Below are 57,671 nucleotides of genomic sequence, written 5' to 3'. Positions count from 1 at the left end.
CCGCCCGCGTCAAGCGCGGCATGGCGGAGATGCTCAAGGGCGGCGTGATCATGGATGTGGTCAACGCCGAGCAGGCGCGGATCGCCGAGGACGCCGGCGCCGTCGCGGTGATGGCGCTGGAGCGGGTGCCCGCCGACATCCGCGCCCAGGGCGGCGTCGCCCGGATGAGCGATCCCGACATGATCTCCGAGATCATCGGGGCGGTGTCCATCCCGGTCATGGCGAAGGCGCGCATCGGCCACTTCGTCGAGGCCCAGGTGCTGCAGGCGCTGGGCGTCGACTACGTGGACGAGTCAGAGGTGCTCACCCCGGCCGACCCGCACCACCACATCGACAAGTGGTCGTTCACGGTGCCCTTCGTCTGCGGGGCGACCAACCTGGGTGAGGCCCTGCGGCGGATCGCCGAGGGTGCGGCGATGATCCGGTCCAAGGGCGAGGCGGGCACCGGCGAGGTGTCCAACGCGGTCGTGCACATGCGGACCATCCGCGCCGAGATCGGCCGCCTGTCCACGCTGCCGACCGAGGAGCTCTACGCGGCGGCGAAGGAGCTGCGCGCGCCGGTCGAGCTGGTCGCCGAGGTGGCCCGGCTCGGGCGGCTGCCCGTCGTGCTGTTCACCGCCGGCGGCATCGCCACCCCGGCGGACGCGGCGCTGATGATGCAGCTCGGCGCGGACGGCGTGTTCGTCGGCTCCGGCATCTTCAAGTCGGGCGACCCGGCGCGGCGCGCCCGCGCCATCGTCGAGGCCACGACGATGTTCAATGACCCGGACGTCCTGGTGAAGGTCTCGCGCGGGCTCGGCGAGGCGATGGTCGGCATCAACGTCTCCGAGCTGCCGCCGTCGGCGCGCTACGCCGACCGCGGCTGGTGAGCGGTCCGCGGATCGGCATCCTCGCCCTGCAGGGGGACGTGCGCGAGCACGCCCGGGCGCTCACCGACGCCGGGGCTGTCCCGGTGGCGGTGCGCCGGGAGTCGGAGCTCGCCGAGGTGGACGGGCTCGTCCTGCCCGGCGGCGAGTCGACGACGATCGGCCGGCTGCTGCGGGTGTTCGAGCTGCTGGACCCGCTGCGGGCGAAGGTCGCGGCGGGCTTGCCCGTGTTCGGTTCGTGTGCTGGCATGATCCTGCTTGCGCGGGACGTCGTGGACGGCCGGCCGGATCAGCCACTGATCGGCGGGCTCGACATGGTCGTCCGGCGCAACGCCTTCGGCCGGCAGGTCGACTCGTTCGAGGCGGATCTCGACGTCGTCGGCGTGCCGGGACCGCCTGTGCACGCGGTCTTCATCCGGGCACCATGGGTAGAAAAGGCGGGCGGCGCGGTCGAGGTGCTGGCACGTGTCGCCGAAGCGCCGGTGGCGGTCCGCCAGGGATCGCTGCTGGCCACCGCGTTCCATCCCGAGCTGACCGGTGACTTCCGGGTCCATCGGCTTTTCGTCGACGTCGTGCGATCGTCCGGGTTCGGTCGGTGATCGCAGGTAAGAGGGGCAGGACATGAGCGGTCACTCCAAGTGGGCGACCACGAAGCACAAGAAGGCGGTCATCGACGCCCGGCGAGGCAAGCTGTTCGCCAAGCTGATCAAGACGGTCGAGGTGGCCGCCAAGACCGGCGGCGGGGACCCGGCGGGCAACCCGACGCTCGCCGACGCCATCGCCAAGGCGAAGTCGCAGTCGGTGCCGAACGACAACATCGAGCGGGCGGTCAAGCGCGGCTCCGGCGAGCTCGCCGGCGGCGCGACCTACGAGTCGATCACCTACGAGGCCTACGGGCCGAGCGGGGTGGCGATCCTCGTCGAGTGCCTGACCGACAACCGCAACCGCGCGGCCTCCGACGTCCGGGTGGCGATCACCCGCAACGGCGGGACGGTGGCCGACCCCGGTTCGGTGTCGTACCTGTTCAACCGCAAGGGCGTGGTGCTGGTCACCAAGACCGACGGGCTGAGCGAGGACGACGTGCTGCTCGGTGTGCTTGACGCCGGGGCCGAGGAGGTCAACGACCTCGGGGACGCCTTCGAGGTGATCTCCGAGGCGACCGACCTGCACGCCGTGCGGGTCGCGGCCACCGACGCCGGGCTCGAGGTCGGCTCCGCGGACATCTCCTGGCTGCCGAGCGTCAGCGTGTCGCTGGACGCCGAGCCCGCCGCCAAGGTGCTCAAGCTGGTCGAGGCGGTCGAGGATCTCGACGACGTCCAGAACGTCTGGTTCAACGGCGACATCTCCGACGACGTCATGGAGCTCGTCACCAGCTGAGCGGCCGGCGGCCGTCCCGGAGCGATCTGTTGGGCGTGTCGTGGATGTCCGGTTGCGCGGCGCGATCTACCATCGAACGGATGTTCTTGGGGTCGCGATGCTCCCGGGCCGCGAGGTCCTGGGCGGCGGGGTCGGGAGGATGGATGCGGGTGCTGGGCGTCGATCCGGGGCTGACCCGGTGCGGGCTGGGCGTCATCGACGGTGCCCTGGGCATGCGGGCCAGCCTGGTCGAGGTGGGAGTGGTGCGCACACCGGCCGGCGTCGAGGTGCCGGAGCGGCTGCGTGCCATCGCGGACGGCATCGACGCCTGGCTGGACCGCACCCGCCCCGAGGCCGTCGCCGTGGAGAAGGTCTTCAGCCAGGCCAACGTGCGCACGGTCATGGGCACGGCGCAGGCCGGCGCGGTGGCGATCACGCTGGCCGCCCGCCGCGGCCTGCCGGTCGGTCTCTACACCCCCAGCGAGGTCAAGGCGGCGGTCACCGGCAGCGGCCGGGCGGACAAGGCCCAGGTCGGCTTCATGATCAGCAAGCTGCTCGGGCTGAGTGAGGTCCCGCGGCCGGCCGACGCGGCGGACGCGCTGGCGCTGGCTCTGTGCCACCTGTGGCGGGGCCCCGCGCTGGCCCGGATGCGCGCGGCGGCCGGTGGCGGCGCGGCGCCGGGCACCCGTGCGGCTGGCGCGGCGCGCATCCTGCCGGGTGGCGCGGGCAGCGGGGTGGCCGGGTGATCGCGTCGGTGTCCGGCACGGTGGCGGCGCTCGGCCCGCTGTCCGCCGTCGTCGAGGTGGGCGGGGTCGGCCTGCTGATCCAGTGCACCCCCTCGACGCTGGCGGGGCTGCGGGTGGGGGAGCCGGCGGCCCTCGCCACCACCCTCGTCGTGCGCGAGACCGAGCTGACCCTCTACGGGTTCGTCGACGCCGACGCCCGGGACGTCTTCGAGAGCCTGCAGTCCGCCGCCGGGGTGGGGCCCAAGCTCGCTCAGGCCGTCCTCGGCGTGCTCGACCCCGACGCGGTCCGCCGGGCCGTGGCCGAGGAGGACCTGGGCCTGCTCACCCGCGTTCCCGGGATCGGGCGCAAGGGCGCCCAGCGGATCGTGCTGGACCTGCGTGACCGGCTCGGCCCGCCGCGCGGCGGGGCCGTCGTGCCCGGCCCGCGCGGGTCCGCCTCGGCGGCGGCCGCCGTGCCCGGCGCCCCCGCCGGCGTCGGTGACGCGGTGCGGGAGGCGCTGGCCGGTCTCGGCTACTCCGCCCGCGAGGCCGAGGACGCGGTGGGTCGGGCCCTCGCCGCGCTCGCGGCGCCCGCGCCCGAGCAGGGCGGTGCGGGAGCCGCCGGCGGAGATCCCGCGGGTACGGGCGGTCCCGCGGGCACGGGTGCTGCCGTGGGCACTGGCGCCGCCGTGGGCACTGGGAGCGATCCCGGTGGCGCCGCTCCCGACGCCGCGACGCTGCTGAGGGCCGCCTTGGCCGTGCTGCGGCGATGACGGTCCCGTCGGCGCGCCGCCGCGGGGGAGGGCGGGCGTGAGCGAGCAGGGGCTGGTCTCAGCGGCCGCGAACGCGGAGGAGCGGGCGTTCGAGGCCGGGCTGCGGCCGCGCACGCTCGCCGAGTTCGTCGGCCAGCGCAAGGTCCGCGAACAGCTGTCGATCATGCTGGAGGGTGCGAGGGGCCGCGGGCGCCCGCCGGACCACGTGCTGCTCTCCGGCCCGCCGGGCCTCGGCAAGACCAGCCTCGCCATGATCATAGCGCAGGAGCTGGAGGTCCCGCTGCGGATGACCAGCGGCCCGGCGATCGAGCGCGCCGGTGACCTCGTCGCGATCCTGACCGCGCTGTCCCCCGGCGAGGTGTTGTTCCTCGACGAGATCCATCGCATCGCCCGTCCCGCCGAGGAACTGCTCTACTCGGCGATGGAGGACTTCCGCGTCGACGTGATCCTCGGCAAGGGCCCGGGTGCGACGGCGATCCCGCTGGAGGTCGCCCCGTTCACCCTCGTCGGCGCGACGACCCGGTCGGGGCTGCTCACCGGCCCGCTGCGAGACCGCTTCGGCTTCACCGCCCACCTGGACTTCTACGACCCCGACGAGCTGACCCGGGTGCTCACCCGCTCCGCCGGCCTGCTCGGCGTCCCCCTCACCGAGCACGGCGCGGTCGAGGTCGCCGGGCGCTCCCGCGGCACCCCGCGCATCGCCAACCGGCTGCTGCGCCGCGTGCGCGACTACGCCGAGGTGCGTGCCGATGGGGTGGTCACCCGCGAGACCGCCGCCGCGGCCCTGCGCGTCTATGACGTCGACGTTCTGGGCCTCGACCGGCTCGACCGCGCCGTGCTGGAGGCCCTGGTGCGCCGGTTCGGCGGTGGCCCGGTGGGGCTCACCACGCTCGCCGTGTCGGTGGGGGAGGAACCGGAGACGGTGGAGGACGTGGCCGAGCCGTTCCTGCTGCGGGCGGGCCTGCTGATCCGCACCTCCCGCGGCCGGGTGGCCACCCCGGCGGCCTTCACACACCTCGGCGTCGAGCCCGTCGTCGAACCACTCGGGCGCAGCCAGGCCGCGCTGTTCCCGGACGGCGGCCAGTCCGCGCAGGGGGCGGACTTCCCGTAGGTGGGAAGCGGGTGCGGGGACGGCGGCACCGTGTCGCGAACTCCGCGTGTGATGTCCGTGTTGTCGCCGAATTCGCGGCACGGGGGCCGCCGCAACGCCGTCGGAACGTAGCCGCGCCCCGCCGCTCCGACGCGCTTGAAGATCAAATCTCGCGACGCGCCCTGGAAGCCCCCGGGGTGCGGGCGCGTGCGGGTCAGCCGGGCGCGTGCCCGGCCGACGGCGGGCCGACGCGCCGCCACCCCAAACCCGGACAGTGTGGCCCTGCCCACCGGCGGCATCCGGTCGATACGTACGATCGCCGCAACACATCAGGAGGACAGGACGTGCACGGACTCGTAAGCGCGGCGACGGCGGCCAGCAACAACGGCGGCGGATCGATCGGTGGGTTCCTTATCCCGCTGATCCTCGTCCTCGCGGTGGTCTACATCTTCTCGATGCAGCGTCGCCGCACGAAGGCTCAGCAGGAGCAGGTGTCCAAGCTCGCTCCCGGCTCCCTGGTGATCACCACCGCCGGTCTCTACGCCACCGTCGTGGAGCTGGAGGAGGGCGACGTCCTGCTGGAGATCGCCCCCGACGTCGTCTGTCGGTTCACCCGCAGTGCCGTCGCTCGGGTGGTCAGCGCGCCGGACCAGGACGGCCAGGCGCACGGCGACGCCGCCCACGACGGCGACGAGCACGAGACCGACGAGCACGAGACCGACGAGCAGGGGGTTGGCGAGCAGGGGGATGGCGGGGACGAGGCCCCGGGCGCCGGGGCGGAGACCACCGCCGGCGAGTCCGGCAGGGCGGACGGCGCCGACGGCCCTACCCTGCGCAAGGACGTGGACGTGAGCCATCCCCCGCACAAGGAACATTGACCCGACGTGGACCTGTCGTCGCGTCACTGCCGGGGGCTCGGAACGTACCCTCGGTGACATTCGTTCGGGTACGTTGAGCACCGCCGCCGCGGGCAACGGTGAGGCGAACCAGCGCCGGTCTACCGGTGCGTAGGGAAGGGACTCGCACGTGGCACGCCGCTCGGCACGGGTTTCCGCGGGAAGCTCCGCCTGGACCCGGCTGGGGATCCTCACCGGGCTGTTGGCGATCCTCTACGGCCTGATGGCCATCACCGGCAACTGGACCCCCCGTCTCGGTCTCGACCTGCAAGGCGGGACGAGCGTGATCCTCACGCCCAAGGCCATCTCCGGCAGTTCCGTCGACTCGGGCGCGATCAACCAGGCGGTGGACATCATCCGCCAGCGAGTCGACGGGCTCGGTGTCGCGGAGTCCGAGGTCCACCGGACCGGCAACCAGATCGAGATCTCGGTTCCCGGCCGGGGCCGCAACGACGTGGTCGACCTCGTGGGCCAGACCGCCGAGCTGCGGTTCCGGGAGGTCTACCAGACGGCGGCGGCTACTCCCGCCCCGGCGCCGAAGCCGACCACCAGCGCGCCCGCGGCACCGACGCCGGCCGCGGGCGCGACGCCCACCCCCGGGGCCGGCACGAGCACCGGCGCCCCCGCCTCGCCCCGACCGTCGGCCTCGGCCAGCCCGTCGGCCTCCAACCGGCCCGCGGCGCTCGGCGACGGCTCCGGCCTCGTCGCCCAGCCGGTCGCGCTCGCCGCCGCCGGCGGCACCCACACGAGCGCCGCCGGCAGTGTCGTGACGGCCGCCTCGGTCGCGCCGGGGGCCGCCACGTCGTCGTCCCCGGCCGCGTCCGTCGCCCCCGTGGCCTCCACGGCCCCGGCCGCGCCCGCGGCGTCCGCCTCGCCGGCCCCGTCCACGACGGCGGCCGCCGGCGACGCCGGCACGCCGCCGGCCGACGCCGTCGCCCGGTACAACGCTCTGACCTGCGCGGCCTCCGACGTGCGCCAGGCGTCGGTGAGCACCGACCGGCCCACCGACTGGACCGCCGCCTGTGAGCGCAACGGGACGACCAAGTACCTGCTCATGCCCGCGTCCGTGGTCGGTACCGACGTGAAGACGGCCTCCGCCGGCCTGCAGGGTGGCGGCGGGACAACCAACATCAACACCGGCCAGTGGGTCGTCAACGTCGAGTTCACCGGCTCGGGGCAGAGCAAGTTCACCAAGCTGACCGAGCGGACCATCAACAAGCAGGTCGCGATCGTGCTCGACGGCGTGGTGCAGTCCGCGCCGGTGACCAACGAGCGCATCGCCGGATCGGCCCAGATCTCCGGCTCGTTCACGCAGTCCGACGCCGAGGACCTCGCCAACGTGCTGCGCTACGGCGCGCTGCCGCTCGCGTTCGAGCGTTCCCAGGCGGAGTCGATCTCGCCGACCCTGGGCCACGACTCGCTGCACGGCGGCCTGCTCGCCGGGGTCATCGGGCTGCTCCTCGTCGTCGCCTACTCGTTCCTGTACTACCGGGCACTCGGGATCGTGGTGGTGGCCTCGCTCGCGGTCTCCGCGGCGATCATCTACGCCTCGGTGGTGCTGCTCGGGGCCGCGATCGGCTTCACGCTGACGCTCGCCGGCATAGCCGGTCTGATCGTCTCGATCGGTGTCACCGCGGACTCGTTCGTCGTCTACTTCGAACGCATCAAGGACGAGGTGCGGTCCGGGCGGACGGCGCGGGCGTCCGCGGACCGGGCCTGGCCCTCGGCTCGACGCACGATGCTCTCGGCGGACACGGTGTCGTTCCTCGCCGCCGCGGTGCTGTACATCCTGTCGATCGGCTCGGTGCGCGGGTTCGCCTTCACCCTCGGCCTGTCGACGCTGAGTGACGTCCTGATCATGTTCATCTTCACCCGGCCGATGGTGGCGCTGCTGGTGCGGCGCAGGCTGTTCTCCACCAGCCGGTTCTCGGGCCTGAGTCCGACATCCGTCGGCGGGCGGGCCGCCCCCGCGCCGTCGGCCGCGCCCGGCCGGACCCGGCTGGCCAAGCGGCCGTCGCCGGCCGGGCAGAAGCGGGAGAGCTGACAGATGGCACTGCTCGCGCGGATCTACCGCAGCGACTTCCACGCCGACTTCGTCGGCCGCCGGCGGGTCTGGTACACGATGTCCGGCGTCATCATCGCGGTGTGCCTCGTCAGCATGATCTTCCGCGGCTTCTCCCTCGGCATCGAGTTCTCCGGCGGCGCGGTCTTCCAGCTTCCGAGCAACGGCGGCACGGTCGAGCAGGTCGACGAGACGCTGTCCAGCGTCGGGATCGACCCGGCCGACAGCGTCGTCCAGCAGCTGGAGACGTCGAAGCAGTTGCGCGTCCAGACCCGGACGCTGTCCGACCAGCAGACCGAAGCGCTGACGAACGCGCTGGCCAAGAAGTTCTCGGTGGCCAACCCGGATCGTGACATCGCCGTGTCGACGGTCGGCTCGTCGTGGGGCTCGACGATCACCAAAAAGGCGATCCAGGGCCTGGTCGTCTTCCTGATCCTGGTCGTGCTCTACCTGTCGATCAGGTTCGAGTGGAAGATGGCGCTGGCCGCGATGGCGGCACTCATCCACGACCTCGTCGTCACGATGGGCGTGTACTCGCTCGTCGGCTTCGAGGTGACGCCGTCGACGGTGATCGCCGTGCTGACCATTCTCGGCTTCTCGCTGTACGACACGGTGGTGGTGTTCGACCGCGTGCGCGAGAACACGGCGGGGATGGCGACCTCCACCAGGCGTACGTATGGCGAGGCGACGAACGACGCGCTCAACGAGACCCTGGTCCGCTCGCTCAACACCTCGCTGATCGCCCTCATCCCGGTGGCCTCGCTGCTGTTCGTCGGCGCTGGGCTGCTCGGGGCGGGCACACTGAAGGACCTCGCGCTCGCGCAGTTCGTCGGCATCGCCTCCGGTACCTACTCGTCGCTGTTCTTCGCCACGCCGCTGCTCGTCGACCTGCGGCGCCGTGACGAGGACGTGCGGGCCCTCGACGCGCGGGTCCTGCGAGAGCGGGCGCGGCGCGCGCGGACCGCCGCCACGGCGCAGCAGGAGGCTGCGGGGACGGTCCCGGCGACGGCGCCGCACACGGCGGTGGCGGTCGCGGACGGACCGGACGACGTCGACGATCCGCGCGACGGGCCCGGCCAGGGCTCGGGGCGGGAACCCGTGCCGGCCGGGGCGAACCTCGGCGGTGGTGTCCGACGGCCACCGCCGGCGGCCGCGGCCCGACGCGCCGGGGGTCGTAAACCCGGCCGGCGGGGGCGGCCGAGCGGTAAGAAACGTCGGTGAACCGGGCGCATCCCGGGTGCGGCCACGGCCGTTCCGGGCGCCCGGAGGAAGATTCTCCGGACTAGCCCGAAAGTGGGATGAGCAGGACGATGACGAGCATCGGCGAGGCGGCACCCGAGCGGTCCGCCACGAACGACGCGGCCGCCGACGTGTTGCGTGGCCACGTCCGGGACATCCAGGACTGGCCGCAGCCCGGAGTCGTGTTCAAGGACATCACCCCGCTGCTGTCGTCACCCGCCGCGTTCGGCGTGGTGATCGGCGCCTTCGCGGACGTGGCACGGGAGCGGGGCGCGACGACGATCGCGGGGATCGAGGCGCGCGGATTCCTGCTCGCCGCGCCCGTGGCCGACCGGGTCGGCGCCCGCCTGGTGCCGATCCGTAAGAAGGGCAAGCTGCCCGGCCCGACCCGCGGCGCCACCTACGACCTGGAGTACGGGACCGCCACCATCGAGATCCACGCCGACGCGGTGGGCCCGGGGGAGCGGGTGCTGCTGATCGACGACGTGCTCGCGACCGGCGGCACGGCCGCCGCGGCGCACGGCCTGCTCGCCGACGCCGGCGCCGACGTGGTCGGACTCGCCGTCCTCATGGAGCTGTCCTTCCTGGCCGGCCGGGAGCGTCTCGGCGCGGTCGATATCGTCACTCTTCTGACGATTTGATTCACTCTGGGCCTGGGCTGCGGAAGGCGGCCGGACGCGACGGCGTTAGGCTCGTTGTCTAGTCCCTACGCAGGAGCGGCCCGTGCCTGAGGCAGCCCCGGTGACCACCGGAGCGACGTCGCCCGCCGCCCCGACCAGGGAGTCGGGGTCGGCGGACGATGCCGCGCGCCCGGTTTCCACCGCTGCGAGCCGGGAGGCGTCGACGCCGGACGGCCGAGGCCTGGCGGCCACCCCACCCGCGGCTCCCGCGCGCGACGCCACCTCCGCGGCTCCCACGGCCAGCACCCCCGCCACCGCCACACCCGCCACACCCGGTGCCGACCTCGCCTCCGCGACCACCGCGGCGATGTCCGGGGACGACGGGTCGCCGGTGATTCCCCGGCTGGGGCATGAGTCGCCGCCGCTGCCGCGGCGCGTGCGCGGCCGGTTGTCCCGGCTGTCCACCCACCGGGCCACGCCGTCGTCCGCGCTCGATCCGGTTCTGCGCGGCCTGCTCGCGAACCACCCGCGGGCCGACATCACGCAGGTCCAGCGGGCCTTCGAGGTCGCCGACGCGGCCCACGCGGGCCAGGTGCGCTTCTCCGGCCACCTCTACATCACGCATCCGATCGCGGTGGCGAGCATCCTCGCGGATCTCGGCATGGACACGACGACGCTGTCGGCGGCGCTCCTGCACGACACGCTGGAGGAGACCTCCCTGACCCCGGAGGCGATCCGGGAGACCTTCGGGGACCAGATCGCGCTCATCGTCGACGCGGTCAGCAAGCTGAACCGGGTCAAGGTCGGCGAGGCGGCGCAGGCGGAGACGATCCGGCGGATGGTCGTGGCGATGGCCCGCGACCCCCGGGCGCTGGTCGTCAAGCTCGCCGACCGGCTGCACAACATGCGCACCCTGCGCTTCCTGCCCGAGCACAAGCAGGAGCGCAAGGCGCGCGAGACGCTGGAGGTGTACGCCCCGCTCGCGCACCGCCTCGGGATGAACTCGCTGAAGTGGGAGCTGGAGGACCTCGCCTTCGCGGCGCTGTACCCCAAGCGCTACGACGAGATCGTCCGGCTGGTGGCCGACCGTGCGCCCAGCCGAGACGTCTACCTCGCCGAGGTGATCGGGCAGGTGCAGTCCGGCCTGCGCGAGGCCCGGATCCGCGCGGTGGTCTCCGGTCGGCCGAAGCACTACTACTCGATCTACCAGAAGATGGTGGTGCGCGGCCGGTCGTTCGACGACATCTACGATCTGGTCGGCATCCGTGTCCTCGTCGACTCGGTGCGTGACTGTTACGCGACATTGGGTAATGTCCATGCGAACTGGAAGCCGATTCCTGGCCGGTTCAAGGACTACATCGCGATGCCCAAGTTCAACATGTACCAGTCGCTGCACACGACGGTCATCGGCCCGGAGGGCAAGCCGGTCGAGCTGCAGATCCGCACGCACGCCATGCACAACCGGGCCGAGTACGGCATCGCCGCCCACTGGAAGTACAAGGAGGACGGCGTCGGCGCCCGGTCGTCGGCCGGCGTCGCGGAAAGCTCGCGCGCCACCCGCCGCCGCGGCGGCGGCCCGGAACCGGACCTCACCAGCTGGCTGCGCCAGGTGCTGGACTGGCAGCGCGAGACGGCCGATCCCGGCGAGTTCCTCGACAGCCTGCGCTTCGCCGCCGAGACCGACGAGGTCTTCGTCTTCACCCCGAAGGGCGACGTCATCCCGCTGCCGGCGGGCTCCACCCCGGTCGACTTCGCCTACGCGGTGCACACCGACGTCGGCCACCACTGCGTGGGCGCGCGGATCAACGGCCGGATCGCGGCGCTGGACACCCCGCTCGACAACGGCGACGCCGTCGAGGTCTTCACCTCCCGGGCGCACTCGGCCGGGCCGAGCGGGGACTGGCTGATGTTCGTCCGCTCGTCGCGGGCGCGGGCGAAGATCCGCCAGTGGCACGCGCGCGAGCGGCGCGAGGACGCGATCGTCGCCGGGCGCGACGCGATCGGCCGGGCGATGCGCCGCCACGGGCTGCCGCTGTCCCGGCTGATGAGCGGCGACGCACTGCTCGGGCTCGCCAAGGACATGCGCTACGCCGACGTGGCCGCGCTCTACGCGGCGGTGGGGGAGAACCACGTCAGCGCCGCGTCGGTGGTCTCGAAGCTCCTGGTGAGCCTCGGCGGCCCGGAGGGCGCCGAGGAGGACGTCGGCGAGACCGAGCTGCCGATCCGCACGCTGCGCCGCTCCACCGGCGAGCCCGGCGTCCTCGTCACCGGGGCGCCGGACGTGTGGACGAAGCTCGCCCGCTGCTGCGCGCCGATGCCGGGCGACGAGATCGCGGGCTTCGTCACCCGGGGCAAGGGCGTGTCGGTCCACCGCAGCGACTGCGCGAACCTCACCGGTCTGCGCGGCGGGCCGCACGACCGGCTCGTCGACGTCGAGTGGGCGCCGTCGTCGGGATCGGTGTTCCTCGCCGTCATCCAGGTGGAGGCGCAGGACCGGACGAAACTGCTGTCGGACGTCACCCGGGTGCTGTCCGACCGGCATGTGAACATCCTGTCCGCGTCGGTGGCCACCACCCGCGACCAGGTCGCGGTCAGTCGCTTCACCTTCGAGATGGGGGACGCGAAGCATCTCGGGAACATCCTGAGTGCGGTGCGGTCGCTCGACGGGGTCTACGACTGTTTCCGCGTCACGTCGGGCGTATCGGTCTAGCGAGACACAAGGGGGCGCGCCATGGACGCAGATACCGTGGGTGCGGGCCTGCCCGCCGGTGGTGGGCTGTCCCCGGCGCTGTCGAGGGCGGACGCCGACGACCCGTCGCGCGCCCTGTCCGCGGCGCGGCAGGCAAGCGTCCGCCTGGCCCACCTGGCCCGGCGGATGGCGACGCCGCGGATGTCGCAGGTGCCGCCAGAGCTGCGGGGCATCGTCGAGGCCCACCGCGACGTCCACCCCCGCGCCGACCTCGCGACCCTGGTGCACGCCTACGGCGTCGCCGAGCGGCTGCACGCCGGCCAGATGCGTCGCAGCGGTGATCCGTACATCAGCCACCCGCTGGCCGTCAGCGAGGCCCTTGCCGAGCTCGGCGTCGACACCACCACCCTCGTCGCCGCGCTGCTGCACGACACGGTGGAGGACACCGGCTACTCCCTTGACGCCGTCACCGAGGAGTTCGGCGGCGAGGTCGCCAACCTCGTCGACGGCGTCACCAAGCTCGACAAGATGCGCTTCGGGGAAGCGGCCGAGGCCGAGACGCTGCGCAAGCTGATCGTCGCGCTCGCCCGGGACTACCGGGTGCTCGTCATCAAGATCGCCGACCGACTGCACAACATGCGCACGCTCGACTTCATGTCCCCGGCCAAGCAGGTGAAGATCTCCCGGGTCACGCTGGAGATCCTCGCCCCGCTGGCGCACCGGCTCGGGGTGAGCGTCATCAAGCGCGAGCTCGAGGACCGCGCCTTCGCCGTGCTGCATCCCGCCGAGCACGCCCGCATCGCCGCGATCGTCGACGAGTTCACCGCCGCCGAGCGTGAGAGCGACTCGGTCGGCGCCATGGTGACCCGGTTGCGCGGCGGGCTCGCCTCGGCGCGCATCGACGGCGAGGTCGCCGTCCGCGCCAGCCACCTGTTCTCGATCTACAAGCGGGCGCAGGAACGGGCCCGGCCGCCGCAGGACTACACCGACATCGTCCGGGTCCTCGTCCTCGTCGACGAGGTGACCGACTGCTACGCCGCGCTCGGCGTCATCCACGCACTGTGGCGACCCGTCCCGGGCCGGCTGCGCGACTTCGTCGCCACGCCGAAGTTCAACATGTACCAGTCGCTGCACACCACCGTCGTCGACGACGCCGGGCGCAGCATCGACATCCAGATCCGCACCCTTTCGATGCACCGGCTGGCCGAGACCGGCATCGTCGCCCGCCCGGTCGGGCCCGGCGCCGACGGTGCCCGGCTGGAGGGCCTGTCCTGGCTGCACAGCCTGCTGGACTGGCAGGAGGACACGGTCGACTCGGACGAGTTCCTCGAGTCGCTGTCCTCCGACCTGGAGTCCGACGAGGTGCTGGCCTTCACCCCCAAGGGGCGGATGATCGCGCTGCCGGCGAGGTCGTCACCGGTGGACGTCGCCTACGCGGTGCACACCGACATCGGCCACCGGGCCATCGGCGCGCGGGTCAACGGCCGGCTCGTGCCCCTGCACACCCGGCTCCGCAACGGCGACGTCGTCGAGATCCTCACCTCCAACCTGCCCGGAGCCGGCCCGTCGGAGGACTGGCTGCGTTTCGTGCGGACCTCTCGGGCACGGGTGCGCATCCGCCGCCGCCTCGCCCGCCAGCGCCGCGACGCGGCGAACGCCGCCATCCGCCAGGTCGGCGCCGACAGCGCGCCCGAGGGCGGTGTCGCGGCCGACGGCACCGCCGGCGAGGTCGCCGCCCAGCTCGCCGGCATCGACAGGTCGGCTGGCGGTGCCACCACCGGCACCGCGCCCCGCCCCGTCGCCGAGACCGCGACGGCGGCCGTCGACGGCACGACGGCGCACGGCACGACGGCGCACGGCACGCACGGCGAGGATGTCCGGGTCGGCGACGTCCCCGCCCACCCCACGGCCTCCGCCGCGGGTGTCGAGGACGCGCCCGCCGGTACCGCTGGGGTCGACAGCGCACTCGCGGCCGACCACGACCACGCCGCCGAGGACGAGGGGAACGCGGCCGGCCCGCCTGCCGGTGACCTGCCCGCCGCGGCCGCGGCCCGCGCCACGCCCGCGCCCCCCGCCGCTGCCGCGCCCACCGCGTGCGTCGCCACCGGACCCGCTACTGAACCCGCCCCCGGTGGGGGTGCGGCCCACGGTGCGCGCGACGACGCTGGCGCCGACGCCGTCGCCGCTGCCGGCGGTCCCGCGGCCGAGGGCCTGGAGGGCGTCACCGTGGCGGCCGGCCGTGGCGGCCGGCGCGCGGCGGGGCGCGATCGGGGCCGAGCGGTCGAGGGCGCCGCGTCGTCCCGGCAGGCACTTCGCCGGGGAGCGCCGAGCCTCGTCGCGGTGGTCGACGACGGCACGGGCACCCGCACACCGGTCCGCCTCGCCCGATGTTGCCTCCCGCTGCCGGGTGACGCCGTGGTCGGCCTCACCACCCATGGCAGCTCGGTCTCCCTGCACCGGTGCGAGTGCGCGAACGCGACCGAGGTGCGCGCCGAGCGGGAGCGGCTGACGGTCGCCGTCTGGTCGGCGCCGGACGTGGCGACGTTCCCCGCGGAGATCGGCGTCGAGGCCTTCGACCGGTACGGGCTGCTCGCCGACATCACCGAGGTGCTCTCGGAGACGTCGGTGTCCGTCCGCGCCGCCTCCACGGCGACCTCCGAGGACCGGGTCGCGCACGCCCGCTTCACCATCGAGGTGACCGGGCCCGGCCAGCTGGACGCGGTTCTCAGCGCCGTGCGTGGCGTCGGTGGCGTCTATGACAGCTACCGGGTGTGCCAGACCCAGCCGCCGGCGACGCCGGCGCGACGGACCAGCCGGGACGTGCAGCCGCCGACCCGGCACTGACCGGGCCGCGCGCGTTCCGCGCCAGGTCCGGTCGAGCAATGACCACGGAACCTACCGGAATCGTCCGATACTGGACATTGGCTGATTCGCAAGAGTGGTCGCCCGGCCACACAGTCATAACCCTTGCGGGCACATCCGGATGGTCCGTGCGGGATAACCCCCAAGGTGCCGTTCCGGTGACGCCGCGTCCCGCCGACACGGCCACCCGGATTTCCGCGCCTTGGCCCGGGCGGGCTCATTGCCGAGAAAGCATTTTTCGCCCGGCGACCCGGCGTGGCCGGCGCCGATGCGCGGTCGTGCCCGATCCGTCCTGCGCTCAGCGTGGTGTATCCACCCCGGAAAGTGCCCTCCACATCAACCCGCCGTTAACGGGTGGCACCGATACCCATCCGTTCCGGGTAGATAAGAGGTGGAATGTCTGAAGAAGAATACCGATGACACTTCTGGGTGCCAAAAAATCGACGGCCCAAGTGACCTGTCGATGTAGAGTATCGCGGGTATCCCCGTGTCCAGATGGGAGTGCGCATGGGTCACCTGCAGGTCATCGTGAGTATCGACTCCCGGGAAGGTGCAGAACGTATCGCCCGGGCCCTGGTGGAGGCTCGACTGGTCGCCTGTTTCCAGGTGCTCGGACCGATGCGGAGCATCTATCGCTGGAAGGGCGAGATCGAGCAGGCCGACGAATGGCTCTGTCTCGCGAAAACCACGACCGAGCGATTCGACGAGCTCCGCGAGCGGCTCGTCGTCCTGCACCCGTACGACAATCCTGAGATCATCGCCACCCCGATCGTCGCGGGCCACGCCGACTACCTGCAGTGGATCACGACGGAGACCGCTCCCACCGTGCGCAGCTGACGTCCGGTTTCCGCGCCGGCCCTGGCGGGGCCGGGGCGGCGACCGGACGTCGTGCCACCAGGCGGTCGTCCCACCCCGGCGCGGGTGGGACGATCCGCCGAGGCCGCAGGAGGGCGGTCCCGGCGAGATCGTCGGGCGGTCAGACCAGGGCGCGCAGCTGGTCGTCCAGGTCGCGCACGGCCGCGGTGTGCTGCCAGGGCCGCAGGTGCTCCCGGGTACGGCGGATGCGGGAGAGGCCGAGCGAGAAGTCCGTCTGCGCCACGATCGCGAGCGACTCGGCCGCGAAGTGACAGGCCGCCTCGATCTCGCGGCGCTGGATGTGCACCTCGGCGATGTCGCTCATCAGCAGCGACCGCTTCTTCGTGGCGCCGGGGCCCGACGCGCGTAGCGCCTCGGTGGCCGCGGCGTAGGCCGCCGCCGGGCGGCGCAGCCGGGTGTAGGTGGTGACCTTCAGACCGTCCAGGCGGCCGCGGTCGAAGAACTGGGTCCAGACCCGGCCGCCGTCGTTCTCACCGCGCTCGAAGGCGTCCTGGGCCCGGTCGAGCGCGGCGAGCGCCGCCCGGCCCTCCCCGCGCGCGGCCTGCTCCTCGGCCTCCCGGGCGGCGAGCCACGCCCGGGTCATCACCGTGCTGCCGCCCGCGGCCCGCCGCTGGGCCTCGCCGAGCAGGGCGCAGGCCTGGTCGTGCCGGCCCTGGCTGGCCGTCTGGTAGCTCTCGTAGCCCAGCACGCAGGCCCACAGCCCGTGGTCGTCGGCGTCGCGGGCCGCCTCGATCGCGACCCGGTAGTAGGCCACCGTCGCGGGCAGGTCGTTCATGTCGAAGGCCAGCCAGCCGGCCAGCGCGGCGGTCTCGCCGGCGGTGGACGTCAGCGACCGGCGCACCGGCGAGCGACCGGTGGACTCCAGCAGCTGGGTGATCCGGCCGAGATGCTCGGTGACCCGCTGCATGAGGACGCGGGCCGGCACCCGCTCCTCCAGGCCGTACAGCCCCGCCGTGCGCTGGCCGAGCTCCTCGGCGAGCTCGGGGGTGACCGTGGCGCGCCGGCGCAGCGCCGCGGAGAGCCGCTCCCAGGGCGGACAGTCGGCCCCCGCGGTCATCGGGACCACCGCGACACCGCCGGCGGCGGCGAGCAGGCGCAGTACGTCGCGCCGTTCCACGGGAATGCCATTCGGGTCGATCACGGCGCTGTCGGCGTGCAGAACCAGCGTGCTGCCGGGCGTCACCTCGCGGCCCGTGGGGCGCTCCCCGCCGGCGGCCGCCGGCGCCATACCCCGGCCCATTCCCGGGTGCATTGCCGCGCCGCCCGGCGGCAGCGCCTCGTCGTCCACGAAACCGAGTTCGACCGACGACCGGCCGAATAGGGCCCGCAGCAGCCGCTGATAACGCAGGCTTGGTTTCTTGTCGCCCTTCTCCCACTTGCAGATCATGTTTCCGGTCACCCCGGCCTCGCGGCCCTCGTGGATGACGGAGAAGCGGCGGATCTCGGTGGCGAGCCGTTCCTGCGACCAGCCTCGCTCCTCCCGGCTCAGGCGCAGCCGCGCGTTCGGCGTGCGGGTAGCCTGACCGCGGACCGTACGGGCGCCGTCGGAAGACAAGCCGGCGGCCGCGGGCGTCCGAGAAGGTACCGAAGGACCGGTCGTGAGCTGCATCGGGGCCTCCGAAGTCAATCGGTTGACTCCTGGAGCTTAACCCTCTGTGAGATAAGACGGTCATACTGTCCGTGGTCCCTTCGGGACCAGTTCCGGGAAGAATGTGGTCCTGGTGGCACGCGGGCGGGCTGCGCGCCACCGCCGGCCGCCGCCTTCTACAGTGAGTGGGTGAGAGCCGGACCCCTCGACCGACGTCCTCGCCAGCCCGGATCCGGAGCTCCCGCGCGGCCCCTGCGCGCGTGGCAGCGCGCGGCGCTGGAGGTGTACCAGGCCCGCACCTCCTCGGGCGCGCGTGACTTCCTCGCCGTGGCCACGCCGGGCGCGGGCAAGACGACCTTCGCCCTGCGGGTCGCCGCCGACCTGCTGGCCGCCGGCGAGATCAGCCGGATCACGGTCGTCGCCCCGACCGAGCATCTCAAGCGCCAGTGGGCGGCCGCGGCCGCCGAGGTCGGCATCGACCTCGACCCGGACTTCCGCAACTCCGCCGGGGCGACCTCGTCCGACTACACCGGCGTCGCCGTCACCTACGCGCAGGTCGCGGCCCATCCGGCGCTGCACCGGGCGCGCACCGCCGCCCGGCGCACCCTCATCGTCCTCGACGAGATCCACCACGCCGGTGACGCGCTGTCCTGGGGCGAGGCCGTGCGTGAGGCGTTCGCCCCGGCCGCTCGCCGCCTCGCCCTGACCGGAACGCCGTTCCGCTCGGACGTCAACCCGATCCCGTTCGTCACCTACCTGCCGGGCCCCGACGGCGTCCTGCGCAGCGTCGCGGACTCCTCCTACGGCTATGCCGACGCGCTGCGCGACGGGGTCGTGCGCCCGGTCCTCTTCCTCGCCTACTCGGGGGAGATGTCGTGGCGCACCAGCGCGGGCGCGGAGCTGACGGCCCGGCTCGGCGAACCGCTGACCGGGGAGCAGACCGCCGCCGCCTGGCGCACCGCGCTGGACCCCAAGGGCGACTGGATGCCCGCCGTCCTCGCCGCCGCCGACACCCGGCTGTCGCAGGTGCGCGGGGGCGGCATGCCCGACGCGGGCGGCCTGGTCATCGCCACCGACCATGCCGCGGCCCGCGCCTACGCGGGCCTGCTCGCCCGCATCACCGGGGCCTCACCCACGCTGATCCTCTCCGACGACCCGACCGCGTCGTCGAAGATCGACACGTTCCGCCGGTCGGAGGCCCGCTGGATGGTGGCCGTGCGGATGGTCAGCGAGGGCGTCGACGTCCCCCGCCTCGCGGTCGGCGTGTACGCCACCTCCGCCTCGACGCCGCTGTTCTTCGCCCAGGCCGTCGGCCGGTTCGTGCGCGGGCGCGGGCGGGGCGAGACGGCCTCGGTGTTCCTGCCCAGCGTGCCGTCGCTGCTGGGGCTCGCCGGGGAGATGGAGGTCCAGCGCGACCACGCGCTGGAGAAGTCCCCCCGCGACCCGGACGCCTTCGACGACGACGCGCTGCGCGAGGCCAACCGGCGCCGCGACGCCCCCGACCAGCCCGACACGCTGTTCACGGCGCTTGGCTCGTCCGCCCACCTCGACCGGGTGATCTTCGACGGCGGCGAGTTCGGGACGCCGGCGCCCGCGGGCTCCGTTGAGGAGGAGGACTTTCTCGGCCTTCCCGGCCTGCTCGAGCCCGACCAGGTCGCCGTCCTGCTGCGCCAGCGGCAGGCCGCCCAGCAGGCCGCCGCGCGCCGCGACGCCGCCCGCGCCACCACCGAGCAGGCCACCGCCGTCCCCGCGGCCCGGGCCGGCACGGAAGCGGCCGGCGGTATGGGTGGCGCCGGTACGGCCGCGGGTGGCGGGGGTGCGGGTGGCAAGGGTGCGGCCGTGGAGGAGATCCGGCCCAAGCACGAGGTCATCGGCGAGCTGCGCCGCGAGCTGAACCGGCTGGTCGGCGCGCACTTCCATCGCACCGGCAAGCCGCATGGCATGATCCACGCCGAGCTGCGCCGGTCCTGCGGCGGGCCGCCGAGCGGCCAGGCCACCGCCGCCCAGCTCCAGGCCCGCATCGACACCATCCGCCGCTGGGGCGGCTAGCGACGGGACGAACCCGCCGCCCGCCCGTGGTCCGGCCGGGCGGCGGGCCCGCGGGTCAGGCGCCCTGGGTGATGGTGATGGAGAGGATCTTGGCCTTGCTGGCGGGGGCGCCGTCGGAGCCGCCGCCCTCGATGCCCGGCCTGGTGAGCTTGTCGAGGACGTCCAGGCCCTCGGTGATCTTGCCGAAGACGGTGTAACCGCCGGCGAGGGCGGCCGCGCCGTCCTTCGTGGGGTTGGCGTAGTTGATGAAGAACTGGCTGCCGTTGCTGTCCGGGGCGGAGCTGTGCGCCATGGCGAGCACCCCGCGGTCATAGGTGACGCCCTCGGTGTTCTCGTTGGCGTAGCCGTAGCCCGGGCTGCCGCTGCCGGTGCCCGTCGGGTCGCCGCACTGCAGCACGGAGATGCCGGCCTCGGTGCCGCCCGTCTGGCGGTGGCAGACGGTGTCGTCGTAGTACCTGGACTGAGCCAGGGTGAGCAGCGCGTGCACCGTGCAGGGCGCCTTCGCCGCGTCGAGGCTCGCCGTCATCGTCCCGGCGCTCGTGGTGATCACCATCGTGGCGGGGGAGGTGTCGACGGACCCGGCCGCCTTCGGCAGGGCGGCCCCGCGGGCCGGCGTCTCGCCGTTGGCGGTGTAGACGCACCTGCCGACCTTGCTCGTGGCCGCGGCGGCGGCCGACGGGGCGGCCGACGGGTTCCCCGCGTCGGTGGGTGAGCTCGCCGTGTCGGAGTCGTGGTTCTGGCCGGTGAGCAGGATCGCGGCGATCGCTGACGCCGCGACCACCACGGTCACGAATCCGGCCACGATCGCCAGCCGCTGCTGGCGGCGGCGATGCGCGTCGCGCCGCCGCTGGGTCTGCCGGGCCGCCCGGGCCTCGGCCAGCTCACGCTGCCGTCGTTCCCTCGAACTGGTCGCCACCGTCGCCGGCCTCCTCGACTCTTCGCGTGTGGGGCGGCCCCTCGGTGCCGGGACGACCCTGACAGACGACGGGGCGGCCCCGGGACGCCGGGCCCCGGAGCCCGGGTGGATTGCGTACCCGGGCGGTTCCGCCAGCCCGCCGGGCGGACGGATGTGGTCTGTGCACCGTAACCGGTCGACGTGGCCCCATGGCCGCACGGTCCGGGGCGGGTCGACGTCATGGTGCGGCGTCCGAGCCTCGCACCCGAGCATGCGCGCGTGACCTGTGGCGCGGCTTGCGGCCCTGCGGAGTCGTCGCGGAGGGCTGATAGCGTGGCTGTCAAGGTGCGGTGCGGCACCGAACGCCGCGCCATGGACGTGCCGCGCCATGGACGTGCCGCGGAATCTATCAGGGGCTGACGCGTTTCATGCTCGACAAGCGGTTCATCCGGGACAACCCGCAGGCCGTCAAGGACGCCGTCGCGGCCAAGGGACTCGACCTGGATGTCGACGAGCTGCTCCAGCTCGACCAGGACAATCGCAAGCTGCAGTTCGAGGTCGACACGGCGCAGGCCACCCGGCGCAGCTTCTCCAAGCAGTTCGCCAAGGCGGACGAGGCCCGCCGCGCGGAGTTGCGCGCCGAGCACGAGGCGTTCGACGGCCAGCTCCGGGAGCTGCGCGAGCGGCTGGCCCAGAGCGGCGCCCGGCTCGCCGAGCTGATGCTGCAGACGCCGACCATCCCCTGGTCGGGCGCGCCGGTGGGGCCGGACGAGTCGGCGAACGTCGTGCTGCGCACCGTCGGCACCCCGCCGGAGTTCGACTTCACCCCGCTGGACCACACCGAGCTGGCCGAGCGCCGCGGCTGGGCCGAGTTCGCCCGTGCCCGTCGGGTGGCCGGCGAGCGCGCGTACGCGCTGGTCGGCGACCTGGTGATGCTGGAGCGCGCGGTGCACTCCTACGCGCTTGACCTGCTGCGGGGCAGGGAGTTCACCCCGGTCTCGGTGCCCGCGCTGGTCCGCGAGGAGCCGCTGGTCGGCACCGGGATGCTACCCAAGGCCCGGGAGGAGATCTACGCCATCCCGGCCGACGACCTGTACCTGGCCGGCACCGCCGAGGTCGCGCTCGTCGGCCTGCACGCCGGGGAGATCCTCGACGCCGACCGGCTGCCGCTTCGCTACGCCGGCATCGCGCCGAGCTTCCGCCGCGAGATCGGCAGTGCCAGCCGGGACGTGCGTGGCCTGCTGCGGGTGCACCAGTTCGAGAAGGTCGAGATGTTCGTGCTCTGCGCCGCCGACGAGGCCGAGTCGGCCCGCTGGCACGCCGAGCTGCTCGCCACCGCCGAGCGCATCCTGACCGACCTCGGCCTGTGCTACGAGGTGGTCGAGTGCGCCACCGGCGACATGGGCGTCGGCAAGTTCCGGATGAACGACATCAACACCTGGTTCCCGTCGCTGGGCCGCTTCCGCGAGACGCACAGCTGCTCGACCCTGCATGACTGGCAGGCCCGCCGGGCGAACCTGCGCTACCGCGACGCCGACGGCACGATCCGCTTCGCCCACACGCTGAACAACACCGCCGTGGCCACCCCGCGGCTGCTCGCCGCGTTGCTGGAGAACTTCCAGACCGCGGACGGCCAGCTCCGGGTGCCCGAGGTGCTGCGGCCCTACCTGGGCGGCCGCGAGCTGATCTGAGCGCCGCCGCGCGCGGCGCCGGCGGCATGGTCGTCGCGGTGCCGGCGGTGGGCGCGGGTAGCCCGGACCAGCGCCGGCCCCGCCACCGCGAGACGGCGCGGCACGCTCACCGACACCCGCCGTTCGAGCACCCGGTAGTCGGCGCGCTCCACCTCGTCGAGGATGGCGCGGTAGAGAACCAGCGCGGTACGCATGCAGTCCCGTGAGGTGGGATGCAGCAGCCGGATCCCGGGCTCCGCGGCGCGGAACAGCTCCCGGGCCCGGCTGATCTCGAACGCCAGCAGCCGGCGCACCGGGCCGTCCACGACGCCCGCGGCCAGGTGCTCCCGGGTGACGCCGAACAGGTCCAGCGACGTCGCGGGCAGGTACACCCGGCCGCGGTGCAGGTCCTCGCCGACGTCCCGGACGAAGTTGGCGAGCTGGAAGGCGAGGCCGAGGTCGCGTGCGTAGGGCAGCGCGCTGTCGTCCACCGGCTCGAGCAGCGGCACCATCTGCAGCCCGATGACCGCCGCGGAGCCGTGCATGTAGACGAGCAGGTCCTCCCAGGTCTCGTAGCCATCCACCGTCAGGTCCATCGCCATGGAGGCGAGGAACGCGTCGAAGTGGTCGGGGTCGAGCCCGAAGCGGCGGACCGTGTCGACCGTCGCCGGCAGCACCGACACCCCGCCCGTCGCCGCGTCGCTGGACGGTGCGAGGTCGGCGTCGACGGTCTCGGCGCGGGTGCCCTCGCGCAGGGCGGTGACGAACCGCTCACCCCAGGCCCGCAGCAGCGCGGCCCGCTCGGCGCCGGTCAGTGCCGAGTCCAGGTCGTCGACGATGTCGTCGGCGTGGCGGGCGAAACCGTACAGGGCGTGCACGTGCGGCCGCTTCCAGGCGGGCAGCAGCAGCGTCGCGAGGTAGTAGGTGCGGCCGTGGGCGGCGTGCAGGGCACGGGCCTGGCGGTAGGACGCGCGCAGGCGCGGATCGTCGATCCCGGCGGCGTCGAGCTCCCTCACGTCGCCGCAGCGTATCCGCCCCGCGGGCGCCCCCCGGAGCGGGGTCGTCCGCCGGTTCAGGGCAGGCGGGAGGTGAAGGCCAGCGAGGTGGCTGCGGCGGCGAAGCCCAGGGCCAGGGACAGGCCCAGGAACCAGGTGGTGACCTCGCGGTACTCGGTGCGGTAGCCGATGGAGCTGCCGAGGCTGCGGTACACCGAGCGCAGCTCGTCGCCGCTGGCCGCGCGGTGGTAGGAGCCGTCGGTCCGGTCGGCGATCTCGTGCAGCGCCTGCTCGTTGACCGGGACCGGTACCTCCTGGCCGCCGACGTCCAGCGTGCCGCCCGGGGTGCCATACGCGATGGTGTCGACGGGCACGTGGGCCCGCTTGGCCGCGTCGATGGCCTGGGAGTTCGGCCGGCCGCGGGTGGTCTCGCCGTCGGAGAGCAGGACGACGGCGGCCGGCGGCGGGCTCTGCCCGGCGTCGGACAGCCGCCTGCTGGTGGTGGTGATGGCCTGCAGGGACGCGAACACGCCCTCGCCGATCGCCGTGGCGGGGCCGAGCTGCAGGCCGCGGATACCGGCGCGGACCGACTCGCGGTCGGTGGACGCCGGGACCAGCACCGTCGCGCTGCCGGCGAAGGCGACCAGGCCGAGGTTGATCCGCGGCGGGAGCCGGTCGACGAACGCCTCAGCGCCCTGCTTGGCCGCCTCCAGCCGGGTCGGCGCGATGTCGGTGGCCGCCATCGAGTTCGACACGTCGATCGCCAGGACGATCGTCGCCCGCTCCCGCGGGACCCGCTCGGCCCGGGCCGGGCGGGCCAGCGAGAACACCAGCCCGGCGAGGGTGAGCAGCAGCAGCGCGGCCGGGACGTGCCGGCGCCACCACTGCGGACGCCGCGGCAGCACCGACGCGAGCACCGACGTGGACGACAGCCGCGCCGCGTACACCCGGCGGCGGGCGGCCACCACGACGTAGGCGGCCAGCAGCGCGCCGACGGCCAGGTACAGCCACAGCCAGTGGCCGGCGAGGAAGCTCACCGGGCGGCCGCCTGGACCGGCGGGCGGCGGGCGGCGCCGCGGGCGCGCCGGTTCGCCGACGCGAACCGGACGACGTCGACGAGCCAGTCGGAGTCGGTGCGCAGCACCAGATGGTCGGCGCCGGCCCGGCGCAGCGCGAGCCCCACCTCGCGGCGATGCGCGGCGGCGGCGGCCGCGTACCGCTCCCGCAGCCGGCGCGACGAGGTGGGCACCTCATAGAAGGCGCCGGTCTCCGCGTCGACGACGGGCAGCAGGCCGACGGCGGGCAGGGCGAGCTCCAACGGGTCGAGGATCTCGACGGCGAGCACCTGGTGGCGCGCGCCGAGCACCCGCAGCGGACGCTGCCAGCCGAGGTCGGTGGACTGGAAGTCGGTGATGACGACGGCGAGCCCGCGCCGGCGCGGCGGACGCAGCAGCGCCTGCACGGCGGTGGCGAGGTCCGTCGCCGCGGCCGGCTCGGGACGCCGCGCCGGCCGGCTGTGTGCGCCGCGGGGCAGCGCCAGCAGGGTGCGCAGCAGCGCCCGCAGGCCGGCCCGGCCAGGCCGGGCGGGGATCACGCGGGTGCCGTCCTGGGTGAGCGCGACCGCGCCCATCCGGTTGCCGGTGCGGGCGGTGAGGAAGCCGACGGCGGCGGTCGCGGCGACCGCCAGGTCACGTTTCTCCCAGGCGCCGGTGCCGAACTCGGCGCTGGCGGTGAGGTCGACCAGCGCCCAGGTCTCCAGCTCGCGGTCGGCGATGAGGTCGTGCACGTGCGGGACGGTGGTGCGGGCGGTGACGGCCCAGTCCATCCGGCGCACGTCGTCGCCGACGGTGTACTCCCGGCTCTCGGCCTTCTCGCTGCCGTGGCCGGGCAGCAGCCCGAGATGGTCGCCGAGCAGCATGCCGTCGAGGCGGCGCAGCACGGTGAGCTCGAGGCGGCGCAGCGTGCGCTCCACCGCCGGGTCGGTGCCCCCGACCGGTGCGGCCGAGGCCGCCCGGTTCGCCGGGACCGGGCTCACGGCGTCGAGCCGCGGTCGAGGTACTCGGGGAAGCCCGAGCGGGGGTTCGCGCCCCAGCCGCCGGTGAGCGGGCCGGTGGGATGGGCGGTCTGCTGCGGGTAGGGGCCCTGCTGGCGCGGCGCCACCTGCGGCGGCTGGACGGCCTCGAGGATCCGCGCGGCGATCGCGTCGGCGGACAGCCCCTCGGCCAGCGCCTCGTAGGACAGCACGAGCCGGTGCGGCAGCACGTCCAGGGCGACGGCGGTGACGTCGTCGGGCACCACGTAGTCGCGCCCGCGCAGCAGGCCGAGCGCGCGGGCCGCGGCGACCAGACCCAGGGAGGCCCGCGGCGAGGCGCCGTAGGCGAGGTGGCCGGTGAGCTCCGGCAGCCCGGCCTCGGCCGGCGCGCGGGTGGCGAGCACGAGGCGCACCGCGTACTCGATGATCGCGTGGTGGACGAACATGCTGTCGACCCGGTCCTGCAGCCGCGACAGCGCCCGCGGGTCGAGGATCCGCTCGGGGGCGGGCGGCGAGACGCCCATCCGCCGCACGATCTCCAGCTCCTCGGCCGGGCTGGGGTAGGGCACGGTGACCTTCATCAGGAACCGGTCGCGCTGGGCCTCGGGCAGCGGGTAGACGCCCTCGGACTCGATCGGGTTCTGGGTGGCGAGCACCAGGAACGGCCGGGGCAGCGGATGCGTGGCCCCGCCGAGGGAGACCTGTTTCTCCGACATGATCTCCAGCAGCGCCGACTGCACCTTGGCGGGTGCCCGGTTGATCTCGTCGGCGAGCACGAAGTTCGCGAACACCGGCCCGAGTTCGACGTCGAACGCCTCCTGGGTGGCCCGGTAGATGCGGGCGCCGACGATGTCGGAGGGAACCAGGTCGTTGGTGAACTGGATCCGGACGAACGACCCGCCGACGACCGTCGCCAGCGTCTGCACCGCGAGCGTCTTCGCCACGCCGGGCACGCCCTCCAACAGGCAGTGCCCGCGGGCGAGCAGCGCGACGAGCATCCGCTCGATCATCCGGTCCTGGCCGACGATCACCTTCTTGATCTCGAAGAGGGCGCGTTCGAGCAGGGCCGCGTCCGTGGTGGTGTCCGGGACGGCGAGGCCGGCCGGGCTGAGCCCTTCGTCCATGACCGCATTCTCCCAGCCGCGTCGCGAAACGGGGAACCAAAGGACTCGGCACGGCGCGGTCCGAAGCCACTTCTAAGCCGCTGTTCAGGAACTTTACGATTCTCCGCCGCTGTCCGTCAGCGCTGCGCCCGCGAACGGTAATGACGATCGGGGCCCAGGATCCGTTCCGCGGCGAGCCGGCCGGAGACGAGCACCATCGGTACCCCGACCCCCGGCCGGGTACCGCTGCCGGCGAACACCACGTTCGCGAGTCCCGGCGCCAGGTTCGACGGCCGGAACGGGCCGGTCTGGCGGAAGGTGTGCGCCGCGGCGAACGGCGCGCCCGCCGCCATCCCGCGTGCCCGCCAGTCGGCCGGGGTGGTCACCGCCTCCACCTCGATCGCGGCGTCCAGTCCCGGGTAGCCGCGGCGCTCGCAGGTGGCCACGACCTCGTCGCGGTAGCGCTCGCGCAGCACCGACCAGTCCAGCGGCGCGGTGAGGTTCGGCGTCGGGAACAGCACGTAGTACGCGTGGGCGCCCGCCGGGGCCATCGCCGGCTCGCTGAGCGAGGGGGTGCTGACCAGGAACGACGGGTCGCTCATCAGCTCCCCGCGGTCGATGATCTCGCGGAACGTGCGCCGCCAGGCGTGGCCGAAGTGGATGGTGTGGTGTGCGGTGTGCGGGTAGTCCACCCGGGCGCCGGCGAGCAGCAGGAAGCACGACGGCGAGTAGCGCAGCCGGCGCAGCCGGGCCGGCGCCGCCCCGGGGGGCAGCAGGTCGGTGTACGCGACCGGAAGGTCCGGGTTGAGCACCACGACGTCGGCGGCGATCCGCTCGCCGGCCGCGGTGTGCACCGCCACCGCCCGTCCGCCGCGCACCTCGACCCGGGTCACCGTCGTCTCGTAGCGCAGCGTGACGCCGTGCTTGGCCGCCGCTCCCGCCAGCGCCTCGGCGACGGCGTGCATCCCCCCGCTGGGGTGGTACACCCCGGCGACGCAGTCCATGTAGGAGATGACGGCGTACAGGGCCAGCGCGTCGTGCGGGGCGAGACCGGCGTACATCGCCTGGAAGGAGAACATCCGCTGCGTGCGCGGGTCGTGCAGGTAGCGCCCGACGACCGGGGCGAGCCGGCGGAAGCCGCCGAGTGCCGCGAGCCGGGCCAGCTGCGGGCGCAGCAGCGCCAGCGGCGAGTCGACCTGCGCGTCGATGAAGGTCGTCAGCTGGGTGCGGAACATCTGGGTCACCAGGGCGACGAACCGCTCGAAGCCGGCCGCCTCCGCCGGCCCGCACAGCGCCCGGATCTCCGCGGCCGTGTCGGCGGGATCGGCGCGCACGTCCAGCGACGAGCCGTCGGCGAAGAACGCCCGGTACATCGGGTCGAGCCGGGTGAGCGTCAGCCAGCGGTCGAGGTCCTCGCCGACGCAGTCCAGGGCGTCGGCGATCAGCTCGGGCATGGTCAGCACCGTCGGCCCGGTGTCGAACCGGTAGCCGCCGAGCGTGAGCGTGCCCGCCCGCCCGCCCGGCACCGCCTCCCGCTCGAGTACCGTCACCCGCCGGCCCGCCCCGGCCAGGCGCAGCGCCGCCGACAGCCCCGCGAACCCCGCGCCGACGATGACGACATGGTCCGTCGGACCCTCCACCGTGCGCATCAGCCACCCACCTCCCGTGTCCCCGCGCCGCCCGCCCCACCGGCGCCCTGCGCGCCGTGCCCGGTCACAGTGACCGGTCACAGTGACCGGTCACAGTGCCCGTGCCGTGGCGGCGGTGGCGAGCCGGGTGAGCGCGTCGTGGACCGGGCTGTCGAGGTCGCGGTCGTCCAGGGCGGCCAGCGCCCGCGCGGTGTGCGCGGCGATGCGCTCCTCGGCGAGCGCGAGGGCGCCACTGGCGACGATCAGCTCCCGCGCCCGGGCCAGTGCCGCCGGGGTCGCCGGGGCGGCGACGAGCGCGCGCAGCGCCGCCGCGGCCGGCGGGTCGGCGTGGCGCAGGGCCAGCGTCAGCAGCGCGTTGGGCCGGCCGTCCCGCAGATCCTCGCCGGCGGGCTTGCCCGTCACCGCCGGGTCACCGAACACGCCGAGGATGTCGTCGCGCAGCTGGAACGCCTCGCCGAGCGGCCGGCCGAACGCCGCGTAGGCGTCGAGCAGCCCCGGCGGGGCGCCGGCGAGCAGAGCGCCGAGCTGCAGCGGGCGGATCACCGTGTAGCCGGCGGTCTTGTACCGGGCGATGCGGCCCACCCGCGCCGGGTCCGCGGCCACCCGCCCGTCCGCGTCGAGGAGCCGTCCGGTCAGGTCCAGGTACTGCCCGGCGACGAGCTCGGCGCGCATCCGGGCGTAGGTCGGCCAGGCCCGCGCGAGCGCGCCTGGCGCCAGCCCGCTCGCCATGAGCAGGTCGTCGGCCCAGGTCAGGAACAGATCACCGAGCAGGATCGCGGCCGAGCGGCCGAAGGCGGCCGGATCCCCGGGGCGCCCGTCCGCCGCGTGCAGGCCGGCCAGGCGCCGGTGCGCGCTCGGGCGGCCGCGGCGCAGGTCCGAGTCGTCCATCACGTCGTCGTGCACGAGTGCGCAGGCGTGCAGCACCTCCAGGGAGGCGGCCGCCGTGACGATCTCGTCACAGTCCTCGCCGCCCGCACCGCGCCAGCCCCAGTAGCAGAACGCCGGGCGCACCCGCTTGCCCCCGCGGACCAGCACGTCCTCGGCGAGCTGGACGAACGGTTCGAGCTCGGCGTCGATCCCGCGCAGCGCCTCGCCGCGGGCCCGGGCGAACCGGCGCAGCACGGCGGACACCCGCGGCCCCAGCTCGGTCATCGTCGGGCCCCGGTCATCGCGCGGCGGCGGGGTACCGTGCGGTGTGCCCGTGTTCGACACCGCCGTCGTCGTGGTCGCCGCCGTGCTGCTGGTCGCCGCGCTGGGCGGTCTCTCCCTGTTGCGGCTGCCGCCCGCCGAGCTGGTCCACACCGTCGACGGTATCGACGCCGTCGAGGTCATGGTGGCCGCGGGCCGGGTTGAGGCGGCCGAGCGCGACCGCGCTGACGTGCGCGTCGAGCTCACCGTGCGCCGCCGGCCCGGCCGCGCGTCCCCCCGGGTGACCGTCGCGGACGGTCGCCTGCGCGTCGACGGCCGGCGCAGCGAGGTGCGCGTCCAGCTGGCCGTGCCGCCCGGTACCCGCCTGCGTGCCGAGGTGCTCAGCGGGGAGATCACCCTGTGGGGCTTCGGTGGGGAGCTGTCGCTGGTCACCCGGGACGGCACGATCGCCGGCCGCGAGCTCGGTGCCGGCCCCGTCGCCGCCCGCAGCCACGGCGGCGACGTCACCCTGCACTTCGCCGCGCCGCCGGACGCCGTGCACGCGCGCAGCGACACGGGCCTGGTCACCGTCATGCTGCCCGACGCCGAGTACGGCGTGCAGACCGAGGCCGGCGACCCGCGCGGCGTCGACCTCGAGCTGACCCCGGTGCCCGGCGCGGCCCGCCAGATCGTTACCCGGACGGTCAGCGGACGGGTGCGGGTGGGCCTGACGGCGCCGCTCGGCCCGCTGCCCATCTGAGCCGTCTCCCCGGATCCCGAAGGCCGTCCCAGGGCGTGGTCCTCTCCGGGCTACTCTCAGGGCATGACGGCGGTCCCGACTGTGAGCGCGAAACCGACGACGATGGCCGAGTTCCTCGCCTCGGGGGTTCCGTCGTTCTCCTTCGAGTTCTTCCCGCCCCGCACCGCGGACGGCGAGCGCCAGCTGTGGACGGCGCTGCGCCAGATCGAGGCGCTGCGCCCGTCGTTCGTCTCGGTGACCTACGGCGCCGGCGGCTCCACTCGCGACGGCACGATCCGGGTGACCGAGCGCATCGCCACGGAGACCACGCTCACCCCGATCGCGCACCTCACGGCGGTCAACCACTCCGTCGCCGAGCTGCGCCAGGTGATCGGCAACTACGCCGGCGCCGGCGTGCGCAACGTGCTGGCGCTGCGCGGTGACCCGCCGGGCGACCCGCAGGGCGAGTGGGCGGCCCACCCGCGGGGCCTGTCGTACGCCGACGAGCTGGTCCGGCTGGTGCGCTCCGTCGGTGACTTCTGCGTCGGCGTCGCGGCCTTCCCCGACAAGCACCCCCGCTCGGCCGATCTCGACGCCGACGCGCGCCACCTGGTCGGCAAGTTCGACGCCGGCGCCGACTACGCCATCACCCAGTTCTTCTTCGGCGCGGACGACTACTTCCGCCTCGTCGACCGGGTCCGCGCGCTGGGCTGCGACAAGCCGATCATCCCGGGGATCATGCCGGTGACCAACGTCGCGCAGATCGTCCGGATGGCGCAGCTGTCCGGCGCCGCCTTCCCGCCCGCGCTCGCCGCCCGGCTGGAGGCGGTCGCCGACGATCCGGCGGCGGTGCGGGCGATCGGCGTCGAGGTCGCCGCCGAGCTGTCCCGGAGCCTGCTCGACGGCGGCGCGCCCGGCCTGCACTTCATCACCCTCAACCGGTCCAGCGCCACCCGGGAGATCTTCCAGGCCGTCCGGTAGTGCCGCGACGGGGCCGCTCAGGCGTCCCCGTCGCCGACCGCGCCGCGCGCCGGCTCCGGGTCGGGACCGGCCGCCGGGTCGGCGGTGTGGTCGGCGGTGTGGTCGTCGTAGGCGTCGAACACGCACAGCAGCCACTCGTCGCGGAAGGCGCGCTCGCGCACCAGCGCGAACCCGGCCTGGTTGGCGGCGTCGATCACGGCGGAGACCAGGCCCAGGTCGAGGGTGTTGAAGACCGGGGCGATGTGCACCGCGAGGATCACCTGGTCGCGGTGCGCGGCGAACACCGTCTCCGCGTCCAGGTCATCGAGGCTCGCCACCACGCCGTTCGCCTGCTCGGTCACGTCGCTGACTGTATGCCGCGGCCGCGATCGACGCCGCCGGTACGCTCGGCGGCGGCCACCGGCGGGAGGCGGCGGGTCGCCGCGGGCACGATGGACGGCGTGCGCACCCCGGTACCCGACCGCGACGCCTACCTTGACCGCTGGGCGCGGCTGCACGGCGGCTACGACCCGCGTGACGGCCTGTGGCTGGTGCGTGCCTGGCTGACGTGGGTGCACCGGCTGGCGAGCCCGCTGGCGGCCCTGCGGGTGCCGCCGTCCGCGGTGACGGCGGCGGGCGTGGTCGTCACCGGGCTCGCGGTGCCCACGGCCGCGGCGGGCGGGCGCTGGCCGCTGCTCGGGGTCGCGGCGCTGGTGGTCGGGGGCGTCGCCGACAGCGTCGACGGTGCCGTCGCGGTGCTGACCGACCGGGCCGGGCCCCGGGGCTTCGTGCTGGACTCCGTCGCGGACCGCTGCGGGGACATGCTCTGCCTGACGGCGTTGTGGTGCCTCGGCGCGTCGGGCGGCCTGCTGGTCGCGGCCGGCTGCGCGCTGTGGCTGCTGGAGTACACCCGGGCGCGGGCCGGCAACGCCGGGTTCGGCGAGATCGGCGTCGTCACGGTGGGGGAGCGGCCGACGCGGCTGATCGCCACGGGGTTCGGGCTGGCGGGGGCGGGCCTGGCAGCGGGGCTCGCGGCGCTCGGCGCGACCATCGCGGCGGCGGTGACGCTGGCCGTCTGCGTGATCGGCGTCGCGCAGCTCGGGCGGACGGTGTGGGCGGCGCTGGGCCCGGCCGGGCGACCCGAACCGCGAGAATGACCTGACGACGCGCTGCGCTACGCCGTGGTGAAGAGCGACCCGGGTTTCGCGGGTTCGGCGATGCTGCGCGCCGTCAGGCCGGGCCGATCAGGTCGGCGGCGATGGCGGCGGACAGGACGACCAGCGGGAGCCCGCCGCCGGGATGCGCCGAGCCACCGATGTGGAACAGGCCGGGGACGCGGGTGGTGTTCGGCGGGCGCAGGAAGGCCGCCCGGGCGCCGTTCGAGGAGCTGCCGTAGATCGCGCCGCCGACCGAGCCGGTTCGTCGCTCCAGATCGGCGGGGGTGATCGTCTCGTACCAGCGCAGCCGCGGGCGGACGTCGAACCCCCGGGCGGCGAGCAGGTCGAGCAGGTGGCGCGCGTACCCGTCGGCGAGGCCCGGGCGGTCCCAGTCCAGTCCGCGCGCCACCACCGCGCGCCCGTCCCCGCGGGACCGCTGGGTCCCGCGGGACCGCTTGTTACCGCGGTAACGCCCGAATTCGCCGAACCGGTCGACCCACGCGGCCGGGCCGCCGCCACGCCGCCGAGCGGCCTGGCTGGCAAGGTTGGCAAGGTTGGACCAGCCGGCGAGATCGTCCGGATCGGCGAGGGCGGATGGATCGGCCTGGTCGGACGGGTCGGGGCCGCTGGGGACATGGGGGGCGGCGTTGACGAGGACGAACCAGGCCTCGTCCCCGGGCGGGGCACAGGCAGGGTCGTCGGGAGCGCTCACGTAGATCGCCGGGTCGGGCGCGAGCCGGCCGCCGAACACGGTGTCGAACTCGGCGTCGTAGTCCGCCGGGAAGGTCACCGTGTGGTGACCGAGCCCCGGGGTGCGGCCGGACAGGGCCAGCAGCAGCACGAACCCGGACATCGACCGGGTCGCCCGGCGCACCGCGCGCCGGCCGGCCGGGTCGTCGACGAGACGGCCGTACAGGCTGGCCGCGTCCACGTCCGCGACGACGACGTCGGCGGGTAGCAGCACACCGTCGGCCAGCCGCACCCCGTCCACCCGCCCGCCGGGGGTCCGCGTCACCGTGAGCACCCGGGTGTCCAGCAGGAACCGCGCCCCATGCCCGGCGGCGCGCTCGGCGACGGCCTGCCCGAGCCGGCGCAGCCCGCCCGGCACGTACCAGGCGCCGAAGTGACGTTCGGCGTGGACGACCGAGACCAGGGCGGCCGGGGCGCGGCGCGGGTCGGAGCCCGAGTAGGTGGCGTAGCGGTCGAGGAGCTGGCGCAGCCGCGGGTCACGCAGCAGGCCGGTGCCCAGGTGGCGCAGGCTGCGCCCGGGCGCGACCGCGCCGATGTCGCCGGGGGAGGCCCAGGCGAGTCGGGCGAGGCCCGCGGGACGGACCGGGCTGGACAGGAACGGCCCCTCGGCGGCGTCGAACACCCGTGCGGCACGGGCGGCCAGGCGCCGCCAGTCGGCACCCGCGCCGCCGCCGAGGCACGCGTCGAGTTCGGCGGTGAAGGCGTCGTCGTCCGCGTGCGCGGCGAGTGTGGTGCCGTCGGCGAACCGGTAGGTGGCGATCGGATCGAGGCGGCGTAGCGCCACGGCGTCGCGCAGCGGGCCGCCGGTCGCGGCGAACAGATCCTCGAACACACCGGGCATCGTCAGCAGGGACGGGCCGGTGTCGAAGCCGAATCCGTCCCGCTCGTACCAGCCGAGCTTCCCGCCGATCTCCGACGACTGCTCGCAGACGGTGACCTCATGACCGGTCGCGGCGAGGCGGGCGGCGGCGGCCAGGCCACCCATCCCGGCGCCGATCACCACCACCCGGGCCACAGCGACGACTCTACGGCCCAACCAGCGGCCCCGCCCCGGCCGTCAGCGGATCCGGTCCGGCCCGACGGGGCGGCCCTTCCAGCGGGCGCTGCCACGGCGGCGGCGCCACCAGGACAGCGCGGTCAGGTAGCCGACCAGGACGATCGAGACGGGGTGGGCCGCCGCGTCCGGCCAGCGCCGCCCGCCGGTGCGCCGGGCCGTGACCAGCCGTCCGGCCACCCCGGCCAGGTAGCCCACCATCCCGGCCCGCCGGCCGCGCAGGGCCGCGACCGCCGGCAGCACGAACAGCCACCACAGCAGGCCGACCTGCGCGGCACTGCCCGCCGCGCTGCCCCCGGCCGCGGCGGCCAGTGACTTGGCGTAGCCGTCGCGCAGTGACGTCCAGTCGGTGTACATCCGGTTCGAGGCCAGGTCGGTGCCGTCGACGACCACGCCGCGCCCGCCGTCGCGCTTGATCGCCCGCAGCAGGGCGATGTCCTCGAGGATCTGGTCGCGGACCCCCGCTCCCGCGTGCCCGCCGGCCCGCCGGTACGCCGCCGCGTCCACGCACAGGAACTGCCCGCCGGCGGCCGTCAGCGACTCCCGCGCGGACCGCTCCGCCGCCCGCAGCGGCAGCAGCGCCAGCCACGACCAGGCCAGCAGCGGCTGGACCAGCCGCTCGGCGAGGCTCACCGCCTCCTGCCGCGGATACGGCGAGATCAGGTCGAGGCCGCTGTCGCGCAGCAACGCCACGGCGCGGGCGATCCCCGCCGGCGCGACGATCACGTCCGCGTCGACGAAGACCAGCACCGAGCCGGTCGCGGTGGCCGCCGCCCGCGCGCAGGCATGCGGTTTGCCGAGCCAGCCGGGTGGCAGGTCACCGCCGCGCAGCGCGACGACCCTGCGGTCGCGGTTCGCCCAGCCGGCGAGGATCGCCCCGGTGGCGTCGGTGGACCCGTCGTCGTAGACGACGACCTCCAGGTCGGCGACGTGCTCGGCGGCGAGCAGGGCGGCGAGGCAGCCGTCGAGCCGGGTGGCCTCGTCCCGCACCGGGAGGATCACCGACACCCGCTCGGGGAGGTCGCGGGCCGGCGGCGCGACCCGCAGCAGCCGCGCGTTGACCACCGTGTGCGCGGCCACCCCGACCGACGCCACCGCCGCCGCCCGCGACACCACCGCCGCCCGCGACACCACCGCCGCCCGCGACACCACCGACCGGCGGCGCCCCGCCCGCCACCCGGCCGGCGGTCGCCTCACGGATCGCCCTGGGGAACGTCCCGGCGGTCGCCTCGCCAGGTCCGCAGGCCGGTCGCGAGCACCGCCCCCATCGCCAGCCCGCCGGTCACGGCGACACCCGGACGGCCGAAGAAGGCCGCGTTCGCCAGCACCGAGGACAGGTAGGTCCACCCCAGCAGGGCCAGCGGGATGGCCTCGTCCCGCCGCTCATGGCGATGGCGGTCGGGCAGCGCCAGCAGGACGCCGGTCAGCACCGTGCCGACCAGCAGCCAGCCGAGGAAGTTCGTCAGCGGGATGCCGTTGAGCGCGGGCCCGGACGCCGACCAGGTCCAGTGCCCCGCGGCGACCATCTGCGGATCGAGGAACAGGTCCCAGGTGGCCAGCACCAGCCCGCCGAGCAGCGCGGCGCGGTCCGGCGCGTGCTCGTGCCGGCGGGCCAGCACGTAGGCGGGGTAGGCCATCATCGCCCAGGCCAGCGGGACCACGGCGGCGACCCCGAACACCCGCGGACCCAGCGAGCCCCCGTAGGCGTACCGACCGAACGGCACCCCCGTGTGCACTCCCAGCGTCTCCACGGCGAGCCCCGTACCGACGGTGGAGACGAGGTAGGCCGCCGTCCAGCGCGGGCCGCGGGTCGCCGCCGCGTGCAGGACCGAGGCGGTGAGGACGGTCAGCACCGAGATGATCGTCAGCGCGGCGCGGCTCGTCCCGTCGACCAGCGGATAGGGGATCTGGACCGCGAGGGTCGCCGCCACCGCCAACCACGCCCAGCTCGGTGGGCGCCGGATGGGGGGTTCGCCCGGCATGTGCCGGGTGCCTGGCCGTGCCGCCCGCTGCGCCGTGGACGCCGGGCGGTCGGACATCACCGCACGGGTTCGGGACGGCCGGCGCCTGCCGCGCGGCCGTCGCCGGAGCCGGTCGTGGGCGTGACGGCCGGGGCCTCAGCCAGGGCCGGCAGTTCCTTGCCGAGCACCGCGTAGGGCGTCAGGGTGCCGGGGAACTGGAAGTCCGACAGCAGCGGGACGAATCCCTCACTCGCGTACAACCGCCGCGCCCGGCTGCCGGCGGGCTCCAGCGCGGACAGCGCGGCGGTCCGGTGCGGCACCCCGCGCAGCAGCTCCCGCAGCAGCTGCCGGCCGATGGAACGACCCTGGTAGGTGGGCAGCACGTGCAGCTCGACGATCTCCAGGCAGTCGTCGAGCCAGTGTGCGGCCGCCGGCACCGAGACGGCGCCGAGCGCCTCGACCACCACGTCGTGCCACCATTGGCCGGCCTGGCCGGGCAGCGCGTAGGTGATGCCCACGAGGGTGTCGTCGGCGGTGACGGCGGCGACGGCACGCAGCTCGGGCCGCTCGAAGTGGCGGCGCGCGTGCAGGGCCCGGTCACGGGCGGCCCGGACCGGATCGGCCTCGTGATGGTCGAGGAAGGCCGCCTTGTAGACGCCGATGACGTCGTCGAGACGGGCCTGCATACGGCTCGGCGACCAGCGGACCACCCGCACGTCCTCGTCGGTCACCGGCGTCGCCTCCTGTCCCTGCCCCGGCGGGTTGGCCGGACCTCGCGGACGGGTCCGGCGGGTCAGCAGACCGGGGCGCACCCTCACATCGCTCGACGATAACGCGCCGGTCGCCGAGTGCGCCGGGCGACGGGAATGCCTGCCACGTAACGTCGCCACTATGGCGCGCAGGGCGATTCCTCCGGGTCGGGTGGCAGGCCGATCCGGTCACCGGCCATGGCGAGGCCCGCGCAGCGCGGGGAGCCCGCGAGCAGGTCGGCGGCCAGCAGCGCCACCGCTGGTGCCTGCACCGCGCCGCCCGCGTTCGTCCCCGCGACGACCACCACCCGGCCGGCGTGGCCAGGCACGGCGGTGACCAGGGGTAGCCCGTCCGGGGTGGCGGGCCGCTCGCAGACCCGCGCGTCGCGGACGTCGAGGCGCCCGTCGGCCCCGACCAGCCCGGGGAACAGGCCGGCGACGGCGCGCTCGAAGATCGCCCGCAGCTCGGCCACCCCCGCCGCGGCCGCCGTCCTGGGCGTGAGCCCGAGGTAGCCGAAACCGGCGCTGACGTGGATCAGTGTGCCGTCCGGGGAGAGCGTCACGTTCATCACCCCGAGCGGATCGCCGGCGTGGATCTTCACCGGCCGGCGCAGTCCCGGGTTGGGCAGGGTGAGCGACAGGCCCAGCAGCTGGCTCACCGCGCCGGCGCCGGGCCAGCCGCCGTCGCCGAACAGCCGCGCCAGGGCGGGCCCACCCACGGTGACGACGGCCTGCCGAGCGTCGAGGACCCGCCCGTCCTCGAGATGCAGCCGAACGCTGCCGCTGCCGCCGCTGCCGGCGCCCGCGACCGGATCGAGCCGGGTCACCCGGGTACCGGCCCGGACCTCGACACCGAGCTCGGCGAGCCGGCCGGCCAGCGCCGTGGCCAGATCGTGGATGTTGACGGCGTAGCCGTCCACCTCGACGGCGCCCGCGATCCGGCGCGGGCCGCCCGGCAACGGCACCTCGCGGCCGAGCCCCGGCCAGTCACCGGCCAGCGCCGCCGGCGGCAGCCGTACGGCGCCGGTGTCGGCGGCGCGCTGGAGCCGCTCGCCCGCGGCGAGGTCGGTGGGGTCGAGGTAGATCCGGGTGAGGCGGGCGTCGCGGCGCAGCCCGGCCAGCCAGCCGGCGCCGTCGCGGGCGAACAGCCGCTCCCAGCCGCGCAGCCCGAGCCGGTTCAGCGCGATCACCAGGTCCTGGGCGGTGGCGTGCAGGCCCGGCTGGTCGGCGCGGCGGGTGAAGGCCTCGGCCCAGGCGGTCTCCGCCGGGGTCAGCGAGGCGGGATCGCGCACCTGCCAGCCGCGCTCCGCCGGCCCGCGGGCCAGCACGTCCACCCGGGTCTGATCGGCCTGCGGGAGGGTCTCGGTCGCCGACAGGTGCCGCCCGTTGGAGCCGGCGAACGTCGTGCCCTGCCGGGCCGGGTCGGTGCGCGGCGCCGGCGCGGCGTCGAGGACGACGATGCCGCGGTGGCCGCGCGCGTGCAGCAGCAGGGCGGTCATGAGACCGACGATCCCGCCGCCGACGACCACCACGTCGTGGCCGCCGGAGGCGGGATCCTCAGGGGCCGGGTCCTCGTCGATCCGGCGGTCGGTGGGCTCGAGCAGGTCGGCGCCGGTCAGGTCGTCCAGGTCCGCCCGGCCGACGGCGGCGAGCACCGCCTGGTCGAGATCGTCGTCGCAGGCGGGGGTGCGCATCGCCGCGGAGCACAGGGTGAAGCCCGCGCGGGGCTGGCCGCCCTCGCCCTCGACGCGCGCCGCCAGCAGCTCGCGCACCGGGGCGAGCAGCCGGGGGGCGTTGTCCAGCACGACGGTGAGCTCACGGCGGTCGTAGGCGTCGAGCAGCGCTCCCTCGGTGAACACCTCGGGTTCGGCTACGCTGACGAGCCGGGCGCCGCTGAACATCTTGAGCAGCGCCGCGTCGATCAGGCCCGCGGTCGCCCACGGCCCGCCGTGGACGAGTGGCACGGCGACGGCGACGGCGTCGGCGGCGTCGAGGACCTCCCGCGCGTCCGCGGCGACGCGGACGCTCCCGGCGGGCAGCCGGTGGCGGCGAACCCAGGCGGCGAGCGCCGCGGGGTCGGCGGCGAGCGACGGGGAGCACACCACCAGCCGCAGGCCGCGGGCGGTGCCGGCGCGGGCCACCCGCCCGTTGATGGCGCCGGTGCCCAGCAGCCCCAGCACCCGCGCCGGTGCGCTGTCCGCGGCGAACAGCCGGTCGATCATGAACTGGGCGACGTGCCGCGCGTTGACCTCCGGGGTGTTGCGCACCGTGATGCCCAGCCGGGTGGCGGCGGCACAGTCGACGGCGGCGAGCGAGGTGCCGCGGCGGACCAGCAGCAGCCCGCGGCCGTCCCCGCCTCCCTCGGCGCGGGCGGCCGCCGCCCAGCTGCCGAGGGTCTCGGCGTCGACGGCGTTGGCCCCGACCACGAGCGTGTGCGGGCGCAGCCGCGCGAGCGTCTCGGCCAGCTCCGCCGGTCGGGCGGCGAGTTGCGGGTGCAGCAGCGCGGCGTCGCTCGGCCCGGCCAGCGCGGCCAGCCGCGCGCTCACCGGGGTGGCGATCAGCACCCGGCGCCGTGACGCCGTCCACCGCGACGCGGCCGGCGTCACCGGGGGCGCGGGCGGGGCGGGTCTGCCCTGGAAGGCCCGGGCGGGCTCCTGATCACGCAGGCTCGGCATGCGGCTCGCTTCATCCGGGTCGTCGGGGGTGCGCGGTCGGACCTGCCCCACGGTGCCGGGTGGGTGTCAACGCGCGGTCAAACCGCGTGCCGGCGGGGTGTGGCCCCCGATGCGGCCGGGCGGCCGATCTTCAACGGCCCGTCAACGCGGGTGGGCCGCCAGCGTGGGGTCCGCGGCGAGGTGCAGCAGCGGGTCACGCCCGCCGAGGGTGCCCCGCGAGCCGAGCACGGCGAACCGGGCGAACAGGTCCTCGCTGTACCAGCCGACCTCCGGTGTGCGCCGGACGACCTCGCTGTGCGCCGGCCGGCCGTAGGCGAACCGGCGCAGCGACGCGGTGTCGCGCCACAGGCTGAACGTTCCCTTCAGGCCGATCGGTGCCTCACCGATGCCCGCCGCGAACATCAGGCCGTCGGCCTGCGCGAGATCCGCGACCACCGGCGGCACCGCCCGTCGGAAGGTGAACGTGTGCCGGGCGGCGACCCGCGCCCGGGTGATCACCGCGACCTTCGTGACGGCAGCGCTCGGCGGCCCGGCCGTCGCCGGATCACCGAAGGGCGCGCGCCCCGACCAGCGGCCCCGCGACGACAGCGGGTGCAGGTCGATGCGCCACCGCTCCTCGGCCATCGCCGACCAGGCCCGCACCTGGGGGGAACGCTCGAACGAGCGTGCCGCCGACGGGCTCTGCCACACCGCGAGCATCGCCCACTGGCACGGGTCGGCTCCGCGCAGGCCGAGGCTCTCGGCCGCGCCGGTGCCGAGCAGCTTGGCGAACGTCAGCCCGGAGACGTGTCGCAGCGCCGAGCGGTCGGTGGCCACCCGGGCCAGCGCATGACCGACCCTGCGGCGGGGGACCCGCCAGAAGTCGACGGTCACCAGCGGGGCGAGCGCACCCGTCGCACTCGTCGGACTCGCCGTCTGCATCAACCCCACCTCCGAGCGGACGCCAACCGCAGCAGCCCCTGGCGGGGCGCGCCGTACTTCTCGGTGAACGTGGCAGCCACCGCCGCGCCACCGTCACCGCGGTCACCCCCGGGACCGGCACCGCCGCCGTCGCTCGCGTCGTCGGGGCCGGCCCGCAGCGGCACCACCCGACGGCGGCCGAGGTCGCCCAGCGGATGGCGTCCCGGGTCGGCCACCGTGGCGACCAGCCCGTCGGGACCGCCGCGGGCCAGCAGCTCCGTCAGCGGTGGGCAGGCGACGTACACGACCCCGTCCCGGCGGACGTACTCGCAGCCGAGCACCAGCCCGCCGGCGTCGGCCGGGGAGATCCGCAGCTCCACCCGCAGGTAGTCGTCCAGGGCGATGCTGCCCTGCGGGCTCCAGAGCCGTTCGAAGTGCTGCTCGACGAACTGGACGAGCGTCGAGGAGACGGTCGCCTCGTGCTGGGTGGTGGCCGCCGACGAGAAGCCGACCGGGAAGCTCGACACCAGCGCCCCGGAGTCCCACCGGTGGTACGTGGTCAGGGGCTGCTCGCCGTAGAGCCGCACGGCCAGCCGAGGCCGCAGCACTGGCTCCAGGCGCTCCCGAAGGCCCCCGAGGACCAGCAGGTTCGCGCGGATCCGGGCGGCGACGTCGACCCGGTGGGCGAGGTCCGCGGAGCGCGCGGCCGCGGCGGCCGAGTCCGGGTCGAGCAGCAGGATCTGGACGATCGCCCCGGCGTCGATCGCGGTGAGCACCGCGTCGGCGAAGGCGTCGCGGTGCTCCGCGGCGACGAGGTCCGTCCAGGTGTTCAGCAGTCGCACGCTGCGCCGGGAGGCGGCGACCCGGGTGATGAAGTACGCCGGGTCGAACGCGCCGAGCAGCCGCCCACCGGTGAACTGGGTGGCCCCGGCGGTCACCGGCGCGCTCAGCCGGCGCTCGACGGCCGCGAGCTCCGGAGACCTGCGCTGGCGCAGCAGGGTGGCCGCGCGCTGCCAGGACCGCCGCGCGGCCGGATGGTCGTCCAGCTCGGCGAGGATGTCGCCTCGGCGGACGAGTACCCGCGGTTCCCACAGCGGGTCCGGCGGATCGGCCAGCAGCGGCAGACTCGCGTTGTATGCGGCCAGCGCCCGTTCCGGGCGGTGCTGGTGGCGGTAGAGGTCGCCCAGACGCCGCTGGGCGTGCGCCTCCAGCGGCTGGTTGCCGAGCTCCCGGGCGATGGACAGGCTCAGCGTGAGGCAGGTGATGCCGTCGGCGAGCTCGCCGCGGTCGCCGTGCGCCATCGCGATGCTCACCAGCGTCTCCGCCTCGCCGCGCCGTGCCCCGCCTCGGCGCAGCGCGGCGAGGCAGGCCTCGAAGGCGGCCAGCGCCTCGGCGAGCTCGCCGCGTCCGCGGTGGGTGCCGGCGAGCCCGCGCGCCGCCCGGGCGTCGCTGAGCTCCTCCTCGCTGCCGGCGAGCAGCTCGCGGGCCCGGGCGAAGCGCTCCACCGCCGCTGCCAGCCGGTCGGCCGCGTCGGGGCTCACGGCCGCCGCGGGCTTGCCGTCGGGGTCCGATCCGGGCGCGTCCAGCCGCCAGCAGGCCTCCTCGAAGGCCAGGGTGAGCTCCCGTTCCCCGAGGTTGGTGAGCAGCTCCGCCTCGGCCAGCCGGTGCCCGCCGCGCCGGGCCGCGGCCAGGCCCAGCTCGTGGGTCGTCGCCCAGTCGCCCCAGTGCGCGCCGAAGGCGTAGAAGTCCGCCGCCTCGGCGGCCAGCAGCCAGGTCGGCTGGTCGAGACCGGCCGCGTGCGCCTGCCCCACCAGGGCGAGCAGGTTCGACCGCTCCGTGGCGAACCACACCAGCGGCCGGCGGACGAACTGGGCCAGATCAGCGTCGTCGGCGTCGACGACGGCCCACGTGGCCAGGCGCGCCTCCTCGTCGCCGCCGGGGCCCGTCCATCCCCGGCCGGGATCGAGCACGCGCACCCGCCCGGGGCTGAAGACGTCGACCGCGGCGCGCAACATCACCAGATAGGCGTACAGCAGTCGCCCCAGCGCCGCCCGGTGTTCACCGGACAACGCCGGAGGATCGTGCGGGACCGCGGCATCGGGCCTGTCCGCGCCGTCGGTGCGGTCCGGGGCGACGTCACCTTCGGGCCAGACCGTCACGGTGCCCGCCCCGACGCCCGTGCCGACGCCGGTCTCCTGCTCCCGGGCGAAGACCCGCAGCAGATCGTGGAAGCGGTAGCGCTCGGCCCCGGTCGGGTCGGTCCCCCGCCGCTCCAGCAGCTGCGCGTCGGCGAGCCGGTCCACGACATCCTCGGCCTCGTCCAGATCGAGGTCGAGGACCGCGGCGGCGGCCCACGGGGTGATGTCGTTGACCGCGGGCAGCGACAGCAGACGGAAGGCGCGCTGCTCGTCGGGGGGCCGACCCGCGTAGCTCAGCTGGAAGCTGGCCCGGATCTCCAGGTCGCCGACCTCCAGCCAGGACAGCCGGTCGCGCTCGTTGGCGAGCCGGTGCGCGAGGCGGGTCAGCCGCCAGTGCGGGTGCGCGGCCAGCTTGCGCCCGGCGATCTGGATCGCCAGCGGCAGGTAGCCGCACAGCCCGACGATGTCGCGCGCCGCCTCCGGCTCCGCCTCCACCCGCGCCGCGCCGACCACCTTGGTCAGCAGCTCCACCGCGTCGCTGGGAATGAGGACGTCGACGGTCCAGTAGGGCACGGTCAGCCCGGGCAGGCGGGACCTGCTGGTGATGAGCACGGCGCAGCCCCGGCCGGCCGGCATCAGCGGGCGGATCTGCGCCTCGCCCGCCGCGTTGTCCAGGATGATCAGGACCCGCCGGGTGGCCAGCAGCTCCTGGTACATCTCGGCGAGGTCGTCCGGGTCGGCCGGCACCGCCGCCCGGCTCACCCCGAGCGCCTGGACGAACCGGGCGAGCACCCGCGTCGGGTCCAGCGGCTCGCTGGTGCCGCGCAGGTCGACGTAGAGCGCGTCGGTGAACCCGGCGCGCACGCGGTGGGCGATGTGCACCGCCAGGGCCGTCTTGCCGGCCCCCGCCTTGCCGGCGAAGGCCACCGTGACGCAACCGGCGCCGAGCGCGGCCCGGTCGGTCAGCAGCGCGCACGCCCGGGACTGGATGGTGTCCCGCCCGGTGTACTCGGCGACGTCCGGTGGCAGCGGCTGCCCGCCGCCGGTGACGGGCGCGGCCGGCGACGGGCGGCCCAGGGATCGCGGCGGGGCCCAGGCGAGGCCCGACGCCCCCCGCAGCACGTCCTCCTGCAACCGGCGCAGCCGGGGGGAGTCCAGCCCGAGGTCGTGGCGCGCCGCCAGCCCGTCCCGACAGGCCCGGGCGGCGTCCTCGACCCGGCCGTCGCGGTACAGGGCGAGGACGAGCTCGCGGCACAGCCCGTCGTCGTGCGGGTGGCGGGCGACCAGCATGCGCAGGTCGCCGAGGACCTCCCGGTGCCGGCCCAGCGACAGGTCGGCGGCGATGCGCGTCTTGACCACGTCGAGCTGCACCTCCTCGAGGGCCTCGATGTAGCTGCGCGCGAACGGATGGTCCGTCACGTCCGCCAGCGGCGGGCCGCGCCACAGCGACTGGGCCTCCTGCAGCGGGGCGATCGCGCTGACCGGGTCGCCGTCGTCCACCGCGCGCCGGCCCTGCTCCAGCAGGCGGCGGGCCTGCCAGGCGTCGATCTGCTCCGGGCGGACGGCGAGCAGGTAGCCCGTGCCCTTGCGGACGAGCACCTGGGGCGTCGGGCCCGCCTCCAGCTTGCGGCGCAGCTCGCTGACGTGCGTGCGCAGGGTGGCCATGGCCCGGTCGGGCGGGTCCTCGCCCCAGATCGTCTCCAGCAGCCGGTGGATCGGCACGACCTGGCCGACCTCGAGCAGCAGCACGGTCATCAGCACCTTGCGCTGGGTGCCGCCCAGCGTGAGCGGCGTCCCGGCCGCGGTGACCTCCAGCGGACCGAGGATGGCGAACTGCAGGCTGTCGCGGTCGGGCATCTGGTCCTCTCGGCGCGCGTCCCCGGCCGTTCCCACGACCCCGGGTGATGAGTGTTTATCGCAGCGTGCGCCGGGAGGGGAGGGCGCGGCAACCACCGATCCGGTCCGTTCACTGTCGGTTCGGCGTCAGTGTCGTGGCGCGGGCGGCAGCAACGGATGCTCTCCGTGACCTCCGGCCTCGCGGGCTCTCCCCACTCTCCTCAACGGTCGCTCAATGGACGTGGTGACCGTGCGGGTATGGCCGGTTGACGTGGGTGGGGTGCACTCGCACCAACGAGAACCCGAGGACTACGGGAAACCGGCAGACGGCCGGTGTTGGTGTGGAGGTGTTGACCTGATGGCGATCGAGATGACGAGGATCCTCGCGCGACGGCCCGGGACGCGGGGACGGGCGCCGACCTCGCGCGGCATCCGCCCGGTCCTGGTGACACAGGCGGAGCCACTGCCGACGGGGCCGCTGGCGACGGGGCCGCTGGCGACGGGGCCGCTGGCGGCCCAGGGTTCGCCGGGGGAGGCGTCCTCGGTGGAGGTGTTCCCGGCGGGGCGGCCGGCGGCCGGGGACGCGGCGGACGCGCTGCCCCGGCGGGCCGGCGGGCTGCCGCACGACGTGGTGTTCCGGGACGCGTCGAGCCGGCGGGCCGCGGTCCGGCAGGTGTGGGTCGAGGCCGACGAGGACGCGGTGCTCGCCGACTGGGGTTCGCGGGGGCGGGTCGAGTTGATGGCCGCCCGCCGCCCGTTCGTGCTGGAGGCGGACGTCGACGGCCGGGGTGTGCGCCTGGTCGAGCCGATGGGGCTGGTGCCGGTCGCGGCGTTCACGCCCGAGCGGGTCGGTGGCCGGGTGCGCCTGGCGGACGGTGCGTCGCTGCGGTGGCTCGAGCCGACCCGCGCCGAGTTCGCCAGCGGCCTGGTGGGGCACCGCGAGGTCAACATCATTCGGTTCGCGCTGGACGGGACGGCGCTGGTGATCGCCGATCCCGACCTGCTCGACCCCCAGGTCACCCGGGTGGGCCGGGTGGGCCGGGTGGCGGTCGCGGGCCCGGGGGATACCCGTCGGGGGGATGCCCCGGATCCGCGGCTGGGCTGGGTGCCCGACGTGGTGGCGCTGCTGGTGCTGGGCTGGTTCCTGCGCCTGCTGGAGCGCACACCCGCCGCGCCCGCTCGCTCATATGTTCGCCACCTGGGTGTTTGACGAGCCGGCCGAACGCGGGCTACCTTTCCCGGTATTCGAACCTGTGTTCGACGTCGGGAGGGCTGTCATGACCGTCATGGGCCGACCTGTCCGTGGCCTGGGCCCCGCGGGGGACGCCGCTCGGACGCAGGGTACGTCCGCCGGGCCCGGCGTCTGTGCCGGACCGGCCGGGCGGGCCCTGCTGCCGGCCGCGGGGCTGCCCCACCGCTCCCGGGACGAGCTGCTCGCCGCCGCCCGCCGTGGCCTGGGGGAGGCCGAGTACACCACCCGGGTCGGGGAGCGGTACGCCCTCGCCCATCTCGCGGCCCTGCGGGCCGCCGCGGCGGTGCTGGCCGACCGGGCGCGCCCGCGCCCCGGCCGCCGGGGCCGGCCGGTCAGCGCGTGGTGCCTGCTCGTGCGGGTCGCCCCCGAGCTCACCGAGTGGGCGGACTTCTTCGCGGCGGGCGCCGGCCGGCGGGCGGCCGCGGAAGCCGGGCTGAACGTGGTGGGCCGGCGGGACGCCGACGATCTGATCCGCCAGGTGGAGCTGTTCATCGGCGCCGTCGAGGACGCGCTGGGGCTGCCGTCCCAGCCGGTGCTCGCCGGCAGCGGCCCGGCCGAGGGCGGGCCGGTCGCCGCCCCGCCGGGGCGGGGTTAACCGGCGTGGCAGGCCCGGCGGCGCTGGCCGCCCTGCAGGAGATCGCCCGTAGCCCGGCGCGGCGGGTGGGGGACAGTGGCGGGCGGCTGCTGCCGGTCGTCTCCGCTCTCGCCGCGGTCCTGCCCGAGGCAGGGCTGCGGCGAGGGACGACGGTCGCGGTCACCGGATCCGCCTCGCTGCTGCTGACGGTGCTGTGCGGGCCGTCCCAGGCGGGCGCGTGGTGCGCGGTCGTGGGTTTCGCCCAGCTCGGTCTGCTCGCCGCCGCCGAGGCGGGCGTCGAGCTGGAGCGCCTCGTGCTGGTGCCCGCCGCGGGCGCGCGGTGGCCGGCGGTCGCGGCCGCGCTGCTCGACGCCATGGACGTCGTGGTCGTCCGGCCGCCGGACCGGTCCCGGCCGGCGGACGGGCGGCGGCTGATGGCACGCGCGCGGGAGCGGGGAGCCGTCCTGGTCGCCGTGGGCGGCTGGGAGGGAGCCGACCTGCGGGTGGTCGCCGTCGAGCGGCGGTGGGACGGCGTCGGTCCCGGTCATGGCCGGGTGCGGACAGGCAACCTGCTGGTGGAGGTGTCGGGGCGCGGCGCGGCGCGGCGATCCCGCCGGGTGTGGCTGTCCGGCACCGGGGCCTCGCCCGCGTCGGCGCCCGACGCGGCGTCGGTGCGGGTCCTGCCCGTCGGGGTGGCCTGAGATGCCGGTCCGCATGCTCGCCGTGCACTACCCGGACTGGCCGGTCATCGCCGCCGGTGCCGCTGCCGACCAGCCCGCCGCGGTGCTGGCCGCGGGGCGGGTGATCGCCGTGACCCCCGCGGCCCGGCACCTGGGAGTGCGCCCGGGCCTGCGCCGGCGGGAGGCACAGTCCCGCTGCCCCGAGATCGTCCTGGTGTCGGCCGATCCGGGGCGGGCCGCCCGGGTCTTCGAGCCGCTGGTCGTCGCGGTCGAGTCGGTGATTCCCGGGGTGGAGGTACGGAGCCCCGGGGAGTGCGTCGTGCCGGTCCGCGGCGCCGCCCGGTATTTCGGCGGGGACGAGGCCGCCGTCGGCGAGGTGCGCCGGGCGCTGGCCGCCGCCTGGCCGGCCGCGGCCAGGCTGGCCGGGTCTGCCGGGAGCGGGCCGGCCGAGATGGCCGGTGCGCCGCCGTCCTGCGGGATCGGGGTGGCCGAGGGGCCGTTCGCCGCCGGGGTCGCCGCCCGGGCCGGCGCGGTCGTCCCGCCAGGGGGCAGCGCGGCCTTCCTCGCCCCGCTTCCCGTCGACCTGCTCGGCGACGACGCGCTCGTCGAGCTCCTGCGCCGGCTGGGGCTGGTCACGCTCGGGAGTTTCGCGGTGCTGCCGGCCGCCGACGTGGCCGCCCGGTTCGGACCGGGCGGCGGCTGGGCGCACCGGCTGGCCCAAGGAGTGGACCCGCGGGCCGTGGCCCCGCGGGAGCAGCCCCTCGACCTCGGAGTCACCACGGCGTTCGAGCCGCCGGCCGACCGGATCGAGCGGGCGGCCCTCGCCGCCCGCCGCCTCGCCGAGCAGGCGCACGAGCGGCTCCGTGAGCAGGGGCTGGCCTGCACCGGGATCCGGATCGAAGCGGAGACCGAGCGCGGCGAGCACCACGTGCGGACCTGGCGTCACGACGGTCCCCTGTCCGCCGCCGCCATCACCGACCGTGTCCGCTGGCAGCTGGATGGCTGGCTCGCCGGCTCGGCGCCCTGCGCGGACGAGGCACCCGCCGCCCGCCTCCCACCCTCCGCCCCGCCCGTGGAACAGACGGGCGGCCCGCTGATGCCGGGGCCGGGGCCGTCGGCGGGTCTGGTCCGGCTCCGGGTCGATCCGGTGGGTCTGCTGCCCGCGGACGGCCGCCAGCTCGGGCTGTGGGGGGAGCCGGGCGCGGCCGCCGCCCGCGTCGCCCGGGCCCTCACCCGGGTGCAGGGCCTGCTGGGGCCGGAGGCGGTACTCGTCGGGATGGTCGAGGGCGGCCGTGATCCCGCCGACCGGATTCGGCTGGCGCCGTGGGGGGAGCCCCGGGCCAGCACCGGCCTGGACCGGCCCTGGCCCGGCGCGCTGCCGTCCCCGGCGCCGACGCTCGTGCACCGCCCGCCGCTGGCAGCCCGCGTGCTCGACGCCGCCGGCGAGCCGGTGGGCGTCAGCGCGCGGTGCGCGGTGACGGCGCCGCCCGCCCGGCTCGTCATCGGCACGGGCCCGCCGCTGGCGGTGACCGGCTGGGCCGGGCCCTGGCCGGTCGACGAACGCTGGTGGGATGCCCATGCACGGCGGCGGGCCCGCTTCCAGCTCAGCGTCGAGGAGGGGCATGCGTACCTGCTCGCCGTCGCGGGCGGCCAGTGGTGGGTGGAGGCGTCCTATGACTGAGCCGACATCGGGTCGCGGGTCGACATCGGGTCGCGGGCCCGTGCCGGATTCCGGGCACGCGTCGGGGTCGGGGCGGGGTGGGGCGGTGCCGGGGGACAGCCCGGTCGGCGACGGTGGGGACAGCCCGGCCTGGTCGCGCCGGCGCGCACCCTACCGGCCGCCCGCGAGCCTGCGGGCCGCGCCGAGCGCCGCCGTGGTGCCCTACGCGGAGCTGCACTGCCACTCCGCGTTCAGCTTCCTCGACGGCGCGAGCCAGCCGGAGGATCTCGTCGAGGAGGCGGTGCGGCTCGGGCTGTCGGCGCTCGCCCTCACCGATCACGACGGGCTCTACGGCGTCGTCCGGTTCGCGGAGGCGGCCCGGGAGGTGGGGTTGCCGACCGCGTTCGGCGCGGAGATCTCGCTCGGCGCGCCCGAGGCCCGTGCGGGGGAGCCCGATCCGGGCGGCGACCATCTGCTCGTCCTCGCCCGGGACCCCGAGGGCTACCGGCGGCTGTCCCGTGTGCTGTCCGACGCTCATCTTGCCGGGGGCGAGAAGGGCCGGCTGGTGGCCGGGATCGAGCAGTGCGCCCAGGCGGCCGGCGGGCACTGGCAGATCCTCACCGGATGCCGCAAGGGCCCGGTGCCCCGGGCGCTGGCCCGCGGCGGGCCGGCCGCGGCCGGGGCGGCCCTCGCCGACCTGGTGGAGCTGTTCGGCCGGGACAACGTGGCAGTGGAGATCACCGACCATGCCCACCCGCTGGACGCGGACCGGGGCGACGCCCTCGCCGAGCTGGCCCGCGCCGCGCGGCTGCCCCTGGTGGCCACCGGCAACGTCCACTACGCCGGGCCCGGCGCGGCCCGGCTCGCGGCGACGATGGCCGCGGTGCGGGCGCGGCGCAGCCTGGAGGAGATGGACGGCTGGCTGCCGGCCGCCGCCGGCGCGCACCTGCGGTCGGGGGCCGAGATGGCGGACCGCTTCGCCCGGTTCCCCGGGGCGGTGGAGCGGGCGGCCAGCCTCGGCGCGGCCTGCGCCTTCGACCTGCAGCTGGTCGCGCCGCGGCTGCCTGACTTCCCCGTCCCCCCGGGGCACACCGAGGCGAGCTGGCTGCGGCTGCTCACCATGCAGGGCGCGGCGCGCCGCTACGGCCCGGCCGGGCAGGAACGGGTGGTCGGCGCCTACGACCAGCTCGCCCACGAGCTGGCACTGATCGAGCAGCTTGGGTTCCCGGGGTACTTCCTGATCGTCCACGACATCGTCGAGTTCTGCCGCCGGCACCGGATCCTCTGCCAGGGGCGGGGATCGGCGGCGAACTCGGCCGTCTGCTATGCCCTGGGCATCACCGGTGTCGACGCGGTCTCCTTCGGCCTGCTGTTCGAGCGGTTCCTCGCCCCGGAGCGGGACGGCCCACCCGACATCGACCTGGACATCGAGTCCGGCCGCCGGGAGGAGGTGATCCAGTACGTCTACCGCCGCTACGGACGGGACCGGGCCGCCCAGGTGGCGAACGTGATCACCTACCGGCCGCGGTCCGCGGTCCGGGACGTGGCCCGGGCGCTGGGATTCTCCCCGGGCCAGCAGGACGCCTGGTCCAAGCAGCTCGACCGGTGGTCGCGGCCCGGCGCCGGGGCCTCCGACGGCGCGGGCGGACCCGAGCACGACATCCCGTCCGCGGTGACCCGGCTGTCCGACCAGCTGCTGGGGTTCCCCCGCCACCTGGGCATCCACTCCGGCGGCATGGTGATCTGCGACCGGCCGGTCGGGGAGGTGGTGCCCGTGGAATGGGCCCGGATGCCCGGCCGCACGGTGATCCAGTGGGACAAGGACGACTGCGCGGCCGCCGGCCTGGTGAAGTTCGACCTGCTTGGCCTCGGCATGCTCGAGATGCTGCACCGGGCGTTCGACCTCATCCTCGACCACCACGGGCGTGACCTCGATCTGTCGACGATCCCCCCGGAGGACCCGGCCGTCTACGACATGCTGTGCGCGGCCGACTCCATCGGGGTGTTCCAGGTGGAGAGCCGCGCCCAGATGGCGACGCTGCCCCGGCTGCGGCCCCGGCGCTTCTACGACCTGGTGATCGAGGTGGCGCTGATCCGTCCCGGTCCGATCCAGGGCGGCTCGGTCCACCCCTACCTCCGCCGCCGCAACGGGACGGAGGAGGTGACCTACCCGCATCCGCTGCTGCGCCGGTCGCTGGCGAAGACCCTGGGCGTCCCGCTGTTCCAGGAGCAGCTCATGCAGATGGCGATCGACATCGCCGGCTTCTCGGCGGCCGAGGCCGACGAGCTGCGCCGGGCGATGGGGGCCAAGCGGTCCGCCGAGCGCATCGAACGGCTGCGCGAGCGGCTCTACACCGGCATGGCGGCCAGCGGCATCACCGGCGCGCTGGCCGACGACCTGTTCACCAAGCTGTCCGCCTTCGCGAACTTCGGCTTCCCCGAGAGCCACTCGGTGAGCTTCGCCTTCCTCGTCTACGCCAGCTCCTGGATCAAGCTCTACTATCCGGCGGCGTTCTGCGCGGCGCTGCTGGGCGCGCAGCCGATGGGCTTCTACTCCCCGCAGAGCCTGGTCGCCGACGCCCGCCGGCACGGCGTCGAGGTGCTGCGGCCGGACGTCAACGCCTCCGGCGTCGGGGCGATCCTCGTCGGGGACGAGCCGCGGGTGCGGCTGGGGCTTGCCGGAGTCCGGCGGGTGGGCGACGGTCTCGCCCGCCGCGTCGTCGACGCGCGGGCGGCCGGCGGCCCCTTCGCGGACATGGCCGATCTCGTCCGCCGGGTCGGCCTGTCCGTCGACCAGGTCGAGGCCCTGGCCACCGCGGGCGCGTTCGACTGCTTCGGGGTGACCCGCCGTGAGGCGCTGTGGGCCGCGGGCGCGGTGGCGCAGGCCCGGCCGGACCGCCTCGACGGGATGGTCTTCGGCGCCGACGTCACCGCGGTCGCGCCCTACCTGCCGGAGATGACCGAGGTGGAGGAGTCCGCGGCCGACCTGTGGGCGACGGGCATCACCACCGAGGGGTACCCCACCCGCTTCCTGCGGGAGCGGCTCGACGCCCGCGGGGTCACCACCGCCGCCGGACTGCGCGACGCCGACGCGGGGCGGCGGGTGCTGGTGGCCGGGATCGTCACCCATCGTCAGCGGCCGGCGACCGCCGGAGGCACCACATTCGTCAACCTGGAGGACGAGACGGGGCTGGTGAACGTGATCTGTTCCCCCGGCCTGTGGGCCCGCCACCGGGTGGTGGCCCGGACGGCGACCGCCCTGGTCGTGCGGGGGCGCATCGAGCGGGCCGACGGGGTGACCAATGTGATCGCCGAACGGCTGTGGCCGCTGTCGGTCGCCGCCCCGAACCGGTCCCGGGACTTTCGATAAGCGGAGCGCCAGATGTTGCACGCAGCGTAGTTATCATTCACTATCGGTTATCTCTTGGGGTGCTGCGGGTGACGAAGCAGGAGATCATCGATGTTGTTGACTGGTTCCGCGATCCGCCACCGCGGGCGACGCCGCGCCGTAGCGTCCGCCGTGGCACGCCCGGCGAGAGCGGCGTATCACAACACCGTGGTAGTGCGGCTGCTGGGCCTCTCGGCCGGCGGGCTCGCCGTCGGTGTCGTCATCGGACTCGTCGTGGGGCGCTGACCGGCGGGCGCGAGCCAGCGGGCGGACCAGCCCGCCCAGCGGCGAACCACACACAGGAGGAGCCGACGCGGATGGACGGTCATGTCGTCGACACCGACCTGCGCCGCGCCGCGGTCTGGCCGGGCCTGTGGGCGGTGCTGCCCGCGCCGGACCCACGCGCGGTGATCATCGACGCCGGCGGGGGCAGCGGCGGGTTCGCCGTCCCGATCGCCGCGGCCGGCCATGCGGTGACCGTCGTCGACCCCTCGCCGGACGCGCTCGCGGCCCTGCGGCGGCGGGCGGCGGAGCGGGGGCTCGCCGAGCGGATCACGGCGGTGCAGGGCGACCTGGGCGACCTGGTGGGTCTCGTCGGCGCCGGGCGGGCGCAGGTGCTGCTGTGCCACTCCGTCCTGGAGGTCGTGGACGATCCGCCGAGCGCCCTGGCGGAGGCGTTGCGGGTGCTGCGGCCCGGCGGGGCGCTCAGCCTCGTCGTGCCCGGCGCCGCCGCCGCGGTGGTGCGCCACGCCGTCGCCGGGCGCGTGGACGAGGCGCTCGCGGCGCTGCTCGACGAGGGCCCGCGCCCGCGCGGGGTGCCGCGGCGGTACTCCACGGCCGGAATCGCGACACTCGTGCGCGCGGCGGGGGCCGAGGTGCTCGAGGTGCATGGGGTGCGGATCTTCGCCGATCTCGTCCCGGCCGAGCGGCGAGCCGATCCGGGCGCGGCCGAACGGCTGCTGCGCCTCGAGCTCGCGGCCGCCCGGCATCCGGCCCTGCGTGACCTCGCGGCCCAGCTGCATGTGCTCGCCCGCCGACCGGGGCCGGGGCCGGCCCCACCGCCGCTGTCGGCGTCGTCGAGCCTGCCGTCGTCGGTCCTGTCGTCGTCGGCGCCGGCCGGGGGGAGCGGTGCGGGTGGGCGCTGACAGCACGATCCTGCACGTCGACATGGACGCCTTCTTCGCCTCGGTGGAGCTGCGCCGCCGCCCGGAGCTGCGCGGCCGGCCGGTGATCGTGGCCGGCGGGGAGCGGGGCGTCGTGCTGTCGGCGACCTACGAGGCCCGCGCCTATGGCGTGCGCAGCGCGATGCCGATGGGCCGCGCCCGCCGGCTGTGTCCGGCCGCGGTGGTGGTCCCGCCCGATCACGCCGCCTACCGGGCGGCGTCGGTGGAGATCATGCGCCTCTTCCAGGACGTGACACCGCTGGTCGCCCCGCTGTCGGTGGACGAGGCGTTCCTCGACGTCGCGGGAGCCCGGGGGTTGTTCGGCCCGCCGGCGCGGATCGCGGTGAACCTGCGCCGCCGGGTCGCGAGCGAACAGCACCTCACCTGCTCGGTCGGGGTCGCCCCGTCGATGTTCGTCGCCAAGATCGCGTCGACGCGGTGCAAACCGGACGGGCTCGCGGTCATCGCCCCGGACGCGGTCCTGTCCTTCCTGCACCCGCTGCCGGCGGGGGCGCTGTGGGGGGTCGGCCCGCGGGCCCAGACGGTGCTGGAGCGCCTCGGCCTGCGCACGATCGGCGACATCGCCGCCACCCCGGTGGACACGCTGCGCCATGCCCTGGGGGAGGCCGCCGGAACCCACCTGCACCGGCTGTCCTGGGGGATCGACGAGCGGCGGGTGGATCCCGGCCACCAGGACGTCACGATCGGCGCAGAACGGACCTTCCCCACCGACGTGCGCGATCCTGCGGTGCTGGCCCGGGAGCTGCTGCGGCTGTCCGGGCGGGTGGCCGCCACGCTGCGCCGGCGGCGTCGCAGGGCCCGGACCGTCTCGGTGAAGGTACGCTACGGCGACTTCCGGACCCTCACCCGCGCCCGAACGCTGCGGGACGCCACCGACGTCTCCCAGGCGATCTACACCGCCGCCGTCGGGCTGGTCGCCGACCTCGGCCTGCTGCCCGCGAGGGCGGGCGTGGACAGCGACGTCGGTATGAGGCCGGATACGCACGACGGCCACGGCCACGTCGACGGTGGCAGCGGCAGCGGTGGCAGCGGTGTCGGTGTGGCGGCGGTGCGGCTGGTCGGGGTGCGGGTCGGCAATCTGCAGGATGCCGGCAGCGGCGGGCGTCAGCTGCTGCTCGGGGAGCGGCCCGACGGCTGGGCGGAGGTGGACCGGGCGTCCGACCGGGCTCAGGCGCGCTACGGCGCGGCGGCGGTCGGCCCGGCGAGTCTGCTCGGGCGGCCCACGGCGAACCGTTCGTCCGAACGACCCGGGGCGGGCGGGAACGGGGCGACCCGGGCATGAACGGCGTGGCGGCGGGCATCGGGAGAGGAGGGGTACCGGGGGCGCGCCGGCGTTTGGGGTGGCGCGTCACGCGGGACGGCAGGTGCGGGGTGGTGAGGGGAATGACGTGGTTCCAACCGGCATGACGGGTTGCCTACCGCGCCTGCCCGTGCACGCCTATTCTTGGTTGTCAGGCCCGTCCCTGCGGGCCTGCGGTCGTGGGAGGAGCGTCGATGCCGCTCTCGGAGAACGAGCAGCGCCTTCTGGAGCAGATCGAGCGCGCTCTCGTCGAGGATGATCCGAAGTTCGCCAGTGCCGTCCGGTCGACGGACCCTCGCACCTATCTGAGGCGACGTGTGCTCCGCAGCGCGTTCGTCTTCCTGCTCGGGCTCGTGGTCCTGGTCGTCGGCGTGGTCCTCAACCAGGTGCCGCTGACGGTGATCCTGGGCATCCTCGGATTCCTGATGATGTTGTTCGCGGCGCTGCGAGGAGCCGCGGACCTGCGCCGGATCAGCGGACGGGACGTGGGCGGCCGCCGCCCGGGCGGGCGGTCCCGCACGGGCAGATCCCGCCCGCGGACGAGAACGCCGTTCATGGAGCGGGTCGAGGAGCGGTGGCGGCGGCGCTGGGAAGACCGCCCCTGAGCGCAGCGGCCGGCGCTGTGCCGGCGTTGGCCGGGATGCGCGGGGCCGAGGGGCCGGGAAGATCACAGTTCCACGCGTGGCCTGGGGCTCTGATCCCCGCCGGGCTCTAGGGCTCTGAACCCCGCGGGCCGGACTGGGACAGGGCGGGGCGCGCGTGGTCCGGGTGGGTGCCGGTGGACGAGCCGTTCTGGCTGCCCGGATGGCGGAGGCGCGTCGAGCGGGGCTCCGCCGGGGGATACAGGCTCGGCGGGCGGTTGGTGGCGTCCACTGACGTGCGGCGGCCGCCCACGGGCAGCCAGCGGTGACGGTCGGTGCTCCGGGAGGTACCGACGGCGGTCACGGCATCGGCCGCGCCTGGTTCCCCGCGGCGGAAGACCGACGGCGGCACGAGGCGGGCCATGATCCGTCGCCCGCGGGGGGCGACCGACCACAGCGTCCCGGCGACGAGCTCCACGTCCCTGGCCACCTCGGCGGGCGGGGGCGGGCTGGCCAGCTCCGGCGGTGCGTAGCGGGCCCGCTCCTCCGCGGCGGCAAGCCGACCGAACGCCTCGCGCACCGGCTGGTACGTCGGCGACGCGCCGCCGTCCCCGCCGGCCTCCGGGCCGTCGTTCTCGGCGCCGCGAGCCGCCGGGCGGTCGGCGCCCGGCGGCTCGGCGTCCAGGTACGCGGTCAGCCGGGCGACGCCGGCTCGGGGCGAGTCGCTCGTCCGAATGGTCACCCCGAGGTCCGCGGCGACGTCGAGCAGCTCGGCCCAGGCCTCGTGCACCTGGGCGACGGCCCCCGCCTGATCATCGCCGCTGGTCCCGCCGGGGTCGCCGCCCGCCACCGCCCCGGGGCCGTGGCGCCCGGGCCGCAGCCGGGCGCGGCGGCGCCGGACCCGGATGATCGCGGGCGTGGCCAGCCCGAGCAGCAGGAAGGGCGTCGCCACCAGCAGCGCGAACACCCACATCGGCAGGCCCCCGGGCGCCGCGGAGGCCGGCTTGCCGGCCTGCGGGGCCGAGGAGCCCGCGGCGGCGCTGGGGGTGGGCGCCGCGCTGGGCACGGGAACCGGGCCACCCGCCGGGTCCGGCTGGGGGGTGGCCGGCAGCTCGGGCCCCTGGGAGGCGGCCGCGCCGTCGGGGTCGTCCACCCCGGCGGGGGCATACGAGGGCGCGGTGGTCGCCCCGTCGGCCCGGCGGGTCGGCTCGAAGCTCACCCAGCCGACGTTCGGGAACCACACCTCCGGCCAGGCGTGTGCCTGCCGGTTCGTGACGAGGTAGCTGCCGTCGGCCTGCCGCTCGCCGGGCACGAACCCGATCGCGACGCGGGCGGCGGCGCCGAGCATCCGGACCATCACCGTCATCGCCGAGGCGAACTGCTCGCAGTACCCGGTGCGGGTGTCGAACAGGAACTCGGAGAGGGCGCCTTCCTGGGTGGTCGGCGCGCCGCGCAGATCGTAGGTGAACAGCGGGCCGCGCAGGTACTCCTGGATCGCGTAGATCTTCTCGTACGGGGTGCGGGCGCCGCGGGTGACGGTGGCGACGAGCTGGCGCAGCCGCGGGTCGAGGTCGGCGGGCAGCGCGGTGTCGACGGCGAGCTCGTCGGGGACCGGCCCGCTGGATGCCTGCAGCTCCTGCCGGGTCGGGTTCGGTACGACCGCGTCGACCTGGTATTTCGCCCCCGAGGTGGAGGTACGGGTGGAGAAGATCGTGCCGGTCGGGGTGGCGAGCCGCCAGTCGCCGACCAGGCCCCTGACCCTCGTCGGGACACCGGGGACGGGCAGGTAGAGCTCGTTGAAGCGGCTGGTCACCGAGATGGACGCGCTGGTCGTGACGGTGCCGCCGCCGAGGCGCGGCTTGGGCAGGCCCTCGCTGATGCGGTTGTCCCGGGTCGCGTTGAGCGCCCGCAGGGTGAACAGCTGCCCGTCGAAGTTCTCCAGCGCGGTCAGCCGAAGGTAGTGGGGAGTGTCCTCGCGCACGTTCAGCAACGGCACCTCGTTGCTGGCGTGCAGCTGCTGGCTGACCGAGACGATCGGCTGCACGACGCTCGCCGAGCTCGGGCCGTCCCCGGCGCCGTAGCCGCCCTTGCGGGACACGAGGCCCTCGCCGTCCAGCGACGGCACGCCCATCGGCACCGTGACCGCGACGACGAGCGCGGCGAGCGCGACGCCGAGGGCGTTCACCGTCACTCGGCCGCCGAACGCCTCGCCCTCGCGCCGCTCGGCCCCGTCGGACACGGTGCGGCCCCAGCGGCCGAAGGCGAGCCGGCCGTCGAGCATCAGCAGGGCGATGAAGCTCACCGCGCCCAGCAGAAACGGCACCGGCCCCACGCCGCCGGGCAGGATCGCCGCCGACACCGCGTACAGGGCGAGCAGCGGCAGGCCGCCGAATGTCGGGCGGTCGAGCGTCACCACGATCAGGTCGACGAGCATCGCCGTGAGGTAGATGCCGGTGACGGTCAGCACGACCACGCCGGGGCGGTGCGGCACCGGCGTGGCCAGCCGGGAGATGTCCGAGCTGCCGGCGGAGATGAGCTCCCGCAGCGTGCGCACCGTCCCGCTGGTCGGCACCACCCCGAACAGCGCCGTGCTGCGCGCGCACAGCACGGTCACCACGACGAGCAGGCCGGCGAGGCTGAGCAGCAGGCCGGCGGCGGTCGGCAGCCGCAACAGCCGGCCGGCCGTCGCGGTCCCGACGGCGACGACGACGGCGATCAGCACCGGCACGAACCACCAGGCCGTCCCGTCGAACAGCCGGGACAGGGCACTGGTGGACAGCAGGCAGGCGATCGTCGCCACGGTGGTGGGCACCAACCGGGTGTTCATCCGCCCCCCCGCCCGAACTCGGCGCCGGCGCCGGCGGTGGCGCGGGCCGCGGCGGCGGGAAGGGTACGCCGGCTCCCCGGCCGAAATGCTGGAGCGCGCCGAGGACCTGGCGCGCGGCCTCGGCCGGGAGCGGGAGGCAGCCG

At 75.2% G+C, this 57,671-nt stretch carries 43 protein-coding genes and 1 pseudogene (1 of these 44 running past the window's edge); 27 read left to right on the top strand and 17 right to left on the bottom strand.

Annotated elements, in window-relative coordinates:
- From pdxS to cutA, 13 genes are all read left to right on the top strand, one after another.
- A protein-coding gene (pdxS, locus tag AC6EXY_RS05285; RefSeq protein ID WP_499816697.1) for a pyridoxal 5'-phosphate synthase lyase subunit PdxS crosses the window boundary here: on the top strand, positions 1 to 869 show its 3' portion. Its footprint begins 82 nt before the window's first position; only the last 869 of its 951 coding nucleotides appear in the window; the start codon falls outside the window, past its left edge; it ends in the stop codon at positions 867 to 869.
- Positions 866 to 1,465, top strand: coding sequence for a pyridoxal 5'-phosphate synthase glutaminase subunit PdxT (pdxT, locus tag AC6EXY_RS05280; protein ID WP_101834236.1), 600 nt, complete (start codon positions 866 to 868; stop codon positions 1,463 to 1,465). Before pdxS ends, pdxT begins: the two co-directional genes overlap by 4 nt.
- A 22-nt stretch (positions 1,466 to 1,487) precedes the next feature.
- Entirely contained in the window at positions 1,488 to 2,243 is a 756-nt protein-coding gene (locus AC6EXY_RS05275; protein ID WP_101834238.1) for a YebC/PmpR family DNA-binding transcriptional regulator, read from the top strand.
- A 143-nt stretch (positions 2,244 to 2,386) separates the two neighbouring features.
- Entirely contained in the window at positions 2,387 to 2,968 is a 582-nt protein-coding gene (ruvC, locus tag AC6EXY_RS05270) for a crossover junction endodeoxyribonuclease RuvC (protein WP_243407969.1), read from the top strand.
- Positions 2,965 to 3,720 (top strand): Holliday junction branch migration protein RuvA, encoded by a 756-nt coding sequence (gene ruvA, locus AC6EXY_RS05265; protein WP_101834241.1) that lies wholly within the window; start codon positions 2,965 to 2,967, stop codon positions 3,718 to 3,720. Before ruvC ends, ruvA begins: the two co-directional genes overlap by 4 nt.
- A 37-nt stretch (positions 3,721 to 3,757) precedes the next feature.
- Positions 3,758 to 4,831: a Holliday junction branch migration DNA helicase RuvB gene (gene ruvB, locus AC6EXY_RS05260; RefSeq protein ID WP_101834243.1), complete on the top strand. Its 1,074-nt coding sequence runs from the start codon at positions 3,758 to 3,760 to the stop codon at positions 4,829 to 4,831.
- A gap of 323 nt (positions 4,832 to 5,154) precedes the next feature.
- Entirely contained in the window at positions 5,155 to 5,688 is a 534-nt protein-coding gene (yajC, locus tag AC6EXY_RS05255; protein WP_101834245.1) for a preprotein translocase subunit YajC, read from the top strand.
- 148 nt (positions 5,689 to 5,836) lie between these two features.
- Complete coding sequence (secD, locus tag AC6EXY_RS05250; RefSeq protein ID WP_101834247.1) at positions 5,837 to 7,750, top strand: protein translocase subunit SecD; 1,914 nt, start codon at positions 5,837 to 5,839, stop codon at positions 7,748 to 7,750.
- Between the two features lie 3 nt (positions 7,751 to 7,753).
- The gene (gene secF, locus AC6EXY_RS05245) at positions 7,754 to 8,989 is read left to right on the top strand and encodes a protein translocase subunit SecF (protein WP_101834249.1); all 1,236 of its coding nucleotides are present in this window, start codon (positions 7,754 to 7,756) and stop codon (positions 8,987 to 8,989) included.
- A gap of 89 nt (positions 8,990 to 9,078) precedes the next feature.
- On the top strand, positions 9,079 to 9,648 hold the full coding sequence (locus tag AC6EXY_RS05240; protein WP_101834251.1) for an adenine phosphoribosyltransferase: 570 nt from the start codon (positions 9,079 to 9,081) through the stop codon (positions 9,646 to 9,648).
- 82 nt (positions 9,649 to 9,730) lie between these two features.
- Positions 9,731 to 12,337, top strand: a complete 2,607-nt coding sequence (locus AC6EXY_RS05235) for a RelA/SpoT family protein (RefSeq protein ID WP_101834253.1) — start codon at positions 9,731 to 9,733, stop codon at positions 12,335 to 12,337.
- A 21-nt stretch (positions 12,338 to 12,358) separates the two neighbouring features.
- Positions 12,359 to 15,160 (top strand): RelA/SpoT family protein, encoded by a 2,802-nt coding sequence (locus AC6EXY_RS05230; protein ID WP_499816698.1) that lies wholly within the window; start codon positions 12,359 to 12,361, stop codon positions 15,158 to 15,160.
- 525 nt (positions 15,161 to 15,685) lie between these two features.
- On the top strand, positions 15,686 to 16,015 hold the full coding sequence (gene cutA, locus AC6EXY_RS05225) for a divalent-cation tolerance protein CutA (protein WP_101834275.1): 330 nt from the start codon (positions 15,686 to 15,688) through the stop codon (positions 16,013 to 16,015).
- A gap of 139 nt (positions 16,016 to 16,154) precedes the next feature.
- Here cutA and AC6EXY_RS05220 read toward each other — a convergent pair whose 3' ends face one another.
- Positions 16,155 to 17,663, bottom strand: coding sequence for a helix-turn-helix domain-containing protein (locus AC6EXY_RS05220; protein WP_101834257.1), 1,509 nt, complete (start codon positions 17,661 to 17,663; stop codon positions 16,155 to 16,157).
- 168 nt (positions 17,664 to 17,831) lie between these two features.
- On the opposite strand from AC6EXY_RS05220, the gene AC6EXY_RS05215 reads away from it, so the two are divergent.
- Entirely contained in the window at positions 17,832 to 19,691 is a 1,860-nt protein-coding gene (locus tag AC6EXY_RS05215; protein WP_165818597.1) for a DEAD/DEAH box helicase, read from the top strand.
- A 55-nt stretch (positions 19,692 to 19,746) separates the two neighbouring features.
- Here the strand turns inward: AC6EXY_RS05215 and AC6EXY_RS05210 are convergent, their stop codons facing one another.
- A complete protein-coding gene (locus AC6EXY_RS05210; RefSeq protein ID WP_101834260.1) occupies positions 19,747 to 20,607 on the bottom strand; it encodes a peptidylprolyl isomerase in 861 nt (286 codons plus the stop codon).
- A gap of 407 nt (positions 20,608 to 21,014) precedes the next feature.
- On the opposite strand from AC6EXY_RS05210, the gene serS reads away from it, so the two are divergent.
- Positions 21,015 to 22,277 (top strand): serine--tRNA ligase, encoded by a 1,263-nt coding sequence (gene serS, locus AC6EXY_RS05205; RefSeq protein ID WP_101834262.1) that lies wholly within the window; start codon positions 21,015 to 21,017, stop codon positions 22,275 to 22,277.
- Here serS and AC6EXY_RS05200 read toward each other — a convergent pair.
- The 6 genes from AC6EXY_RS05200 to AC6EXY_RS05175 all read right to left on the bottom strand — a co-directional run bounded on the left by AC6EXY_RS05200 (position 22,250) and on the right by AC6EXY_RS05175 (position 29,187).
- The gene (locus AC6EXY_RS05200) at positions 22,250 to 23,272 is read right to left on the bottom strand and encodes a phytoene/squalene synthase family protein (RefSeq protein ID WP_101834264.1); all 1,023 of its coding nucleotides are present in this window, start codon (positions 23,270 to 23,272) and stop codon (positions 22,250 to 22,252) included. The genes serS and AC6EXY_RS05200 overlap by 28 nt on opposite strands.
- 56 nt (positions 23,273 to 23,328) lie before the next feature.
- The gene (locus AC6EXY_RS05195; protein WP_101834266.1) at positions 23,329 to 24,288 is read right to left on the bottom strand and encodes a VWA domain-containing protein; all 960 of its coding nucleotides are present in this window, start codon (positions 24,286 to 24,288) and stop codon (positions 23,329 to 23,331) included.
- Positions 24,285 to 25,286, bottom strand: a complete 1,002-nt coding sequence (locus AC6EXY_RS05190) for a DUF58 domain-containing protein (protein ID WP_101834268.1) — start codon at positions 25,284 to 25,286, stop codon at positions 24,285 to 24,287. Before AC6EXY_RS05190 ends, AC6EXY_RS05195 begins: the two co-directional genes overlap by 4 nt.
- The gene (locus AC6EXY_RS05185; protein WP_101834270.1) at positions 25,283 to 26,407 is read right to left on the bottom strand and encodes an AAA family ATPase; all 1,125 of its coding nucleotides are present in this window, start codon (positions 26,405 to 26,407) and stop codon (positions 25,283 to 25,285) included. The genes AC6EXY_RS05190 and AC6EXY_RS05185 overlap by 4 nt, the downstream gene beginning before the upstream one ends.
- Before the next feature lie 116 nt (positions 26,408 to 26,523).
- Positions 26,524 to 28,035, bottom strand: coding sequence for a phytoene desaturase family protein (gene crtI / locus AC6EXY_RS05180; RefSeq protein WP_499816699.1), 1,512 nt, complete (start codon positions 28,033 to 28,035; stop codon positions 26,524 to 26,526).
- Positions 28,036 to 28,125: 90 nt separating this feature from the next.
- Positions 28,126 to 29,187 carry a polyprenyl synthetase family protein gene (locus AC6EXY_RS05175; protein ID WP_499816700.1) on the bottom strand — a complete coding sequence of 354 codons (1,062 nt, stop codon included), beginning with the start codon at positions 29,185 to 29,187 and terminating at the stop codon, positions 28,126 to 28,128.
- A 49-nt stretch (positions 29,188 to 29,236) separates the two neighbouring features.
- Between AC6EXY_RS05175 and AC6EXY_RS05170 the strand changes: the two genes are divergently transcribed.
- Positions 29,237 to 29,923 (top strand): DUF4097 family beta strand repeat-containing protein, encoded by a 687-nt coding sequence (locus tag AC6EXY_RS05170; protein WP_207770423.1) that lies wholly within the window; start codon positions 29,237 to 29,239, stop codon positions 29,921 to 29,923.
- A gap of 63 nt (positions 29,924 to 29,986) precedes the next feature.
- Positions 29,987 to 30,883: a methylenetetrahydrofolate reductase [NAD(P)H] gene (metF, locus tag AC6EXY_RS05165; protein ID WP_101833201.1), complete on the top strand. Its 897-nt coding sequence runs from the start codon at positions 29,987 to 29,989 to the stop codon at positions 30,881 to 30,883.
- Positions 30,884 to 30,984: 101 nt separating this feature from the next.
- Here metF and AC6EXY_RS05160 read toward each other — a convergent pair.
- A pseudogene (locus tag AC6EXY_RS05160) lies at positions 30,985 to 31,224 on the bottom strand (hypothetical protein); the annotation flags it as partial.
- A 90-nt stretch (positions 31,225 to 31,314) separates the two neighbouring features.
- Between AC6EXY_RS05160 and AC6EXY_RS05155 the strand changes: the two are divergent.
- Positions 31,315 to 32,019: a CDP-alcohol phosphatidyltransferase family protein gene (locus tag AC6EXY_RS05155; RefSeq protein WP_499842306.1), complete on the top strand. Its 705-nt coding sequence runs from the start codon at positions 31,315 to 31,317 to the stop codon at positions 32,017 to 32,019.
- A 73-nt stretch (positions 32,020 to 32,092) separates the two neighbouring features.
- Here the strand turns inward: AC6EXY_RS05155 and AC6EXY_RS05150 are convergent, their stop codons facing one another.
- From AC6EXY_RS05150 to AC6EXY_RS05120, 7 genes are all read right to left on the bottom strand, one after another.
- Positions 32,093 to 33,784 (bottom strand): phytoene desaturase family protein, encoded by a 1,692-nt coding sequence (locus AC6EXY_RS05150; RefSeq protein WP_243407311.1) that lies wholly within the window; start codon positions 33,782 to 33,784, stop codon positions 32,093 to 32,095.
- 42 nt (positions 33,785 to 33,826) lie between these two features.
- Complete coding sequence (locus tag AC6EXY_RS05145) at positions 33,827 to 35,020, bottom strand: glycosyltransferase family 2 protein (protein WP_480014313.1); 1,194 nt, start codon at positions 35,018 to 35,020, stop codon at positions 33,827 to 33,829.
- Positions 35,017 to 35,754, bottom strand: coding sequence for a bisanhydrobacterioruberin hydratase CruF (gene cruF, locus AC6EXY_RS05140; RefSeq protein ID WP_499842302.1), 738 nt, complete (start codon positions 35,752 to 35,754; stop codon positions 35,017 to 35,019). Before cruF ends, AC6EXY_RS05145 begins: the two co-directional genes overlap by 4 nt.
- 107 nt (positions 35,755 to 35,861) lie before the next feature.
- Positions 35,862 to 36,470, bottom strand: a complete 609-nt coding sequence (locus tag AC6EXY_RS05135) for a GNAT family N-acetyltransferase (protein ID WP_207770215.1) — start codon at positions 36,468 to 36,470, stop codon at positions 35,862 to 35,864.
- Between the two features lie 203 nt (positions 36,471 to 36,673).
- Positions 36,674 to 39,208, bottom strand: coding sequence for an FAD-binding oxidoreductase (locus AC6EXY_RS05130; RefSeq protein ID WP_101830900.1), 2,535 nt, complete (start codon positions 39,206 to 39,208; stop codon positions 36,674 to 36,676).
- 141 nt (positions 39,209 to 39,349) lie between these two features.
- Positions 39,350 to 40,129, bottom strand: coding sequence for a spheroidene monooxygenase (locus AC6EXY_RS05125; protein WP_499816703.1), 780 nt, complete (start codon positions 40,127 to 40,129; stop codon positions 39,350 to 39,352).
- A complete protein-coding gene (locus AC6EXY_RS05120) occupies positions 40,129 to 44,103 on the bottom strand; it encodes an AfsR/SARP family transcriptional regulator (RefSeq protein WP_101830898.1) in 3,975 nt (1,324 codons plus the stop codon). The genes AC6EXY_RS05125 and AC6EXY_RS05120 overlap by 1 nt, the downstream gene beginning before the upstream one ends.
- Positions 44,104 to 44,440: 337 nt before the next feature.
- Between AC6EXY_RS05120 and AC6EXY_RS05115 the strand changes: the two genes are divergently transcribed.
- From AC6EXY_RS05115 to AC6EXY_RS05080, 8 genes are all read left to right on the top strand, one after another.
- Positions 44,441 to 45,292 carry a hypothetical protein gene (locus AC6EXY_RS05115; RefSeq protein WP_165818281.1) on the top strand — a complete coding sequence of 284 codons (852 nt, stop codon included), beginning with the start codon at positions 44,441 to 44,443 and terminating at the stop codon, positions 45,290 to 45,292.
- A gap of 67 nt (positions 45,293 to 45,359) precedes the next feature.
- A complete protein-coding gene (locus AC6EXY_RS05110) occupies positions 45,360 to 45,929 on the top strand; it encodes an SAV_6107 family HEPN domain-containing protein (protein WP_207770213.1) in 570 nt (189 codons plus the stop codon).
- Between the two features lie 5 nt (positions 45,930 to 45,934).
- The gene (gene imuA' / locus AC6EXY_RS05105; RefSeq protein ID WP_101830897.1) at positions 45,935 to 46,609 is read left to right on the top strand and encodes a DnaE2-dependent mutagenesis accessory factor ImuA'; all 675 of its coding nucleotides are present in this window, start codon (positions 45,935 to 45,937) and stop codon (positions 46,607 to 46,609) included.
- A 1-nt stretch (position 46,610) separates the two neighbouring features.
- Positions 46,611 to 48,269: a DNA polymerase Y family protein gene (locus tag AC6EXY_RS05100; protein ID WP_499816704.1), complete on the top strand. Its 1,659-nt coding sequence runs from the start codon at positions 46,611 to 46,613 to the stop codon at positions 48,267 to 48,269.
- Positions 48,270 to 48,354: 85 nt separating this feature from the next.
- Positions 48,355 to 51,618 carry an error-prone DNA polymerase gene (locus tag AC6EXY_RS05095; RefSeq protein WP_499816705.1) on the top strand — a complete coding sequence of 1,088 codons (3,264 nt, stop codon included), beginning with the start codon at positions 48,355 to 48,357 and terminating at the stop codon, positions 51,616 to 51,618.
- A 335-nt stretch (positions 51,619 to 51,953) separates the two neighbouring features.
- The gene (locus AC6EXY_RS05090) at positions 51,954 to 52,781 is read left to right on the top strand and encodes a methyltransferase domain-containing protein (protein WP_499816706.1); all 828 of its coding nucleotides are present in this window, start codon (positions 51,954 to 51,956) and stop codon (positions 52,779 to 52,781) included.
- A complete protein-coding gene (dinB, locus tag AC6EXY_RS05085) occupies positions 52,771 to 54,102 on the top strand; it encodes a DNA polymerase IV (RefSeq protein WP_499816707.1) in 1,332 nt (443 codons plus the stop codon). The genes AC6EXY_RS05090 and dinB overlap by 11 nt, the downstream gene beginning before the upstream one ends.
- A gap of 212 nt (positions 54,103 to 54,314) precedes the next feature.
- Complete coding sequence (locus AC6EXY_RS05080) at positions 54,315 to 54,725, top strand: SCO2097 family morphological protein (protein WP_101832569.1); 411 nt, start codon at positions 54,315 to 54,317, stop codon at positions 54,723 to 54,725.
- A gap of 106 nt (positions 54,726 to 54,831) precedes the next feature.
- On the opposite strand, the gene AC6EXY_RS05075 is transcribed toward AC6EXY_RS05080, so the two are convergent.
- Complete coding sequence (locus AC6EXY_RS05075; protein ID WP_499842301.1) at positions 54,832 to 57,501, bottom strand: transglutaminase TgpA family protein; 2,670 nt, start codon at positions 57,499 to 57,501, stop codon at positions 54,832 to 54,834.
- On the opposite strand from AC6EXY_RS05075, the gene AC6EXY_RS05070 reads away from it, so the two are divergent.
- Positions 57,473 to 57,671 (top strand): hypothetical protein (locus tag AC6EXY_RS05070; protein ID WP_499842300.1); only part of this gene is annotated, 199 nt, incomplete at its 3' end. The two genes, AC6EXY_RS05075 and AC6EXY_RS05070, sit on opposite strands and share 29 nt — an antisense overlap.

Source organism: Frankia sp. RB5, from assembly GCF_059816245.1.
This window is presented reverse-complemented; position numbering and strand designations above follow the sequence as displayed.

What these genes read in the sequence shown, in the direction of transcription:
- cutA (WP_101834275.1), top strand. Translation starts at nt 15,686, where the DNA reads ATGGGTCACCTGCAGGTCATCGTGAGTATCGACTCCCGGGAAGGTGCA.
- AC6EXY_RS05080 (WP_101832569.1), top strand. Translation starts at nt 54,315, where the DNA reads ATGCCGCTCTCGGAGAACGAGCAGCGCCTTCTGGAGCAGATCGAGCGC.
- AC6EXY_RS05240 (WP_101834251.1), top strand. Translation starts at nt 9,079, where the DNA reads ATGACGAGCATCGGCGAGGCGGCACCCGAGCGGTCCGCCACGAACGAC.
- AC6EXY_RS05175 (WP_499816700.1), bottom strand. Translation starts at nt 29,187, where the DNA reads ATGACCGAGCTGGGGCCGCGGGTGTCCGCCGTGCTGCGCCGGTTCGCC.
- AC6EXY_RS05130 (WP_101830900.1), bottom strand. Translation starts at nt 39,208, where the DNA reads ATGCCGAGCCTGCGTGATCAGGAGCCCGCCCGGGCCTTCCAGGGCAGA.
- AC6EXY_RS05120 (WP_101830898.1), bottom strand. Translation starts at nt 44,103, where the DNA reads ATGCCCGACCGCGACAGCCTGCAGTTCGCCATCCTCGGTCCGCTGGAG.
- secF (WP_101834249.1), top strand. Translation starts at nt 7,754, where the DNA reads ATGGCACTGCTCGCGCGGATCTACCGCAGCGACTTCCACGCCGACTTC.
- AC6EXY_RS05185 (WP_101834270.1), bottom strand. Translation starts at nt 26,407, where the DNA reads ATGGACGAAGGGCTCAGCCCGGCCGGCCTCGCCGTCCCGGACACCACC.
- AC6EXY_RS05230 (WP_499816698.1), top strand. Translation starts at nt 12,359, where the DNA reads ATGGACGCAGATACCGTGGGTGCGGGCCTGCCCGCCGGTGGTGGGCTG.
- AC6EXY_RS05220 (WP_101834257.1), bottom strand. Translation starts at nt 17,663, where the DNA reads ATGCAGCTCACGACCGGTCCTTCGGTACCTTCTCGGACGCCCGCGGCC.
- AC6EXY_RS05155 (WP_499842306.1), top strand. Translation starts at nt 31,315, where the DNA reads ATGGACGGCGTGCGCACCCCGGTACCCGACCGCGACGCCTACCTTGAC.
- AC6EXY_RS05100 (WP_499816704.1), top strand. Translation starts at nt 46,611, where the DNA reads ATGCCGGTCCGCATGCTCGCCGTGCACTACCCGGACTGGCCGGTCATC.
- AC6EXY_RS05125 (WP_499816703.1), bottom strand. Translation starts at nt 40,129, where the DNA reads ATGCAGACGGCGAGTCCGACGAGTGCGACGGGTGCGCTCGCCCCGCTG.
- AC6EXY_RS05135 (WP_207770215.1), bottom strand. Translation starts at nt 36,470, where the DNA reads ATGCAGGCCCGTCTCGACGACGTCATCGGCGTCTACAAGGCGGCCTTC.
- crtI (WP_499816699.1), bottom strand. Translation starts at nt 28,035, where the DNA reads ATGCGCACGGTGGAGGGTCCGACGGACCATGTCGTCATCGTCGGCGCG.
- metF (WP_101833201.1), top strand. Translation starts at nt 29,987, where the DNA reads ATGACGGCGGTCCCGACTGTGAGCGCGAAACCGACGACGATGGCCGAG.
- AC6EXY_RS05110 (WP_207770213.1), top strand. Translation starts at nt 45,360, where the DNA reads ATGACCGTCATGGGCCGACCTGTCCGTGGCCTGGGCCCCGCGGGGGAC.
- AC6EXY_RS05115 (WP_165818281.1), top strand. Translation starts at nt 44,441, where the DNA reads ATGGCGATCGAGATGACGAGGATCCTCGCGCGACGGCCCGGGACGCGG.
- AC6EXY_RS05275 (WP_101834238.1), top strand. Translation starts at nt 1,488, where the DNA reads ATGAGCGGTCACTCCAAGTGGGCGACCACGAAGCACAAGAAGGCGGTC.
- ruvC (WP_243407969.1), top strand. Translation starts at nt 2,387, where the DNA reads ATGCGGGTGCTGGGCGTCGATCCGGGGCTGACCCGGTGCGGGCTGGGC.
- serS (WP_101834262.1), top strand. Translation starts at nt 21,015, where the DNA reads ATGCTCGACAAGCGGTTCATCCGGGACAACCCGCAGGCCGTCAAGGAC.
- AC6EXY_RS05090 (WP_499816706.1), top strand. Translation starts at nt 51,954, where the DNA reads ATGGACGGTCATGTCGTCGACACCGACCTGCGCCGCGCCGCGGTCTGG.